Raw genomic sequence first — 56,174 nt, 5'->3', positions numbered from 1 at the left:
TGCTGATCGTCACCCACAACATCGAGGAAGCGGTGCTGCTGGCCGACCGGATCCTGGTGCTCTCCTCCAACCCCGGCCGGATCCGGGCCGAGCTCGAGGTCGACCTGGCCCGCCCGCGGGACCGGCGCACCCCGCAGTTCGAGGCGCTGGTGGACACCGTCTACGGCATCCTCACCGGCCGGGAGCAGGGACCGGGGGCCGCGGTCCCGGGCGGCCCGACGAGCGGTCGGCCGGCCGACACGGTGCCGGGCGGTCCCGCGACGCCCGCCACGCCCACCGGCACCCCGCTGCCGGTGGTCAGCCCCGGCGGGCTCTCCGGGCTGCTGGAGATCCTCGCCGCCCGCGGTGGCGAGGACGGGCTGGCCGAACTCGCCGACGAGCTCAGCTTCGAGGTGGACGACCTGCTGCCGCTGGTCGACGCCGCCGTGCTGCTGGACCTGGCCCGCACCACCGGCCCGCGGATCGCCCTCACCCCGGCCGGCCGCGAACTGGCCGAGGCCGACATCCTCACCAGCAAGCAGCTCTTCGCCCGCCACGCCCTGGCGCACGCCCCGCTGGTCCGGGCCATCGTCCAGGCCCTCACCAGCACCGCCGACCACGTCCTGCGCGAGGGCCTCTTCCTCGACCTGCTGCACCGCGCCTTCTCCGACGAGGACGCCCGCCGCCAGCTCGACACCGCCATCGACTGGGGCCGCTACGGCGAACTCTTCGAGTACGACAAGGCCGAAGGCCGCCTGCAGCTGACCCTGGACGGCGCGGGCCCGGGAGTCTGACCGGGCCCTGGGCCCCGGGATCGCGGGGAGCGCCGCGCCGCCGCGCTGGCGAGCCGCCCACCGGCCGGTCGCTGCTCGTGACAGCATGCAGGCGAACCGCAGGCCCGTGGGGAAGGACCGTGATGTCGCAGGCCATCGAAGGCATCGACCCGACCGTGCCGCCCAGCGGGCCCGGCTGCGTGGAGTGCGAGGCGGCGCGGGGCTGGTGGGTGCACCTGCGCCGCTGCGCCCAGTGCGGGCACGTCGGCTGCTGCGACAGCTCGCCGGCGCAGCACGCCTCCCGGCACTTCGCCGAGACCGGGCACCCGTTCATGCGGAGCTTCGAACCGGACGAGGACTGGTTCTGGGACTACCGCAGCAACGAGATGTTCGGCGAGGGGCCGGAACTGGCGCCGCCGCAGCACCACCCGCGGACCCAGACCACGCCCGGCCCGGCCGAGCGGGTGCCCGGCGACTGGCAGAACCACATCCACACGGACTGACACCGTCGGCCCGGTCAGGGCGTCAGCACGACCTTGCCCGTGACCGTGCCGGACTCCGCCAGGCGCAGCGCCTCGGCGGCGCTGGTGAGCGGCAGTTGGGCGGCGATCCGGGCGGTGACCTCGCCGCGGTGCAGGGCGGCGAAGACCTCGCCGAGGTCGGCCCGCAGCCGGGCGCGGAAGCGGTCGCCGCTCATCGCGCGGCCGGCCCAGATGTTGTAGAAGGAGGCCCGGCGACCGTTGGGCAGGGTGTTCCAGAGCCAGGTGCGGGCGAGGATCTTCAGCACCGGCCACTGCTTGGAGCCGGTGTCGTCACGGGTGGAGGCGCTGCCGTAGGCGACGAGCGTGCCGCGCGGGGCGAGCAGCTGCCAGGAGTCGATCACGCTCTGCCCGCCGACGTGGTCGAAGACCGCGTCCACCCCGCCGGGGGCCAGCTCCCGGACCCGGTCGGCGACCTTCCCGGCCCGGTAGTCGACGGGGGTGACGCCCAGCTCCCGCAGGGCGTCGTGGTGCCGGGCCGAGGCGGTGCCGATCACGGTCGCGCCCGCCGCCCGGGCCAGCTGGGTCAGCACCGAGCCCACGCCGCCGCTCGCGCCGTGCACCAGGACCGTCTGCCCGGCCCGCACCCGCGCCTTGCGGTGCAGCATCTGCCAGGCGGTGATCCCGTTGACGACCACGGTCTCGGCCTCGGCGGCGGTGAGCCCGTCCGGCACCTCGACCGCGTCCCGGGCGTCGACCAGCACGTGGCTGGCCCACCCGCCGACCTTCAGCAGTGCGGCCACCCGCCGACCGGCCAGCGCGGGGTCGACGCCTTCGCCGGTCGCCACGACCCGGCCCACCAGGTCGTAGCCGGGGACGAAGGGGAACGGCGGCTGGTCGTAGTACCGCCCGCGGCGCATCTGCTGCTCGGCGAACGAGACGCCGGTCGCCTCCATGGCGATCACGAGCTGTCCGCGGCCGGCGACCGGGACCGATCCGCGGCGGATCTCCAGTCCTTCCGGGGCGACGGTGCCCGGCAGCACGACCTGGACCAGCTGGTCGGTGTTCATGGTGAGCTCCTGTTCAGAGAAGTTCTCTCGTTGGTTAGAAGGTATAACCACAGTGCAGCGAGAGTCAAGAGCGTTCGTGATAGCCTCTAACTGAACGGTGGTACTGGACCCTCGAAGCGGGAGTGGACATGGTCGAGTCGGACGCGAGGACGCCACGGGAGCGGTATCGGGCGCAGGTCCGGGAGGAGGTCAAGAAGTACGCCTGGGAGCAGATCGCCACCGCCGGGGCGTCCGCGCTCTCCCTCAACGCCATCGCCAAGCAGGTCGGGATGAGCGGCCCCGCGCTCTACCGGTACTTCGCCAACCGGGACGCCCTGATCACCGAGCTCATCACCGACGCCTACCGCAGCCTCGCCGACACCTTCCGGGCCCGCGCGGTGGCCGGCGCCGACCTCGGCGACCTGGCCCTGGCGCTGCGCGGGTGGGCCCTGGACGACCCCCAGCGGTACCTGCTCGTCTACGGCACCCCCGTGCCCGGCTACCAGGCACCCGAGGACACCACGCGGATCGCCTCCGAGATCATGGCGATCCTCCTCTACGCCTGCACCGCCGCGCCGCCGCCGACCACCCCGGCGACCCCCCTCGACGCCCACCTGGCCGAGCACCGCGGCTGGGCCCAGGACCACCCGGCAACCCCGGCCGATCTCCGCCGCGCGCTCGCCTTCTGGACCCGCCTGCACGGCGTGCTGTCCCTCGAACTCGCCGGCCACTTCACCGGCATGGGCTTCGACCCCGCCGAGCTCTACGCCGCCGAGGTGGACACCCTCACCGGCCGTTGAACACGGCGCGGGAGGGCGTCATCGGCCGGGCGCGGAGCGGGGGTCACCCGCTCACCCTTCAGAGCGCTCGGTGCGGAGCATCGAGAAGATGACCTGGTCGTGCCAGCGGCCGCCACGCCACTGGGCGGAGCGCAGCACGCCTTCCCGGACGAACCCGGCCTTCTCCAGGGCGCGCTGCTCGGCCAGGTTGGCGCAGTCGGTCCAGGCCTGCAGGCGTTCGGCCCTGGTGTGGTCGAAGAGGTACTCGGCGAGTAGCCGTTGGGCGCGGGTGCCGATGCCCCGGCCGTGCGCGGCGGGCACCAGGCCGATCGCCAGGGTCCAGCAGGCGGAGGTCTCGGGCCGCCCCCAGCTGCCGGGGAACCACTCGACCCGGCCCACCGTGACGCCCTGCTCGGCGACCGAGAGCACCCCGCCGTCGGCGCCGAGCAGCCCGGTCTCCGCGAACCGGCGGCGCAGGCCGGCCGGTGAGCCGAAGCCGAACCACTGGTACGGGCCGGCCCCCTGTGGCCCGCTGAACTCGCGCTCGAACAGGTCGAGGTCGTCGGCGGTCACGGGGCGCAGGGTGATCCCGTCTGACACGGAACGGCTCCTGAGGGCTCAGCCGTACGATTCGGGTGGTGCGAACGGTACGAACGGTGTGGGCGACGGTTGCTGACTCTCCCACACCTCGGACCCGCCCCCGGCAGTGGGGTCAGTCCGTCCGCCGCCCGCCCTCGGTCGGGGCCAGCACCCGGGCGATCAGCAGGGCCACGTCGTCCTGGGTGTCGGGGCGGCGCAGCGCGGTCAGGAACAGGTCGCAGGTGTCCTCCAGCGGGCGGCGCGGGCCGGCCGCGAGGTCGGTGAGGGCGTGCAGGCGCAGGTCGATGTCCTGGTCGCGGACCTCGACCAGGCCGTCGGTGTAGAGGATGAAGTCGTCGCCGGGCCGCAGCGTCAGGTCGGTGCTGACGAAGGGCACGCCGCCGACGCCGAGCGGGGCGCCGGTGTCCAGCGCCACCGTGCGGGCCCGGCCGGGGCGGGCGAGCACCGGGGGGAGGTGCCCGGCGTTGGCCAGCCGGCACAGCCGGGTGGCGGGGTCGTAGACCGCGATCAGGCAGGTCGCCAGCGCGTCGCCGAGGTCGCGGGCGGTCTCGTCCAGCTGGGCGAGCAGCTCGTGCGGGTCGAGGCCCAGGCGGGCCAGCGCCCGGGTGGTGGTGCGCAACTGCCCCATGGTGGCCGCCGCGTTGAGGCCGGAGCCCATCACGTCGCCGACCACCAGGGCGGTGCGCTCGCCCGGCAGCGGGATGGCGTCGAACCAGTCGCCGCCGGTCTCGTCGGCGGCGTCGGCGGGCTGGTAGCGGTGGGCGACGGCCAGGCCCGGGGTCGCGGCGGTCTGCTGCGGCGGCAGCAGGTGGCGTTGGAGGGTGAGGGTGGTCTGGCGTTGGCGCTGGTACCAGCGGGCGTTGTCGATGGCGACGGCGGCGCGGACGGCGAGTTCGGTGGCCAGCAGCACGTCGTCGGCGTCGAACGGGGCCTGGTTGCGGGTCCGCTTCAGGTCGAGGGCGCCGAGCACCGAGCCGCGGGCGATCAGTGGCACTGCCAGGTAGGAGTGCAGGCCGGCCTGCTTCAGCAGCTCGACGGCCCGCTCGTCGCGGGCGATCCGCCGCAGGTCCGACTCCTGGACGTGCGGCACCACGATGGGCCGCGCGGTGGCGACGCACTGGGCGACGAGCCGTTGCGGCGGGTAGTGGGTGACCTCGCCGACCGGGTCGGCCGCGTCGGTCGCGGGGGTGGCGTGCGCGGCCTTGACGGCCATCGCGCGAAACCGCGGCCGGCCCGTCTCGGTGCCCGTGCCGGGGGTGCCGGGCAGCACGGCGTCCAGCAGGTCGACGGCGGCGATGTCGGCGAGCTCCGGGACGGTGACGTCCGCCAGCTCCTCGGCGGTGGCGGCCAGGTCGAGCGTGGTGCCGATCCGGATCGAGGCGTCGGCGATCAGCGACAGCCGGCGGCGGGCCCGGGCCGCGCCCAGGGCCTGCTGGTGCTGTTCGGTGACGTCCACCACCGAGATCGCCAGCCCGATCACCCGCCCGGTCTGGTCCTCCAACCGGAAGAACGAGGAGGTCCAGGCGTGTTCGCGGTCCTCGTCGTGCGGCACCCGGCCGGTGGTGAACTCCTCCAGCACCGGCTGCCCGGTGGCCAGCACCTGCCGCATCCGGTCCTCGATCGCCGCGACGTCCAGGAACGGCAGCACCTCGGCCGGGGTGCGGCCCAGGTGCTGGGCGGCCGAGGTGCCGTTGATCGTCTCGAGGGCGGGGTTGACCAGCACGTACCGCAGGTCGGTGTCCAGCACCGCGAGGCCGGTCGGCGCCTGGCCGACCATCCGCGCCGACAGCGCCAGGTCCCGCTCCACGCGCCGCAGCGTCTCGCGGGCGGAGGCGATGCCGAGGGCGTACCAGGTGCCGGAGTCGGCCTGCAGCCGCATGTTGCGCAGCTCCACCAGCACGGTGTGCCCGTCCTTGTGCCGGGCGGGGAAGGCCCCGGCCCAGGTGCCCTCGCCGGCCATCACCCGGGTGAAGGCCTCCAGCACCTCGGCCCGCCGCTCCGGCTCGACCAGCAGGTCCGCGGCGGAGCGGCCCAGTGCCTCCACCCCGCTGAAACCGAACAGCTCCTCCGCGGGCGGGCTCCAGAAGGCGATCCGGCCGCGCCCGTCCAGCACGACCGCCGCCACCCCGAGCAGGTCCAGCAGGCCGCCGGCGGCCAGCGCGGCGTCCGCGGGGCCCAGCCGCTTGGGTCGCTTCGACACGTCCGCCACCTCCCTCGCCCGCTCGGCGTGCCGCGGCCCGCCGTTCCCTCCATGGTCCGCCCCGCCCCGGCCGGAGTCCTGTTGCGCGCCTGCTCGTGCGCCCGCCCGCGTGCCCGCTTGCGCGGCCGCGCGGAGTGTGACCACCGGTTCTGCGGGTACCTGCCCCCGATGGGACCGGACGTCGCCGACGGAGTCGAACCGGAGTCGGCCGTCGCGCGGCGCCGGTGAGCCCGCAGTACGGTCCGTCCGCGCCGGTGACCGACCGGCGCCGACCGGCGCGGGCACCCGCGGCCCGGCACCGCAGGCGCCCGGCCGCGGGCGAGGAGGCGGAGCGCCGTGGAGAAGAAGTGGTGGACCCTGCTGGCGGTCTGCGTCGGCACCTTCATGCTGCTGCTCGACGTCACGATCGTGATCGTCGCGCTGCCCGACATCCAGCGCGCGCTGCACGCCGGGTTCAGCGACGTGCAGTGGGTGGTCGACGCCTACGCCCTCGCGCTGGCCTCGTTCCTGCTGACCTCCGGCGTGCTGGCGGACCGCTACGGGCGCCGGCGGCTGTTCGCGATCGGGTTGGTGATCTTCACCGCCGGCTCGCTGCTCTGCGGCCTGGCCCAGTCGGCGCCGATGCTGATCCTGTCCCGGGCGGGGCAGGGCGTCGGCGGCGCGATCATGTTCGCCACCTCGTTGGCGCTGCTCGGCCACAGCTTCCGCGGCCGGGACCGCGGCGTCGCCTTCGGGGTGTGGGGCGCGATCACCGGGGTGGCCGTCTCGCTCGGCCCGATCCTCGGCGGCGTGATCACCACCGGGATCAGCTGGCGCGGCATCTTCCTGGTCAACGTCCCGATCGGCGTCGCCGCGCTGGCGATCACCCGGTGGCGGGTGGACGAGTCGCGCGCGGCCCACCCGGGCCGGCTCGACCTGACCGGGTTCGCCCTGCTGACCACGGGCCTGGTCGGCGTGGTCTACGGCCTGATCCGGGCGGGGGAGACCACCTGGGGCGACGCCGGAGCGCTCACCGCCTTCGCCACCGGCGGCGCGCTGTTGGTCTGCTTCGTGCTCGCCGAACTCCGGGTCGCCGACCCGATGTTCGACCTGGCCCTGTTCCGCAAGCCGACCTTCGTCGGCGGGCTCTGCGCGGCCTTCGCGATGAACGGCTCGCTCTTCGCGATGTACCTGTACCTGGTGCTCTACCTGCAGAACGTGCTGGGCTACTCGGCGCTGGCCACCGGGGCGCGCCTGCTGGTCACCAGCGGGGCGATGCTGGTGGCGGCCACGGTGGCCGGCCGGTGGAGCGAGCGGGTGCCCGCCCGCTGGCTGATCGGGCCCGGCCTGCTCGCCGTCGGGGTCGGCCTGCTGCTGATGACCGGCCTGCACGCGGACAGCAGCTGGACGCACCTGGTCCCGGGCTTCCTCGTCTCCGGCATCGGTGCCGGATTCGTCAACCCGCCGCTGGCGTCCACCGCCATCGGCGTGGTCGAACCGGAGCGGGCGGGCATGGCCTCCGGCATCAACTCCACCTTCCGCCAGGTGGGCCTCGCCACCAGCATCGCCGCCCTCGGCTCGATCTTCACCACCTCGCTGCGCCACCAGCTGACCCACGCGCTCGCCGCCACGCCGCTGGCCGACCGCGCGGGGCAGATCGTCGACGCCGTCCGCCAGGGCCGGCCCGGTACGGTCACCGGCTCCCTCACCCCGTCGTCGCGCGCCGAACTCCAGACCGCGATCCGCTCGAGCTTCACCGGCGCACTCGACGACCTGCTCGTGGTCACCGCCGTCCTCGCGCTGGTCGGCGGCCTGCTCTCGATCCTGCTCATCCGCCAGCGGGACTTCGCCGTGCGGGAGCCGGTCGAGCCGGCGGGCGCGGCCCGGCCACGCAGTGGGTGAGCGGCGGGTGCGTGGCGTCGTGGATGCGCGGCCGGTACGCGGCGGGTACGCGGCGGCGCCAGGTGCGAGCGGTCGGGTCACACGGTGAGCACGATCTTGCCCGGCACCCGGCCGGTCTCGCTCAGCCGGTGCGCGGCCGCCGCCTCGGTCAGCGGGAGCACCTCGGCGAGCGCCGGGCGGACCCGGCCGTCCGCTGCCAGCGCGGCCAGCTGCGCGAGGTCCGCACCCACCGGGGTGAATCCGAACTCGACGTACCGCAGGCCGCGTTCGGCCGCCAGCGCCCGCGTCACCGTCCGGTCGGGGCCGGTGCCGCGCACGTCGACCAGGGTGCCACCGGGGGCGAGGACGGCCAGCGAACGCGGGCCGTAGTCGCCGGCGATCGGGTCCAGCACCACGTCGACGTCCCGGACCGCCTGCGCGAAGTCCTGCCGGGTGTGGTCGATCAGCTCGTCCGCCCCCAGCCGCCGCAGGAACGCGTGCTTCTCGGCCCGCGCGGTGCCGATCACGTACCCGCCGCGCGCCTTCGCCAGTTGCACCGCGAGGTGCCCGACGCCGCCCGCGGCCGCGTGCACCAGCACGCGTCGGCCGGCCGTCACCGGGGCGACGTGGGTCAGCGCCTGGAAGGCCGTCAGGCCGGCGGTGGGCAGTGCGGCGGCCTGCACCAGGTCGAGCCCCGCCGGCACCGCGGCCAGGCGCTCCTGCGCCACCACCGCGTACTGGGCGTACGCGCCGTGCGGCGGGAAGGCGATCCCCAGCACCGCCTGGCCCACCCGGAAGCCGGACACCTCGGGGCCGAGCCCGGCCACCTCGCCCGCCAGGTCGAGCCCCAGGGTGAACGGCGGCTCGCCGAAGCGGCGCACCTCGCCCGAGCGGATCCGCCAGTCGGCCGGGTTGACGCCCGCGGCCGCCACCCGGACCAGCACCTCCCCGGGGCCCGGCACCGGCCGTGCCACCTCGGCCGGCCGCAGCACCTCCGGGCCGCCGAAGTCGTGCTGGACGACAGCGAGCATGCGCCGGCCCTCGGACCGGTCGGTCGTGTCGTGCTGCCGGGTGTGCTCGGACAAGACGGTGTGCTCGGACATGACGCTGCCCCCTCGTGACGGTCGGTCGCGCCGGGCCGATGCCGGCGCGAGAGCCATCCTGGTCGCAGCACGTATCCCTTGAACAGTAGGTACCTTTCTGATACCTAGGTACCCCATGGAAACCATCGAGGGGGAGCGGCCCGGGGCAGCGCGCCCGGAGGTCGTCTACCGGCGCGACTGCCCCACGCGCACCGTGGTCGAACTGCTCGCCAACAAGTGGACGCTGTACGCCATGGCGGCCCTGCGCGAGGCGGCGGAGCAGGGGAGCGCGCTGCGCTTCAACGAGCTGCTGCGCCGCCTCGACGGCATCACCCAGAAGATGCTCACCCAGACGCTCCGCGCGCTCGAACGCGACGGGCTGGTCGTCCGCACGGTGTACCCGACCTCGCCGCTGCGGGTGGAGTACGCGCTGACGCCGCTCGGAGTCCAGGCCGGCGCACTGACCACCGCGATCGCGCAGTGGTCGGTGGCGCACATCGACGAGATCCTCGCCAGTCGGGCGGCAGCCGCCGGGGCGGACGCGGGGGCGGGCCCCGCCGTGGCCCCGGCGGTGGGCGGCTGACGATCGGCCGGTGGTCGGCTGATGGTCGGCCGTCAGCCGGTGGTCGGTCAGTCGCTGGTCCGTCAGCCGATGGCCGGTCAGCTGGTGGTCGGTCAGCCGGTGGCCGGGAGGCCGATCGGGTTGACCGACGGGAGCTCGGCGCGGCAGCGGGTGCCGAGCGGGCCCAGCGTGGCGGCGAGTTCGTCGAGCTCCTTGCGGTCGAAACCGGTCCAGACGCGGGAGGCGGCCAGGTCGGTGGCGGCCTCCAGGGTCGCGTGCCGGGACCGGCCCAGGGGGCTGATCGTGCCGTCGGGGTGCAGCCAGCCGCGCTCGACCAGGCGGGCGGTGGCGGCGTCCCACTCCTGGTCGGTCCAGCCGCGGATCGGCTGGAGCGTCGCCCGCGGGGTGTCGAGCGCGCAGCGGACCACCAACGCCTCGCAGCCGTCCAGGCCTTCGGTGACCAGCGCCGCCACGTGGCCGTCGCCCCGGTGCTCGCGCAGCACCGTGGTGGCGTGCCACAGCCGGGCCAGCCGGCCCTCGGGGCGCGGCAGGGCGGCGTTGGCGGCGGCCAGGACCCGCCCGCCGCAGTCGAGTCCGTCCACCGCCCGCTCCAGCAGGTCGACCGCGCGGTCGATCGGCTCCGGCTGTGCGGTGTCCAGGACGCGTGCCAGCGCCGCCGTCGCACCCGCCAGCCGGGCGTCGAGCGCGGCCTGCGGCGTGGCGAGCTGCCAGACGCCGGGCAGCGCCCGTTCGACCATGCCGGGCGCGAAGTTGAAGAAGGCCGCGGTCACCGGCGCTGCGTCCACCGGACCGAGTGGGGCCGACCGCCCGCCGAAGTAGCCGCGCCAGAAGCCGCGCAGCCCGGCGGACTCGAAGGCCTGGAGGCCCTCGGGCGCGAAGTAGGTCACGGCGTGGATCGGTTCGAACAGCCACCACAGGGCACGGGCGGGGTGGACTACCTCGGGCATCGGTCACCTCATCGTCACAGCGGGCCGCGGCTGTCGCGTGCCCCGGCGCGGTGGCCGGCGGATCCGCGGGCCGCACCGAGGGGGTTGACTACCCAGTTCGGGGGACGGCAATCAGATGATCGGGTTCCTCCCGGCGGTCGGCCGTCAGGACCGGGATCCGGCCTCGGCGAGCTCCGGCTCGGCCGTCCGCTCGCCCGTCCGCTCGGCTGCGGCGGCCGGCGGTCGTTCGTCCCGGTCGGCGTCCGGGCACTCCGGGGAGCGGCCCGTGAAGACGTCGTCGTCCTCGGCGAACGGGCGGGCCCAGCGGCGGCCGTCCAACAGCCGCAGCCCCGGGATGTGGCGGATCTCCAGCGTCAGCAGCGCCAGCACGGTGCCGGTGGTGGCGAGCAGCAGCATGCCCATCCCCGCCGCCGCACCGATCGCGGCGGCGGCGAAGATGGTGGCGGCCGTGGTGATCCCGCGCACCACGTCCCCGTTCGCCCGGGCCTCCCGGAAGGTCAGCCCGCCGCCGATGAAGCCGACACCGGTGATCACGCCGGTCAGGGCGTTGGGCGCGTCGTGCTGTGCCAGGGCCGCGACGATCGCCGCGCCGACCCCGATCAGGGAGAACGTCCGGTCGCCGGCGGCCGCCCCGCGCAGCGAGCGCTCGAAGCCGACGGAGTAGGTCAGGGCGAAGGCGGCGAGCAGGTGTTCCACCAGCGGGAGGTCGTGAGTCATGGGAGGCATTGAACCCTACGCACCGGCCGGGTCCACCACGGACTCCCTGGTGGGAGGGGGTGCGGCGGTGCGCGACGGCCCCGCCGCACGGTGCTGCCGAGGCCCGCCGACCGATCGCCGAGGCTCACGCCGACGCCTCCGCCGACCGGTCGGCGAGGTACTCCCGCACGATCGACTCGAAGTCGGGGTCGGGGGACAGGCCCAGCGCGGCCGCCCGGCGGTGGTCGAAGACGGCGGGCCAGGAGGCGACGATCGCCTCGACGGTCGGGTCGGGGGCAACGGTCACCAGCTCGGCGACCTGATCGCCGGCGAGCCGGCGCAGGGTGGCGAGCATCTCGGCGACCGTGACGGTGAGGGCGGGGAGGTTGACCGGCGCGTGATCGCCGAGCCGACCGGCTCCGCTGCCGCGCTCGGCCTGCGCGAGGCGGAGCAGGGCCCGGACGGTGCGCCGGGGCGAGGCCACGGCGACCGCCAGCTCGGGGCGGACCGGGCAGCGGGCGGGCAGCCCGGCGAGGGGCTCGCGGATGATCGCGGACAGGAAGCCGGAAGCGGCCGCGTTGGGCGCGGTGGGCCGGACGGTGACGGTCATCAACCGTGCGACGCGTCCGTCCAGGAAGCCGCGGCGGGTGTAGTCGGCGATCAGGTGCTCGCAGACCAGCTTCTGGGTCCCGTAGCTGGAGCGCGGCAGTGGCGGGGTCGACTCGCTGACCACCGGCGGCAGCGGCAGGCCCGGCTGGGCGCCGTAGACGGCCAGGCTGCTGGCGAACACCAGGCGCACCACCGGCCCGCCGCCGGTCCGTTGGGCGCGGGCGGCCTCCAGCAGGGCGCGGGTGGTGTCGAGGTTGGCGCGCATGCCGAGGTCGAAGTCGGCCTCGCACTCCGCGGAGACCGCGGCGGCGAGGTGGAACAGCACGTCCACGGGCTGCGCGAACACGTCGTCGAGACGGTCGACGAGATCGCCGTGCACCACCTCCACCAGCGGATCGCCCGCCGCAGCCGAGGCGGGCGGCAGGACGCGGTCGACCAGCACCAGCCGCTCGACCGGCACGCCGCACAGCGTCCGCGTGGTGCGCAGCGCGTCGGCGAGCCGGCCCCCGAGGAAGCCGAACGCGCCCGTGATGACGATCCTCATGGTGTCTCCTCGTGCCGTGGTCCCGGCGCCGTCCCCGCGGGAAGACGTGCCCGCACCGGGACACTGCCCCGGGCAGCGGCGTCGATGCGTGTGCCCTCGAACGGAACAGTCACCTTCCCCGGCCGGCCCGTCACCCCGGTGCGGGCCGCCGGAACAACGCCGTCCAGAGGATCGGCAGGCCGAACCGGCCTTCGGACGTGGCCGACTCGTTCCGCATCCGGCGCAACTCCACCTCCTGGAGCCCCAGTGGTCCCTCGACGAAGATCCGGCGCAGCTCCTCGGCGGTGTAGGCCAGGCCGCCGTGCAGGGTGCCGTCCCGGTACAGCTGCGCGTCGGGGACGCGGGTGCCCGTCCCGTCGCCGTCCGGCGCGAAGCAGACCAGCCCCAGGTGCCCACCGGGCGCCAACAGCCGCTCCAGCAGCGCCAGGTAGCTCGGCCGCCGGTGCGGCGGCAGGTGGTGGAAGAACCCCGAGTCGTAGACCAGGTCGTACGGTCCGGTCAGCGCGGCGCCCGCCGGGCCGAACGCGTCCCCGCAGTGGAAGCGCACGCCCATGTCACAGCCCAGGTGGTACTCGAACTGGTCCTGCCGGCTGCGCGCCCAGTCCAGCGCGTCCCGGGAGAGGTCCAGCCCGTCCATCAGGAAGCCCTGCATCTGCAGGTGCAGGGTGTTGCGGCCGTTCCCGCAGCCGAGGTCCAGCCCCCGCCGGGCACCCGGACGCGGCTCGAGCACCCCGCGGTCCAGCAGGGCCACCAGACTCTCGTCCGGCTCCTTCGTGAAGAACGGCACCGGCCGGCTCCGGTCCGCGTAGAACCCCGCCCACTTCTCCCGGTCCGCGGCGAACAGCCCGTCCAGCAGGGAGAGCAGCTCCTCTTCCGTCCGAGCCCCCCGCACCTCGCCCGGTTCCTGCTGTTCCTGCGTCATGCCCGCCCCTCCCTTCGTCCCGGCCGACCCTCTCACGTGGTGATGACGAGTTTGCCGCGCGCCCGACCGTCCAGCAGATGGCGGACGGCAGCCGCGGTCTCGTCGAGCGGGTAGGTCCGTTCGACGCTGGGGACGAGCTCGCCCGCCTCGATGAGCTCGCGCAGGGCGGTCAGGTCGGCGGCGTTCTCGGAGGCGACGAAGGTGCCGAGCCGCTGGCCGACGAACGGAGAGAGCAGGTGCGCGCGGAGCTGGCGGTCGAGGCCGTCGAGCCATCGTCCGCCGGTCTCGCCGCCAATGATGACGAGCCGTCCGGTGGCGGTGAGCGCGCGGCGCAGCTGCCCCAGTGGGCGGTTGCCGCCGATGTCGAGGATGACGTCGTGGCGGTGCTCGCCACCGGGGATGTCCGCCCGGGTGTAGTCGATCACGTGGTGCGCGCCCAGCGCCCGGACCAGGTCGACCTTCGCGGTGCTGCACACGGCGGTGACCTCGGCGCCGGCCGCCCGGGCCAGCTGCACGGCGAAGGTCCCGACCCCGCCGGAGGCGCCGATCACGAGCACCCGCTGCCCGCTCCGGACCTGCCCGTGGTCGCGAACGGCCTGGAGGGCGGTGAGCCCGGAGACCGGCACCGCGGCCGCCTCGGCGAAGGAGACGGTGCCCGGTCTGGGCGCGAGCTTGGCGGGGTGGGCGCGGGCGTACTCGGCGAGGGTGGCGGTGCCGATGCCGTACACCTCGTCGCCGGGCCGGAAGCCGGTCACCCGGGCGCCGACGGCCGCGACGGTCCCGGCGAGCGCGCGGCCGGGATTGGCGAGTTTCGGTCGGCGGACCCCGAAGCCGGCGAGGCGGACCGGGTACGGCTGACCGGCCATCAGGTGCCAGGTCCCGCGGTCCACCCCGGTCGCGTGCACTCGCACCAGGACCTCGTCGGGCCCAATCCGCGGGGTGCCGCGCTCCGCGACGCGCAGTACGTCCTCGGGAGCGGCGCCGTACCGGTCCTGGACGACCGATCGCATGGTCGTCGGCCCGGGCAGTTGCTGTTCGGCAGACATCACGACACTCCCACTCGCAGCTTGTTCCTTACAGCGTAAGGCTCGCCCTTACGTTGTAAGCTGTCAAGTCGTCGCGTCAGAGCACCGGAGGAGCAGATGACCGCCCGGACCGATCCGGCCGCCTCGGCCCGCACGCCGCTCACCCGCCACAAGGTGCTGCAGGCCGCGGTGGCGCTCGCCGACGAGCAGGGGCTGAAGGCCGTCACCATGCGCAGGCTCGGCGAGGCGGTCGGCGTCGAGGCGATGTCCCTGTACACGCACGTCGCGAACAAGGACGACCTGCTCGACGGCATGATCGACGTGGTCTTCGGCGAGACCGACCCGCCGGCCGGCCCGGCGGACTGGAAGACGCAGCTGCGCCGGCGAGCCGTCTCGGTGCGCCGGACCCTGGCCCGGCACCGCTGGGCGATCGGCCTGATGGAGTCGCGCGCCACCCCCGGCCCGGCGACGCTGCGCCACCACGACGCCGTCCTCGGCTGCCTCCGCGCCGCCGGCTTCTCGATCGAACTGGCCGCGCACGCCTACTCCGCGCTGGACAGCTACGTCTACGGCTTCGCCCTGCAGGAGCGCGGCCTGCCCTTCGACTCGCCGGAGGAGAGCGCGCAGGTGGCCCAGGCCATCCTGACCCAGATCCCGGCCGACCAGTACCCGCACCTGGTCGAAGTGGCGACCCAGTACGTGCTGCGACCCGGCTACGACTACGGCAGGGAGTTCGAGTTCGGGCTCGACCTGATCCTTGACGGACTCGAACGAGCCGTCGAGGCGCGGGGGTAGCGGGGTCAGCCGTACTGGGGCGGCGCTGCGGCGACGCAGATTATCGTCTGAATGACGATAATCTGTTAGCCTTGCCGACATGAGAGTCGTGCTCACCCGGGAGAGCGTGTGCATGGGGGACGATGCCGAGGCTCCGCACGAGACCGCCTGGGAGGTCGATGGCGGAGCGACCCTGGCGGATGTCTTGGAGCAGGCCGCCGGCTGCTGTCCGCACCTTCGGAGAGGCTGCTGGATCGCCCACCTCGGATACAACCGGCCTGACGGTGCGCCGCTCGCGCTGCTGGCGCCGCAGTGGCCGCGGCCGCGGGTGCTGCTCGGGGCGGACGCCCAGGCCGAGCTCGGCGCGCACTCCGACGAGCTGGAGATCTTCTGGGGCTACCGGTCCGGCGCGGATCCGGAGGCCCTGTGGCGGCAGCTGGGTGGCGGTCAGGTCCACGAACCCCTTCGGAGTGTCGAATCGCGACCCGGCTGGCTGCGGTTCTCGCGCCGGCGGCGGCCGCGCCGACGCTCGGCGGCGTGACCTCGTAGCCCGTCGGAGGTCATCAGCCGAACAGGGTGGTGTCTCCGCGGGAGGCGAGGAGTTTGCGGAGCAGGGCGCCGAGTTGGGTGCGTTCCTCGGGGGAGAGGGCGCTGATCAACTGCTCCTCGTTCTCGATGTGACCCTGCAGGATGTCGTCCACCAGGGTGCGGCCCGCCGGGGTCAGTCGGATCAGGACGGCGCGGCGGTCGGTCGGGCTGGGGTGGCGCTCGACCAGGCCCTTGGCGGAGAGCCGGTCGACCCGGTTGGTGATCGCGCCCGAGGTGACCATGGCCGACTTGAGCAGTGTGCCGGCGCTGAGCTCGTACGGCTCGCCGGAGCGGCGCAGGGTGGCGAGCACGTCGAACTCGGACAGGTCGAGGTTGTGCGGCGAGAAGTACTCGCGCAGGGAGACGGCGACGTGGTTCTGGAACCGGTTGATCCGGCCGATCAGGGACATCGGGACCGGGTCCAGATCGGGTCGCTCGCGCTGCCACTGGTCGATGACGTCGTCCACCGCGTCGCGGCACGCCGGCCGGTCGGCGTGCGCCGTCTGCTCCGGCTGCACCGACTGTTCGGGTTCGCCCTGCTGGCCCCGCTGCGCCATGTCGCGGCTCCTCGTGCTCGGCGGTGGTGTCGTGGGGTCGACCACCGGTCGACCGAAAGTATCTCACCGTTGAGATACTTGACGTTAAGGGGGTTGCGGCGTAGAAAGTATCTCAACGTTCAGATAATCAACGCTGAGAGGTGGCCTGTCATGGCTGGGGGACGCGTGGGCACGGGGCGGGCCGGGCGGATCGGGGTGGTCGCCCTGGCGGCGCTGGCTCCGGCCTCCTGGGGCACCACCTATCTGGTGACCACGCAACTGTTGCCCGACGGACGCCCGATGCTGGCCGCGGTGATGCGAGCGCTACCAGCCGGGCTGCTGCTCCTGCTGCTCGGTCGCAGACTCCCGAGAGGCCGCTGGTGGGGCCGGGCGGTCGTGCTGGGGATGCTCAACATCGGGCTGTTCTTCCCGCTGATCTTCATCGGCGCCTACCGGCTGCCCGGCGGCGTCGCGGCGACCATCGGTGCGCTGCAGCCGCTGCTGGTGGCCGGCTTCTCGATCGGGGTGCTGAAGGTGCGGCCCGGCCGGCGGGCGGTGCTGGCCGGTCTGGTCGGCGCCGGCGGGGTGGCGCTGCTGGTGCTCAAGGCGGGTGCCAGGCTGGACCCGACCGGGCTGGTGGCGATGGTGGTCGCGATCGTGCTGATGGCCATGGGCACGGTGCTGACCCGCCGTTGGGGTCGGCCGGACGGTGCGACCATGCTCGACCTGACGGCCTGGCAGCTGGTGGTCGGCGGGATCTTCCTGGTCCCGGTGGCGGGGTTCTCCGAGGGCCTGCCGCCCGCGCCCACCGCGGACAACGTGATCGGCTTCGCCTACCTCGGGCTGTTCAGCACCGCGCTGGCCTACGTGCTCTGGTTCCGCGGCATCGAACGGCTCGGCGCCGGCCCGGCCTCCTTCCTCGGTCTGGTGAACCCGTTGGTGGCCACGGCGGGCGGGATCATCGTGCTGCACCAGACCCTGACGGGCTGGCAGGTGCTCGGACTGGTGCTGGCCCTCGGCGCGATGCTGGCCGGCCAGGGGAAGGGGCAGGGCCGGCGGCTGCGGCGCACGCCGACGGTCGCTGCGGCGGCCGCACCACTCGACGCAGCGGTTGCCGAGGGCGCTCCGCGGGAGGGCGCGACGGCGTAGTACTCGAGCGGGACCGGTCAGCTCCCCGGGCAGGTGTCCTGGTAGGGCTGGGTCAGCTGGTAGGTGACCTTCCAGTTGACGGCGGAGAGTCCGCCGCCGGCGATCCGGCAGGCCATGCCGATCGGGTCGTCGGCGATCGCGGGCAGGGCGCCGAGGTCCCACAGCTGGGCGGAGCCGTCCGCGCGGACGACCACCAGGGTCCTGCCGTCCGGACCGAGCTGCACGTCCGAGACGTCGCTGGCGGTGTCCGGCAGGGTGGCGGCCAGGCCCGGGTGGGCCGGGTCGCCGGCCTCGTAGAGGGCGACGACGCCGTTCCGCTGGCCCACCGCGATCAGCTTGCCGTCGGGGTGGTAGGAGAGTTGGATCACGTCGGAGGGCAGGCTGACGCTGCTCAGTGGCTGCGGCCCGCTGCTCGCTCCGAGCTGCCAGAGCTCGAATCCCTTGAGGTCGGTGGCGGCCAGGACCTTGGCGTCCGGCCGGAAGGCGGCGGCGGTCGTACCGCTCCAGGAGTCGGTCGAGCCGTCGGACTTGGCGACCGGCGCCGGCACCGGCGCGGACGGCTTCGAGACGTCCCAGAGCGAGTTCGGCAGGGCCAGCCACCGGCCGTCCGGGCTGAACGCGGTGGGTTGGTGGATGATGGTGGTCGACCCGAGACTCTTGCTGGTGGCAAGTTCGGTGGCGGCGGCCGGAACCGTGGTGTCCCACAGAGCGCTCCAGGACGCCTCGAAGAACTTGCCGCCCGAGACCGCGAGCAGCTCGGAGCGCGGGCTGAAGGCCAGCGAGCCCACCCCCGAGGCCATGGGCAGCGTCGCCAGCACCCGGGCTCGCCCAGGATCGGTGACGTCCCAGAGCGTGACCTGGCCCTCCTCCCCGTTCACGCCCGTCGCGGTGCCGACCGCGAGAACGGCGCCGGTCCGGTTGAAGGCCGCCGCGGTGACCCGCCGACCTGGCTGGCCGGGCAGCGGTGGCAGCTCGCGGGGATGGGTGGGGTCGGAGGTGTCCCAGAGGTGTGTGTCGCCGGTGAAGCCGCCGGCCGCCAGCAGCTTCCCGTTCGGGCTGAACGCGGCCTCGTCGAGGTTGTGGCCGCTGAGCGTGGCGACCTGCGCCGGGGCTGAGCGGTTGTCGACCAGCCATTGGGAGACCGCTCCGTCGCCGTCGGCCAGGAACACCCGCTGCCCGTCCGGGCCGAATCCGGCGGCGTCGATCGCGGGGAAGCTCGCCGGGGTGGTGGGCAGGTCGTCGGACTTCGGGACGGACGGGCTGGCGCCGTGCGAGCCGGTCAGGACGCTCCGGGCTTGCGGGTGCGCCGGGTCCGTGACATCCCAGAGGCGGGAACTGCCGTCCAGGGCCGTGGTGATGAGCAGGCCGTGCGGTCCGAACGCGATTGCCTGGACCTGGTCGGAGTTGTTGAGGACCGCGAGCTGCCGCGGGGCACTCGGGTTGCTGAGGTCCCAGAGGAAGGCCGAGCGCTGGTAGGAGGTGGCCAGGATCGGGCCGGTGGGGCTGAACACGGCCGCACCACCGATCAGCGGCTGTTCGGCCACCGCTCGTGGCCGGGTCGGATCCGAGAGGTCCCAGACCTGCCATCCCGTGCGGTGGGTGATCGAGCCCGGCGTGAGCGATTCATCCTTGGCGGTGATCGTCCCGGAACTGGTGACCAGCGTCCGGCCGTCGGCGCTGAACGTGGCGAACTGGGCCTGATCGGCGCTGACCGGCGTACCGAGGCGGCGCGGTGCCGTGACGTCGCTGATGTCCCAGAGCGTCAGCGTGCCGGTCGCACCGTCACCCGAGAGGAGGGCCAACCGGCGGCCGTCGGGGCTGATGGCGGCGCCCTGCATGCCGGCGCCGACGTCGGCCTGGAAGGCCAGCTTCCGCGGGTGGTGCCGGTCCGAGAGGTCCCAGAGGATCACGTCGTTCGCGGCGGGCTTGCTGCCGGGCGATTCCCCGCCGGGGCCGGCGACGCTGACCAACAGGCGCTGGTCCGGGCCGAAGACCAGCTCCCGGATCGGGTTGACGTGGTCCGTCAGCGTGGCGAGCGGACGCGGCTGCCGGACATCGGTGGTGTCCCACAGTCGCACCGTCGAGTACTTGGTCCCGCTCGTGTCGGCCAGCATGCTGCCGTCAGGGCTGAAGACGGTGTCGAACGGGCTCTGTCCGACCGCCCCCGGTGCCGAGCCGCCGTCGAGCGGCGTCTGCAGGAGCGTGGTGATCAGCCCGGTCCGCCCCTCCTGGGTGGGGCGCAGCAGCAGCGCGGTCAGGCTCAGCTGGAGCGAGAGCTGCGGGTCGCTGGTCCGCAGCAGGTCGGCCTGGGCCTGCAACAGCTCTTCGTTGGCCAGGTTGCGCTGCCTGTTCGCGGCGGTGCGCTGCTGGTCCGCCAGCTGCTGCTGGCTGATCGCGGCGTCGGTCAACGCCAAGGCGGTCAGCGTGAGCGCCAGCAACAGCGCGATCGCGCCGCGGCGGACGGTGGTGCTGCGCCGGCTGCGGCGGATCGACGCGTCCAGGAAGGCGGTGGCGGTGGGGCCGAGCCCCTGCTGCCCGGTGCGCTTCGCCCACGCGCGGGCGACCTCCAGCTGGCTGCCCCGGTACAGCAGGTCGGGGTCGCGGCGGACCGGCAGCGCCCAGGCGGCGGCCGCCTCCTCCAGCTTCTGGCGCAGCAGGTTGTCGGCGCGGTCGGCGTCGATCCAGCGGCGCAGCCGGGGCCAGGCGTCCAGCAGGGCCTCATGGGTGATCTGGACGGTGTCGCGCAGCCTGGTGAGCAGGCGTCTGCGGGTGAAGCCGGCGAGCACCGCCTCGGCGGCGGTGGGGTCCAGGCCCTCGGTCAGTTCACGTTCGGTCCGGGCGCGGCGGGTGTCGTCCGATCCGTCGCCCACCCTGACCAGACGTCGGAAGATCACCGTGGTGGCCTGCCGGCCGTCCGCCGCCAGCCGGCGGTAGACGTCCTCCGCGGTCTCCGCGACCGCGCCCTGGATCCGGCCGGAGGCCCGGTAACCGTCGACGGTCAGCACGGATCCGTGCCGTTGCTGCCAGGTGACCCGCAGGGCGTGGGCGAGCAGCGGCAGGCGCCCGGCCTCGTAGCCGCGCTCGGGAGTCGAACCGCCGCTGCCCCTGTCGCCTTTGCCGTCGGCGTCCGGGTCATCGCTGTCCGGGTCGTGGGAGCGCGACGGCCCGTGCGCGGTGACCCCGGTGACCCCCAGGTCGCTCAGCAGCAGCTCGACCAGGCCCTCCTCGAACGCCAGCCCCTCCCGCTGGGCGGGGAAGAGGATCGCCTCCCGGAGTTCGGTGCGCGACAGCGGTCCGAGGAAGACCTGACGGTGCTCCAGGGCGGTGCGCAGCGGGTCGTACTGGGCGAACCGGGCGTAGAAGTCCGCCCGCACGCCGTAGACGACCAGCGCCGGCGGTCCGTCGGCGGCGTTCGCCGGCTGCGCGGTCAAGTGCTCCAGTGCGGCGACGAGCCGGCGCCGCTGCTCCTCGTCGGCGACCTGGGTGAAGAGCTCCTCCGCCTGGTCGACGATCACGACCAGCCGGCCGGCCCGCTGCCGGTCGAGCGCCGCCCGGAGCCGGTCGCCGAGGGCCTGCGGGTCGTCGGCCAACTCGCGTTCGATCTCCGCCGGCTCGCCACCGGTCAGCGCGGCCAGGTGCCTACTGAGGGCGATCACCGGATGGGCGCCCGGCGTGAACACCAGGCAGGGCCAGTGCCGCGAGCCGGGCAGCGTCCCACGGGCGAGTGCGGGCACCAGGCCGGCCTGCAGCAGCGAGGACTTGCCGGCTCCCGAGGCGGCCACCACTGCGACCGCGCCGCCCTCCTGGAGGCACTGGTCGAGCCGGCTGGTCAGCCGGGTGAGGGTCTGCTCGCGGCCGAAGAACCACTGGGCCTGCTCGGCGCCGAACGCGGTCATCCCGGGGTACGGGCACTCGTCGCTGCTGTCGCTGCCGGCCTCGACCCGGCGCACGCGGTGGACGCCGTCCCCGTAGTGCACGTGCAGGTCGCGGGCGGCGACGTACTGGTCGCCCGCGGCCATGTAGATGGTGCCGGAGCCGGAGGCGTACGCCTCCAGCCGGACCGGCGGTTCACTCACTGACCGGTGACGTGCATGGTGTGTCCGGACATGAAGACCTTCGCGTGGTCGGAGGCCGTTGCCCGCATGCTCACCCGGGACCCACCCCCCTCCGAGTCGGAGTCGCTCTCGTCCCGGTTCAGTTCGGCCACCAGCTCGCGCAGTTCGGTGGCGAGCGACGGGTCGGCCCGCAGCGCGTCGCGCAGCCGGGTGCGCCACTCGACGGCCAGTTCCTGTGCCGCCTGCTCGTCACCGGCCTGCCGGGCCGCCAGCAGTTCCTCGCGGGTCTCGGTCAGTTGGGCCTCGACGGCCTCCGCCGCCTCGGGCTGCTGCGGGTGCCGGCGTCGCCAGAAGGCGGTGACCGCCTGCTTGGCGTTCTCCCAGCCGTCCGTGGCGAGCCGGCCCACCAGTGCGGTCGCCGCCGATGATGCCAGGGCCACCAGTTCGGGATCCATCTCCAGTCCCCGCTTCTGCCGTAGGAGCAGTCAAGACATGACCATGCGTCAGCACTGCGCGTCATTCTGCTCCTGACCCGAATCGGTGGACAACTCCCGTGGTCAGCGGGGGAGTCGGAGGAGCTGTCCGGAGTGCGGCCGCCCGGGGACCGTGGTCGCGGTCCCCGGGCGGCCCCGGCCTGCGGCTGCGCTCAGGGGTGCCTCAGGAGGTCTGCAGCGCGGTGTCGTCCAGGACGAAGCTGGTCAGCTGCGGGGAGTTGTCCTCGGTGCCGACGAACTTCACGGTGACGGTCTGGCCCATCCAGCGCGAGAGGTCGACCCCGTACTGCTGGTAGCCCTTGTGGGCGTCGCGGTTGGACCAGGTGCCCAGGGTGGTGGTGCCGGTGCTGCTGACCACCTGGACCTGGAGGGTGTCGGCGGCGCGCTGGGTGTGCTTGGCGGTCTCCACGTGCAGCCAGAAGGAGAGCGAGGCCCGCGAGCAGCCGGTGGGGATGGTGACGGTCTGCCAGAGGCTGTCGGTGGCGGCCTGGCCGTAGCCGTCCAACCAGGTGTCCCAGCCGCCGCCGTGGCTGGGCTGGGCGGACATCGCGTTGTTGAGCACGCCCGGGGTGCTCTTCCAGGGTGCCATGTCCGTGCCGGCCTCGAAGCCCGGGTTGCCGAGCAACTGGCTGTCGGTGCAGGGGGTGGTGGCGCTGTTGACGGTCCAGCTGAAGGTGGCGGTGCCGCTGGCGCCGGCCCCGTCGGTGGCGGTGACGGTCACCTGGGTGGTGCCGGCGGTGGTCGGGGTGCCGGAGATCAGGCCGGTGTCGGAGATCGACAGGCCGGCCGGCAGGCCGCTCGCCCGGTAGGTGACGGTCTGCGCGCTGTCGGAGTCCACCGCGGTGATCTGGAGCGAGGCGGCGGTGCCGGTGGTGGTGACCTGGTTGCCCGGGTTGGTCACGGTCACGCCCTGGCCGGGCGGGGTGCTGCCCCCGCCGCCCGTGCCGCCGCCGCCCGTGGTGCCCCCGCCACCGGGGTTCCCACTGCCGGGGTTCCCGCCGCCGGTGGTGCCCCCGCCGCCGCCCGTCGTGCCGCCGCCGGAGGAGGCGGCGGCCGTGAAGGCGGCGGTGCCGTTGGGCGTGCCGAGCCCGGTCGGGCCGTCGTAGCCGGTGCCGGCGGTGCACAGGTAGCTCGGTGTGCAGGAGGCGGTGGCGCCGGAGGTGACGTCGTTGAGCGCGTCGGTGTGCGCGTACGGGTAGGCGGCCGGGGTGGTGCCGGCGGCCGGCGGGCCGGCCAGGGCGTAGGTGGCAGCGATGATCGGGGCGGCGGCCGAGGTGCCGCCGATCACGTTCCAGCCGCCGTTGCCGTTGGAGGTGTCGTAGGTGGCGACCCCGGTGGCCGGGTCCGCGACGGCGGACACGTCGGCGACGGTGCGCTTGCCGCAGCCCTTGTCCTGCTGCCAGCCGGGCTTGGGGTCGTAGCCGGAACACCCCGAGCCGGCACCCTCGGTGGGCGAGGTGGCCCAGGTGGACTCGGTCCAGCCGCGCGCGTTGTTCGCCTTGGTCAGCGCGGTGCCGCCGACCGCGGTGACGTACTGGGAGGCGGCCGGGTACTCGACGCCGAAGCCGGAGTCACCGGAGGAGGCGGTGATCGCCACCCCGGGGTGGTTGTAGAACCGGGCGTCCTCGCTGGTCTCGTCGGGCGACTCGGGCCCGCCGTAGCTGTTGGAGACGAACTTGGCGCCCAGCTTGACGGCCGCGTTCACCGCGGTGCCCAGGTCCTCCCCGCTCTCGGTGTTGGCCTCCACCAGCAGGATGCGGCAGTTGGGGCAGACGGCCGAGACCATGTCGATGTCCAGCGACTCCTCGCCGGTCCAGTCGTCGTTGGCCGGGGCGGGCTGCGGCAGGCCGGCGGTCTGGCCGTCCTGGTCGACCTTGGTGAAGCAGCCGTCCGCCGAGGTGCAGGCGGGCAGGTTGAACTGGCTCCGGTAGACGCCGAGATCGCTCTCGGCGGTGGGGTCGTCGTAGGCGTCGACGATGGCCACCGTCTGCCCCTTGCCGCCGGCCGCGGCGGCCGAGGCCAGGTTGTAGGCGGACTGCAGGTCCGCGGGCCCGTAACCGCCGACGTCGGCGGCGGCCCGGGTGGCGCCGGGGCGGGCCGCCTGCGGCTTGACGTCGGTGCGGACCAGGGCGTTGCACGCGTAGTGGCCGGGTGAGGCGGGCGGACAGGCCTCGCGGTAGTGCTCGGCGGCGGCGCTGTCCCGGTGCATGGTCACCCCGGGGGCGACCGCCGCGTTGGCGTTGAGCGCGATGACGCCGCCGGCGATCACGGCGGCTATCGAGGAGCCCACCGCGGCCACGCGGACCCGGCGTCGGAGGGAGGACCGCCGGTGGGAGCGCCTGCTGGGCGGCGTCTGAGCGTGTGACAAAACGTTTCTCCTGTGGGAGGGCGGTGAGGGAGTGGGGTGATCCGGGTTCCGTTGATCACCGGTCACGTGGCCCGATCCTAGGCAGGACGAAACGCGCGAACGTGATAAAGCGGACTTCCACAGAGAGCCCTAAGGAAGCGCTCATCTGACCCTTCGACTGACGCTGCCGGCTGTCCGGCCCCGCTCGCGGCGAGCAGGCTTGTGCAGCCATTTTGAACGCGTTCAATAGTGTGGCGTAGGGTGGCCGCAGACATCGAGAGGGGGAGTCCGATGAAGATCGTGATACCGGGTGGGACCGGCCGCCTGGGCACCGTCCTGAACCGCGAGCTGACCGCGGCGGGCCACGAGGTCGTGGTGCTGACCAGGAACCCGCGGCGCGAGCGCGAGATCCGCTGGGACGGGCGGACCCCGGGCCCGTGGACCGAGGCGATCGACGGCAGCGACGCGGTGGTGAACCTGGCCGGGCGGAGCGTCAGCTGCCGCTACACCGCGGCCAACCTGCGCGCCATGATGGACTCGCGGGTGGACTCCGCCCGGGTGGTGGGGGAGGCGATCGCGGCTGCCCGCCGACCGCCCCGGGTGTGGCTGCAGATGAGCACCGCCACCGTCTACGCCCACCGCTTCGACGCCGCCAACGACGAGCGGACCGGCGTGCTCGGCGGCGCCGAACCCGACGTGCCGGGCTACTGGGGCTACAGCGTCGAGATCGCCAAGGCCTGGGAACTGGCCATGGACCGGGCGGCGACCCCGCACACCCGCGAGGTCGCGCTGCGCACGGCCATGGTGATGAGCCCGGAGCGCGGCGGCACCTTCGACGTGCTGTCCGCCCTGGTGCGCCTCGGGCTCGGCGGCCCGGTCGCGGGCGGCGCCCAGTACGTCTCCTGGATGCACGAACGGGACTTCGTCCGCGCCGTCGAGTTCCTGATCGACCGGGCGGACCTGGCCGGCCCGGTCAACCTGGCCGCTCCCGAACCCCTGCCGCACCGCGCGCTGATGCGGGGCCTGCGTGCCGCCTGGGGCGTCCCCGTGGGGCTGCCCGCCACCCGGTGGATGGCCGAACTGGGCGCGTTCGCGTTGCGGTCGGACACCGAACTGCTGCTGAAGAGCCGTCGGGTGGTCCCGGGCCGGCTGGTCGAGGCGGGCTTCGCGTTCGCGTACCCGCGCTGGCCGCAGGCGGCGGCGGACCTGGTGCGGTGCAGCCGCGCGGATGGTGGTGTGCTGCGCCGTGCCGGCCGGGAGGCGGCGGGCCGGGCCGGCGCGGGCCGTGCCTGACTCCGCCGGTGCTGCCGGTACCCGGGTGCCTGGGTGCCCCAGCGCCCGCCGTCCGCCGCAGGTGGCCGGGCCCGCCGGCGTGCGGTGTGGTTCGCGGCCCGGACGCGTCCGTGACGGTATGACAGGTGCCATGCGTCGAGTGTGGACCCGCGCCCGCGGGACCGAGGATCCCGATCGAGCGCGCGCCGCCCGGCCCGCCCGAGCCCCCGGTGCTCGTCCTGCCCCGCGCGGCGGCCCCGGCCCCACCCCCGGCGCGACCGGTCGACCGCCACGGGTGTCGGCCGAGCTGCGCGCCCTGGCCGGCCAGGCCGACCGCGCACATCGGCGGCTGAGCCTGCTCTACGGGGCGAGCGTCGGCATCGGCACCACCCTGGACATCGAGCAGACCGCGATCGAGCTCACCCTGGTGACCGTGCCCGGCTTCGCCGACTACGCCACCGTCGACCTGGCCGACCCGGTGCTCGTCGGCCAGGAGCCGCCGCCGCTGACCGCCGGTGCGCCCGTCGAGCTGCGCCGGGTCGCCTTCACCGGGGCGCGCGACGACTCCCCGCTCTACCGCCCCGGCGAGCTGATCACCTTCCCGGCCCCGTCCCCGCAGGCGGTCGGGTTCGTCAGCGGGCGGCCGGTGCTGGTCGCCGACCTGGCCGCGGAGACCGGCTGGCGCACCCAGCGGCGCACCCCGGCGACCCTGGCGTTCGGGTTCGTCTCCCTGATCACGGTGCCGCTGACCGCCCGCGGCGTGCTGCTGGGCATCGCCAACCTCTGGCGGCTGCGGGAGAGCGGGCCGTTCGAGCCGGACGACCTCTCGGTCGCCGAGGAGTTGGCCGGGCGGGCGGCGGTCTGCATCGACAACGCCCGCCGCTTCACCCGGGAGCACGCCATGCTGATGGCCCTGCAGCACAGCCTGCTGCCGCGCCGGCTGCCCGAGCAGAGCGCCGTCGAGCTGGCCCACCGCTACCGTCCGGCCGCCGCCGGGGTGCGCGGCGACTGGTTCGACGTGATCCCGCTGCCCGGGGCCCGGGTCGCGCTGGTGGTGGGCGACGTGGTGGGTCACGGCCTGCACGCCGCCGCCACCATGGGGCGGCTGCGCACGGCCGTGCAGAACTTCGCCGCCCTCGACCTGCCGCCGGACGAACTCCTCGGGCACCTGGACGAGTTGGTGGCGTACCTGGACCAGGAGGCCGACACCCGCCACGGGGCCGACGGCCGTGCGGGCGCCGACGGCCATGGCGGGGCCGACCGTCGTCAGGGCGCCGACGGCCTCGACGACCGTGACGCAGCGGACGTCCCGCTGCCGATCAGTGGTGCCGGCTGCCTGTACGCGGTCTACGACCCGACCACCGGCACCGCCACCCTGGCCCGGGCCGGCCACCCGCTGCCCGTCCTGGTCCACCCGGTCGGCACCGTGGAGTTCCTCGACCTGCCGGCCGGTCCGCCGCTGGGCCTGGGCGGCCTGCCGTTCCAGGCGCTGGAGGTCCGCCTGCCGCCGGGCAGCAGCCTGGTCATGTACACCGACGGCCTGGTCGAGGACGCCGACCACGCCATCGGCAGTGGCCTCGACGTGCTCTCCGCCGTGCTCGCCCACCCCGACCGCAGCCCGCAGGAGATCTGCGACGCCCTGCTGCGCGAACTCGCCGGCGACCGGGCGGGTGACGACATCGCGCTGCTGGTGGCCCGCACCCGGCTGCTGCCCGCCGACCGGATCGCGGAGTGGGACGTGCCGGCTGACCCCATCGCGGTCGCCCACGTCCGGGCCGCCGCCACCGCCCAGTTGACCCGCTGGGGCCTGGGCGAGGCGGTGTTCACCACCGAACTGGTGCTCAGCGAACTGGTGACCAACGCGATCCGCTACGGCCGCCCGCCGATCCGGCTCCGCCTGATCCACGACTCCTCGCTGATCTGCGAGGTCGCCGACGCCGCCAGCACCGCCCCGCACCTGCGGTACGCGGCGGAGGAGGACGAAGGCGGCCGCGGCCTCTTCCTGGTGGCCCGACTCACCCACCGCTGGGGCACCCGCTACACGCCGCGCGGCAAGGTCATCTGGGCGGAGCAGACCCTCGCCGGGCCGGCGCCGCAGTCGAGCGCGGGTCGGGGCAGCATCGGGTGATCGAGGGCACGTGCGGGTGGCTCTGGACTTACTAGGACGTCCAACTATATGGTCGTGACAGGTCCGCGGTGTCAGGGAAGCCGGTGTGAGTCCGGCACGGTCCCGCCACTGTGACCGGGGAGTGCGTCCTCGCAGGAGTCATGGCCACTGGCAGCCAGCCGGGAAGGCCCGAGGGCGGGCGTCGATCCGGGAGTCAGGATACCGGCCGCGGATGGTTCGTGTTTTCCACGAGGATGGAGACGACACGCATGACTCAGGGCCGTTCGCTGTCTGCCGCCCCTGGCTGTCCTGTGCCGACCGACCGGGCCCACCTGGCCTGACGGTCCGTCAACTCTGCTGCTGACTGCTGCCCTGGTGCGCCACCGTGCGCCGGGTGGTCGGCGGTGCTCTCCACTCCTCCTCTCCCACCCATGACGAGAGAAGGAACCGATGGTCCGAGAACTCACCCACTTCGTCGCCGGCAAGCGGCTCCCCGGCGCCTCCGGGCGCTTCGGCGACGTGTACGACCCCAACACCGGGCAGGTGCAGGCCCGGGTGCCGCTGGCGAGCCGCGCCGAGGTCGAGGCAGTGATCGCCGACGCCGAGCAGGCCCAGCAGGGCTGGGCGGCCTGGAACCCGCAGCGCCGGGCCCGGGTGCTGCTGCGCTTCCTGCAGCTGGTCGACCAGGAGAAGGACGAGCTGGCCCGGTTGCTCTCCGCCGAGCACGGCAAGACCGTCGCCGACGCGCACGGCGACATCCAGCGCGGGCTGGAGGTGGTGGAGTTCGCCGCCGGGATCCCACACCTGCTGAAGGGCGAGTTCACCGACAACGCCGGCACCGGCATCGACGTGTACTCGATGCGCCAGCCGCTCGGCGTGGTGGCGGGCATCACCCCGTTCAACTTCCCGGCGATGATCCCGCTCTGGAAGGCGGCCCCCGCGCTGGCCTGCGGCAACGCGTTCGTCCTCAAGCCCTCCGAGCGGGACCCCTCGGTGCCGCTGCGACTCGCCGAGCTCTTCCTCGAGGCGGGCCTGCCGGCGGGCGTGCTCAACGTGGTGAACGGCGACAAGGAAGCGGTGGACACGCTGCTGGAGGACCCGCGGGTCCAGGCGATCGGGTTCGTCGGCTCCACGCCGATCGCCCAGTACGTCTACGCCACGGCCGCCGCCCACGGCAAGCGGGCGCAGTGCTTCGGCGGCGCCAAGAACCACATGATCGTGATGCCGGACGCCGACCTCGACCAGGCGGCCGACGCGCTGATCGGCGCCGGGTACGGATCGGCGGGCGAGCGGTGCATGGCGATCTCGGTCGCCGTGCCGGTGGGGGAGCAGACCGCCGACGCGCTGGTGGCGAAGCTGACCGAGCGGATCGCCGCGCTGAAGGTCGGCCGCTCGGACGACCCGGCGGCGGACTTCGGCCCGCTGGTCACCCGCGAGGCGCGCGACCGGGTCCGCGACTACATCGACCACGGCGTCCGGGAGGGTGCCGAACTCGTCGTCGACGGACGGGGCTTCCAGCTGGCCGGTCACGAGGACGGCTACTTCCTCGGTGCCTCGCTCTTCGACCGGGTGACCCCGGACATGCGGATCTACCGGGAGGAGATCTTCGGTCCGGTGCTCACCGTGGTCCGCGCCGCCGACTACGAGGAGGCGCTGCGCCTGCCCAGCGAGCACGAGTACGGCAACGGCGTGGCGATCTACACCCGGGACGGCGACACCGCCCGCGACTTCGCCCGCCGGGTGAACACCGGGATGATCGGCGTCAACGTGCCGATCCCGGTGCCGATCGCGTACCACACCTTCGGCGGCTGGAAGCGCTCGATGTTCGGCGACCTCAACCAGCACGGTCCGGACTCGATCCGCTTCTACACCCGCACCCGCACCATCACCTCGCGCTGGCCCTCGGGGGTCAAGGAGGGCGCGAGCTTCACCATCCCCACGATGGAGTGAGTCCCGTGCACGATCTGACGCAGGATCAACTCGCCATCAGCGAGACCACCCGCGCCTTCGCCGACGAGTACCTGGCGCCGAACGCGGTCACGTGGGACCGGGAGAAGCACTTTCCGGTGGACGTGCTGCGCAAGGCGGCGCAGGTCGGTCTGGGCGGCGTCTACGTCCGCGAGGACGTCGGCGGCTCCGAACTGGGCCGGCTCGACGGCGTGGTGGCCTTCGAGGCGCTGGCCACCGGCTGCCCCTCGATCGCGGCCTACCTGTCCATCCACAACATGGTCGGCTGGATGATCGACCGCCACGGCACCGAGGAGCAGCGCTCGCGCTGGCTGCCCGCGCTCTGCTCGGCCGAGCACCTGGGCAGCTACTGCCTGACCGAGCCGGGCGCCGGATCGGACGCCGCCGCGCTCGCCACCCGGGCCACCCGGGACGGCGACCACTGGGTGCTGGACGGCGTCAAGCAGTTCATCTCCGGTGCGGGCGCCGCCCAGGTGTACCTGGTCATGGCCCGCACCGGCGGCCCCGGCCCCAAGGGGATCTCCGCCTTCCTGGTCGACCGCGACGATGCGGGCCTCTCCTTCGGCGCCAACGAACAGAAGATGGGCTGGAACGCCCAGCCCACCCGGCAGGTGCTGCTGGACGGGGTCCGGCTGCCCGCCGACCGGCTGCTCGGGGCGGAGGGCGACGGCTTCCGGATCGCCATGGCCGGCCTGAACGGCGGCCGGCTCGGGATCGCCGCCTGCTCGCTCGGCGGCGCCCAGAGCGCCCTGGAGCGCACCACCGCCTACCTCGCCGAGCGCGAGGCCTTCGGGGCCCGGTTGCTGCACTCCCAGGCGATCCAGTTCCGACTGGCCGACATGGCCACCGAGTTGGAGGCCGCACGGGCCCTGCTCTGGCGCGCCGCGGCAGCGCTCGACCGCGGTGACCCGCGGGCCCCGCAGCTCTGTGCGATGGCCAAGCGGCACGCCACCGACACCGGCTTCGCCGTCGCCGACCAGGCCCTGCAACTGCACGGCGGCTACGGCTACCTGGCCGAGTACGGCATCGAGAAGATCGTCCGCGACCTGCGGGTGCACCAGATCCTGGAAGGAACCAACGAGATCATGCGCGTCATCGTCGCCCGCGGACTGATCGGAGCCGCCTGATGACCGACGACGTCCTCATCGAGCGCGACGGCCACCTCGGGCGGATCGTCCTCAACCGGCCCAAGGCGCTCAACGCCCTCACCCACGCCATGGTGCTGCGCATCGCCGCCGCACTGGACGCCTGGGAGCAGGACGACACCGTGGCCACCGTCGTCATCACCGGCGCCGGCGAGCGCGGGCTGTGCGCCGGCGGCGACATCGTCGCCATCCACCAGGCCGCCACCGGCGGGGACCCGGCCGCCGCCGAGGAGTTCTGGCGCGACGAGTACCACCTCAACGCCCGGATCGCCCGCTACCCCAAGCCCTACGTCGCGGTGATGGACGGCATCGTGATGGGCGGCGGGGTCGGCGTCTCGGCGCACGGCAGCGTCCGGATCGTCACCGAGCGCACCAGGATCGCCATGCCGGAGACCGGCATCGGCTTCGTCCCCGACGTCGGTGGCACCTACCTGCTCGCCCTGGCCCCCGGTGAACTCGGCACCCACCTGGCCCTCACCGCCGGCTCGGTCGGTGCGGGCGACGCCCTGCTCTGCGGCCTGGCCGACCACTTCGTCCCCGCCGACCGCCTCCCCGCCCTGCTGACCGACCTGGCCGGGCTCACCGTCCACGAAGCCCTCGCCCGCCACGTCGCCCCAGCCCCGCCCGCACCGCTCGCCGAGCAGCGGGCCTGGCTCGACGAGTGCTACGCCGCCGACACCGTCGAGACGATCCTGGCCCGCCTGCTGGCCTGCGGCGAGACGACCGCCAAGAAGGCGGCCGAGCGGATCACCGCCAACTCGCCCACCGCCGTCAAGGTCGCGCTGACCGCGCTGCGCCGGGCCCGGGCGCTCGGCCCGCTGGAGGCGGTGCTCGACCAGGAGTTCCGCACCTCCTGCGCCGCGCTCGCCACGCCGGACCTGGCGGAGGGCATCCGGGCCCAGGTCATCGACAAGGACCGCAACCCCCGCTGGCAGCCGGCCGCCCTGGCCGACGTCACCGCTGACGAGGTCGCGCGACACTTCGCCCCGCTGGGCGAGCGCGAACTCGGCCTCTGTCCCGCCGCACCCCTGGAGCGCTGGTGAGCCGCACGATCGGATTCGTCGGACTGGGCAACATGGGCGGCCCGATGGCCGCCAACCTGGTCAAGGCCGGGCACCGGGTGACCGGCTACGACCTGGCGCCGCAGGCCCGCGAGCGGGCGGCCGCCGCCGGGGTGGCGATCGCCGCCTCGGCCGTGGCGGCGGTCGCCGGGGCCGAGGTGGTGATCACCATGCTGCCGGCCGGGCGGCACGTGCTGGAGACCTACGACGTGCTGACCGCCGCCGCGCGCGGAGCGCTCTTCGTGGACTGCTCCACGATCGCCGTCGGGGACGCGCGGATCGCCGCCGACCTGGCCCGCACGGCCGGGCACCGGGCCGTCGACGCCCCGGTCTCCGGGGGCGTGGCCGGCGCCGAGGCCGCCGGCCTCACCTTCATGGTCGGCGCGGCGGACGGCGACTTCGCCGAGGTCGAGCCGCTGCTGGCCGCGATGGGCCGCCGGGTCGTGCACTGCGGCGGGTCCGGGGCCGGACAGGCCGCGAAGATCTGCAACAACATGATCCTCGGCATCTCGATGATCGCGGTGAGCGAGGCCTTCGTGCTGGGCGAGAGCCTCGGGCTGAGCAACCAGGCGCTGTTCGACGTGGCCGCCAACGCCTCCGGGCAGTGCTGGGCGCTGACCAGCAACTGCCCGGTCCCCGGCCCGGTTCCGGCCAGCCCCGCCAACCACGACTACCGGGCCGGCTTCGCCGCCGCCCTGATGGCCAAGGACCTGGGCCTGGCCGCCGACGCCGCCACCGCCACCGCCGTCCCGGCCGAACTCGGCCGCCGGGCCGCCGAGCTGTACGCCGCCTTCGCCGCGGGCGAGGGCGCCGGGCTCGACTTCTCGGCCATCATCAACACCCTGCGGAAGGACCAGGCATGACCTACGAGACGATCCGCGTCGAGCGCCGCGAGCGGGTGGGGCTGATCACGCTCGACCGCCCGAAGGCCCTGAACGCCCTCAACACCCAGCTGATGAACGAGGTCGTCGCGGCCGCCGAGGAGTTCGACCGGGATCCGGTGATCGGCGCGCTGGTGGTCACCGGCTCCGAGAAGGCCTTCGCCGCGGGCGCCGACATCAAGGAGATGCAGTCCCTCGGCTTCGTCGACGCCTACCTCGGCGACTGGTTCGCCGCCTGGGACCGGTTCGGCGCGCTGCGCAAGCCGGTCGTCGCGGCGGTGGCCGGCTACGCGCTCGGCGGCGGCTGCGAGCTGGCGATGCTCTGCGACGTGCTGCTGGCCGCGGACACCGCGAAGTTCGGCCAGCCGGAGATCAAGCTCGGGGTGATCCCCGGGATCGGCGGCTCGCAGCGGCTGACCCGGGCGATCGGCAAGGCCAAGGCGATGGAGCTGTGCCTGACCGGCCGGATGATGGACGCCGAGGAGGCCGAGCGGGCCGGCCTGGTCTCCCGGATCGTCCCTGCGGCCGAGCTGGTCGAGGAGGCGCTGGCGGTGGCCGGGACGATCGCCGCGATGTCCACCCCGGCGGCGATCATGATGAAGGAGAGCGTCAACCGCGCCTTCGAGACCACCCTCGCCGAGGGTGTCCGCTTCGAGCGCCGGCTCTTCCACGCCACCTTCGCCACCGCCGACCAGAAGGAGGGCATGGCCGCGTTCACCGAGAAGCGCGCGCCGAAGTTCCAGGACCGCTGACTGCTGACCGCCGCGGCCGTCCGCCGCCGGGTGCCCCCGCGCACCCGGCGGCGTCTCAATCCGTGGACGGTCCCCGGACGGCGGTGTCCCGGACGCCCGATTGCGTCTAGGCTGGCCGGGCAGCTGGTTCGCCCTGTCCGCCAGACAGGAGCGTCGTAAGAGGGAACCCGGTGACGCCTTTCAAACGGCCAGTCCGGGACTGCCCCGCAGCGGTGAGTGGGAACGACCGCCGTCATACGCACTGGGTCCGGGAGCCGGGTCTGGGAAGCGACGGCCAGTAGGTGACCGCCCTGAACCAGGGTGGCCGCGCCCGCGAGTCCGAAGACCTGCCCGTTGCCCGCACGCGACCGTTCGCGCGCGGAGTCCCGGTGACCTCGTGGGCGGGTCGGTGGAGCCAGCAGGCGGAGCGGCAGCTGCCCCCGCCCGGTTCGTCACCCCTTCGCGCCCTCGTCCCGTCCCCGGGTACTTGAGGATCCAGACTCGCGAAGGAGAGTCCCTTGACCACGAAGTCCGCAGCCGCGGCCACCCGGGGCACCGTCCACGGCTACCCCCGCCAGGGCCAGGGCCGGGAGTTGAAGAAGGCGATCGAGGGCTACTGGAAGGGCACGGTCACCGCCGAGGCCCTGCAGAGCACCGCCGCCGGGCTGCGCCGCGAGCGGTGGCAGCAGCTCGCCGACGCCGGCATCGACGAGGTCCCCACCGGTGACTTCTCGCTCTACGACCACGTGCTCGACACCTCCGTCGCGCTCGGCGCCATCCCGGCCCGTCACCGGGCCGCCGTCGCGGCCGACCCGCTCGACCGGTACTTCGCGATGGCCCGCGGTACCCAGCAGGTCGCGCCACTCGAGATGACCAAGTGGTTCGACACCAACTACCACTACCTGGTCCCCGAACTCGGCCCCGGCACCGTCTTCGCCGCCGACTCCGGCAAGCAGGTCGCGGAACTGCGCGAGGCGCTGGCCCTGGGGCACGCCGCCCGTCCGGTGCTGCTCGGCCCGGTCACCTTCCTGCTGCTGGCCAAGCCCGCCCCGGGTGTCGCGGCCGCCTTCCAGCCGCTCACCCTGCTGGACCGGCTGCTGCCCGTCTACGCCGAGCTCCTCGCCGATCTGCGGGCGGCGGGTGCCGACTGGGTGCAGTTGGACGAGCCCGCGCTGGTCCAGGACCGCACCCCCGCGGAGCTGAACGCCGCGGCCCGCGCCTACCGCGAGCTCGGTGCGCTGACCGATCGTCCCAAGCTGCTGGTCGCCTCCTACTTCGACCGGCTTGGCGAGGCGCTGCCGGTCCTGGCCAAGGCGCCGATCGAGGGCCTGGCCCTCGACTTCACCGGCCCGGCCGCCGGCAACCTGGCCGACCTCGCCGCCGTCGGTGGCCTGCCCGGCAAGCGGCTGGTCGCCGGCGTGATCGACGGGCGCAACGTCTGGATCAACGACCTGGGGAAGTCGCTGGCCACCCTGGCCACCCTGCTCGGCCTGGCCGACCGGGTCGACGTCGCCCCCTCCTGCTCGCTGCTGCACGTCCCGCTCGACGCCACCGCCGAGCGCGACCTGGACCCGCAGCTCGCCCGCTGGCTCGCCTTCGCCCGCCAGAAGGCGGGGGAGACCGCGCTGCTGGCCCGCGCGCTGCGCGAGGGAACCGGCGCGGTGACCGCCGAACTCGCCGCCAACCGCGCCGACCTGGCCTCCCGTGCCGCCTCGCCGATCACCCGTGACCCGGCGGTGCGGGCCCGTACCGCAGCCGTCACCGAGGCCGACGGGCGCCGCCCGCAGGCGTACCCCGAGCGGGCCGAGGCCCAGCGGGCCCGGCTCGGCCTTCCGCTGCTGCCCACCACCACGATCGGCTCCTTCCCGCAGACCACGGAACTGCGCACCGCCCGCGCCGACCTGACGGCAGGACGGATCGATGCCACCGGCTACCGCGAGCGCATCGAGGCCGAGGTGCGCGAGGTGATCGCCTACCAGGAGAAGGCCGGCCTGGACGTGCTGGTGCACGGCGAGCCCGAACGCAACGACATGGTCCAGTACTTCGCCGAGCAGCTCACCGGTTACCTGGCGACCCGGCACGGCTGGGTGCAGTCCTACGGCACCCGCTACGTGCGCCCACCGGTGCTGGCCGGCGACATCTCCCGCCCGCACCCGATGACCGTCGACTGGTACGGCTACGCCCAGGGACTGACGGACCGTCCGGTGAAGGGCATGCTCACCGGCCCGGTCACCATGCTCGCCTGGTCCTTCGTCCGCGACGACCAGCCGCTCGCCGAGACCGCCCGCCAGGTCGCCCTCGCCCTGCGCGAGGAGGTCGTGGACCTGGAGGCCGCCGGCGCCGCCGTGATCCAGGTCGACGAGCCCGCCCTGCGCGAGACCCTGCCGCTGCGCGCGGCCGACCGCCCCGGTTACCTGGCCTGGGCCACCGAGGCCTTCCGGCTCGCCACCTCGGGTGTGCGCGCCGACACCCAGATCCACACCCACATGTGCTACGCCGAGTTCGGTGACATCCTCACCGCCATCGACGAGTTGGACGCCGACGTGATCTCCCTGGAGGCGGCCCGCTCGCACATGGAGGTCGCCGACGAGCTGGCCGGAGCCGGCTACCCGCGCGAGGTGGGCCCGGGCGTCTGGGACATCCACTCGCCCCGGGTCCCCAGCACCGAGGAAGCGGTCGAGCTGCTGCGGGCCGGTCTGCTGGCGATCCCCGCCGAGCGGCTCTGGGTCAACCCCGACTGCGGCCTGAAGACCCGCGGTTGGACCGAGACCCGCGCCTCGCTGGAGAACCTGGTCACCGCGGCCCGCCGGCTGCGGAGCGAACTCGCAGGCTGACCTGCCGGGGTGAGATAAAGGGGTGGGCACGGCGAAAAGTCGCCGTGCCCACCCTGGTGGCACTCCCTTGCCCGAGGACCTCGCCGGTGAGGGCGGCCACCCCACACACCCATGGGGGGACAGATGAGCAGGAGTCCAGCGCCGCGCCGGCTCCGGGTCAACGGGGAGGTCCTGGTCCTCCTCCCGGAGAAGGAGTACGAGAGCCTGCTGGCCACCCGCCGGCAGGTCGGTGCCGGTAGCGCCCGGATGCGGGCGCTCCAGCAGGCGCTCACCGACGCGCTGGCCCGGCTGGCCGCGTCCGAGGGCGGCGGGCGGGCGGCGGGCGAGGAGGCGACCTGACCGCTGCGGGACGTCGTCCGCCACGCGGTGCGGGCCGGGCCGTTCCCGGCCCGCACCTGCCTCAGCAGACCTGGGAGAGCCCGAGGTTCTGGTGGATCTCGCTGGTGACCGTCGAGAAGTTCATGGTCATGAAGTGCAGGCCGGGAGCTCCCTCGGCGAGCAGCCGTCGGCACATCTCGGTGGCGTGCTCGATTCCGATGGAACGGACCGCGGCGGGGTCGTCCTGGTGGTCGGTCATTCGGGAGGAAAGAGGTGCGGGAATGACGGCCGTGCTGAGCGTCGGGATACGAAGGAGTGACCGGATGCTGGTCACCGGCATGATCTCCGGAATGATGGGGAGGTCGCAGCGCGCGGCCTGGAGACGGTCGCGGAATCGAAGGTAGCTGTCGACCTCGAAAAACATCTGGGTGATGGCGTAGTCAGCGCCGGCGCGGCACTTCTCGATGAAGTGGCGGATCTCGGAATTCCAGTCGGGTGACCTCGGGTGCATTTCGGGAAAGGCGGCCACGCCGACGCAGAAGTCACCGGACTCCTTGATCAGCCGAACCAGGTCGGCGGCGTACTCCACCCCCTCCGGGTGGCGGTTCCAGCTGCCCAGTGGGTCGCCCGGCGGGTCGCCGCGCAGCGCCAGGATGTTTCGTACCCCCTGGTCCGCGTAGTGCCCGAGGATGTTGCGGAGTTCGGCGACGCTGTGGTCGACCGCCGTCAGGTGGGCGGCCGGAGTGAGCGTCGTCTCCGCTGCGATGCGGCCGGTGACGTTGACCGTCCGTTCCCGGGTCGATCCGCCGGCGCCGTAGGTCACCGAGACGAAGGTCGGCGACAGCGCTTCCAGCCGGCGGATCGCATTCCACAGGCCGGCCTCCGCCGCGGCGCTCCGGGGCGGCATGAACTCGAACGAATAGGAACGCTTTCCGGTGGCAAGGAGATCACGGACGGAGGCCGCCCGGTCGGTGCGCATGGAGGGGGTTCCGAGTGTCATGGCAGGAGGGTATCCAGCGGACGGAAAGACGTCTTCAGGAGTCCACCCTGTGATACGGAACCGTCCTCCGGAGATTTCAGGAACGTGGATCGGAGGAGCGCGGTGAGGCCGCACAATGGAGACGTGCAAACATATTCGTACAGGCTTCCGGGCCTTCCTGACTGGGGTCGGTGCGCGGTGATGGGAATCCTCAACGTCACCCCCGACTCGTTCTCGGACGGCGGCCGCTGGCTGGATCCGGGCCGGGCCGTGGCGCACGGTGTCGCGCTGGCCTCCCAGGGGGCCGACATCGTGGACGTGGGTGGCGAGTCGACCCGCCCCGGTGCGCGTCGGGTGCCGGTCGAGGAGGAACTCGCGCGGGTGCTCCCGGTGGTGCGCGGCCTCGCCCGGCAGGGCGTCCTGGTCAGCATCGACACCATGCGCGCGTCCGTCGCCGAGGCGGCCGTGGACGCCGGGGCCCGGATCGTCAACGATGTCAGCGGCGGTCGGGCGGACGGCGCGATGGCGAAGACGGTCGCCCGGGCCGGCGTGCCCTTCGTCGTCATGCACTGGCGGGGGCAGTCCCGGGGCATGGACGACCTGGCCTGCTACCAGGACGTGGTCACCGAGGTGGTCGGCGAGGTCGAGCGCCAGCTGGACGCGGTGGTGTCGGCCGGTGTCGACCCGTCACAGGTGATCGTGGACCCGGGCCTCGGCTTCGCCAAGGGCCGCCGCGAGGACTGGGCGTTGCTCGCGGCCCTGGAGGCCTGGGCCGCGCTCGACCGTCCGCTCCTGGTGGCGCCGTCGCGCAAGCGCTTCCTCGGTGAGCTGCTGGCCGACCCGGCCACCGGTGAACCGCGCCCGGCCCGGGAGCGGGACCACGCGACTGCCGCGGCGGCCGTGCTGGCCGCCGCGCAGGGCGCCTGGGCGGTACGGGTCCACGAGGTGGGGGCCACGGCGGACGGCGTTCGGGTCGAGGCGGCCCTGCGGGCCCACGGGCGAGCGGCGGTCAGTGGTCGGGCGGCGGTCAGTGCTCGGTGCGCCGCAGCAGGTAGCTGTCCATGATCCAGCCCTTGCGCTCGCGGGCCTCCCGGCGCAGGTGCGCGATCCGCTCGGCGGTCTCCTCCAGCGGGCCGGCCGCCAGGATCTCGTCCGGGCTGCCGAGGTAGGCGCCGTAGTGGATGTGCACGCCCGCGGGGTCGATGGCGGTGAAGGCGTCCTGCCCGTCGAGCATCACCACGGTGTCCTCGGAGCCGGGTGGGAAGCCGTCGGCGGCCAGCCGGCGGGCGGTGGTGATGCGCAGCGGTCGGCCGACCCTGGTGAGGGTGCTGCGGTGCCGGGCGGCGAGGACCGAGATGCTGCTGATGCCCGGGACGACCTGGTAGTCGAAGGCGGTCGGGTCGGCGGCCAGCACCTCGTCGAGGACGGCGGTCACGCTGTCGTAGAGGCTCGGGTCGCCCCAGACGAGGAACGCGCCGGTCCCGTCCGGGCCCAGGTGCTCGGCCACCAGCCGGGTCACCAGCTCGGCCCGGCGCCGGCGCCAGTCGCGCACGGCGTCGGCGTACCCGGAAGCGGTGCGGTCGCGCTCGGCGTCGGGGACCTCGACGATCCGGTGGCCCGGCCGGGCATGTTCCTCGATCATCCGGCGGCGGAGCCGCATCAGGTCCTGGCGCTGCTCGTTCTTGTCGAGCAGGAAGAAGACGTCGGTGCGGGCGAAGGCCTTGACCGCCTGCAGGGTGAGGTGGTCCGGGTCGCCCGAGCCGATGCCGATGACGTTGATCTGGCGCATGTCGACGATTGTGCCCACTCGACCGCGGCGGCCGGGCACCGGGTGCTCCGGTGGCACGACCTGCGGATCTGTGACACCCACGGCAGCAGATCTGCGAATCCTGCGAACCGTCCCGCTGGTACCTTCGCAACCATCGGGGATCACTGAGGAAGGGTGCTCAGCACCATGGCACGTCCCGTCGGGCGGAAGATCTTCGCCCACGCCAAGCTGCGCCGGTTGCGCCGCGAGCACGGCCTGAACCAGGTGGAGCTCGCCCAGGAGCTGGGCATCTCGACCAGCTACCTCAACCAGCTCGAGCACAGCCAGCGTCCGCTCACCGCCGCCGTGCTGCTGCGGATCGCCGAGGTGTTCGGCGTCGACCCGGAGTTCTTCTCCGAGGCGGACGAGGAACGGCTGGCCACCGACCTGCGGGCGGCGCTCGCCGACGACGCGTGCGGCGGCACGGTGCCGGTGGAGGACGTCACGGAGGTGAGCCGGGACCACCCGGAGGTCGCCCGGGCCCTGATCGCCCTGCACCGCAGCTACCGGGAGGCCGCCGCCCGGGTCGCCGACCTCGGCGACCCGGCCGACGGTGTCGCCCTGCGACCGGCCGAACCCCACGACGAGGTGCGGGACTTCTTCTACGCGCACCACAACCACATCCCCGCCCTGGAGGAGCCGGCCGAGCGGACCGCGGCCACCCTCGCGGCGACCACGGCCGGTCGGACCGCGGCCGCCCTGGTCGCCCGTCTCGGTGAACGGCACGGGGTGCGGGTGCTGGACGCCGACCACCGGGAGCCGGGCGAGATGCGGCGCCACGACGTGGCGAGCGGCCTGCTGTGGCTCTCGCCCTGGCTCACCGACGGCCAGCGGGCCTTCCAACTCGCCACCCAGATCGCCCTGCTCGAACACCGTCCGCTGCTCGACGCACTCGTCGAAGCGGCGGCACCCGGCCTCACCTCGCCCCAGGCGGCGGACCTGGCGCGGATTGGGCTGGCGAACTACTTCGCCGGGGCGCTGCTGATGCCGTACACGGCGTTCCACGCAGCCGCCGAGGAGTTGCGCTACGACATCGACCTGCTCCGGACCCGCTTCGGCGTCGGCTTCGAGACGATCTGCCACCGGCTCAGCACCCTGCAGCGCACCGGCCGCCGCGGTGTCCCCTTCTCCTTCCTGCGCGCGGACCGGGCCGGCAACATCTCCAAGCGGCAGTCCGCGACCGACTTCCACTTCTCCCGTTTCGGCGGCACCTGCCCGCTGTGGACGGTCTACGAGGCGTTCTCCTCGCCCGGGCGCATCCTCACCCAGGTCGCCGAGATGCCCGACGGCAAGCGGTACTTCTGGATCGCCCGCACCGTCTCCCACGGGGGCTTCGGCCACCGCGCACCGCGCAGCGAGTTCGCGGTGGCGCTGGGGTGCGAGCTGCGCCATGCCCACCGCCTCGTCTACGCCGAGGGCATCACCCTCGACGCCCGGTCGGCGGCCACGCCCATCGGCGTGGGCTGCCGGCTCTGCGAGCGCACCGACTGCGCCCAGCGGGCCCGCCCGCCGGCCGGCGCCCGCCTGGTGGTGGACCCGGACCGGCGCACCCGGGTGCCCTACCCGGTCGCCCTCGACGGGCGCGCCGGGTGAGCCGAGCCGCCCTGTCCCCGACCGGACCGTCCCCGACCGACCCGGCCCGCCGGCCGGCTACCGGGCGGTGGCCGGCACCGGCCGCTGGCCCGGGCCGTCGTAGCAGGCCAGCGGTCGGATCAGCGCGTTGTGGGCGAGCTGTTCGGTGATGTGGGCCGTCCATCCGGTGATCCGGCTCAGCACGAAGAGCGGCGTGAAGGTCGGGGTGTCGAAACCCATCAGGTGGTAGGCCAGACCGGCCGGGTAGTCGAGGTTGGGGTGGATGCCCTTGCGCTCCACCATCGCCTCGCGCAGCGCGGTGTGCAAGGCGGCCAGCCGGGCCACCTCGGGCTCGGCGGTGCGGGCCACCAGCCGGTCGAGGGCGCCCTGCATGATCGGGACGCGGGAGTCGCCGTGCTTGTACACGCGGTGGCCGAAGCCCATGATCTTCCGCTGCCGCGCGAGTGCCCCGTCCAGCCACTCGGCGGCGCGGGCCGGGTCACCGATCTCGTCCAGCATGTGCATCACCGCCTCGTTGGCGCCGCCGTGCAGCGGGCCCTTGAGCGCGCCGATCGCCGCGGTGACGGCGCTGTAGAGGTCGGAGAGGGTGGAGGTGACGACCCGTGCGGTGAAGGTGGAGGCGTTGAAGCTGTGTTCGGCGTAGAGGACGAGGGAGATCTCGAAGCAGCGGACCACCTCGGGGGCGGGCACGGCACCGAAGCACATCTGGAAGAAGTTCTCCGCGTAGCCGAGCTCCGGGTCCGGTGCGATCGGGGCCAGACCCCGGCGGCGGCGCTGGTCGGCCGCGACGACGGTGGGCAGCTTCGCCAGCAGGGTGAGCGACTTGACCAGGTGGGAGCCCGGCCGGCCGTCGTCCTCGGTGGGGTCCTCGGCGCCGAAGAAGCTGACGGCGCAGCGCAGTACGTCCATCGGGTGGCAGGTCTCGGGCAGCCTGGCCAGCAGTTCGGCGGTGGTGCGGTCGAGCGGGCGCAGGGCGCGTTCGCGGGCCCGGAACTCGCGCAGCTGCGCGTCGTCGGGCAGGTCGCCGTGCCACAGCAGGTACGCGACCTCCTCGAAGGAGCGGTGGGCGGCCAGGTCCTGGACGGGGTAGCCGCGGTAGGTGAGGGAGTTGGTCTCCTGGATGACGGTGGAGATCTCGGTGGTGTCGACGACGACACCGGCGAGGCCGCGGTGGATCTCGGGTGCGGTGGTGGGCATGTGTGCCTCCGGTGCGTCAGGTGCCGGGTGGGAGGGTGAAGTCGAAGACGGCCGAGTCGAACGCGGCGTACTCCTGGTAGCCGAGGAGTTCGTAGAGCCGCGAACGGGTCTGCATCCGCGGGAGCAGGGACTCCTGGGTGCCCTCGGCGGCGAGGGTGCGCAGGCCGTCCTCGACCGCGCCCATGGCCAGGCGCAGCAGGGTGACCGGGTAGAGCGCGATGTCGTACCCGAGGTCCTGCAGGGTGCGGGTGTCGAGCAGTGGGCCCTTGCCGAACTCGGTCAGGTTGGCGAGTAGCGGCACCCCGGGCAGGGCCTTGCGGAAGGCGGCGAACTCGGCCTCGTCGGCGAGGGCTTCGGGGAAGAGTGCGTCGGCGCCGGCGTCCACGTACGCCTTCGCCCGGTCGATCGCCGCCGGCAGGCCTTCGACGGCGCGGGCGTCGGTGCGGGCCATGACGAGGAAGTCCGGGTCGCGCCGGGCGTCGACGGCGGCGCGCAGGCGCCGGGTCATCTCCTCGCGCGGCACGACCGCCTTGCCGTCGAGGTGGCCGCAGCGCTTGGGGTTGACCTGGTCCTCCAGGTGCAGGCCGGCCAGGCCGGCGTCCTCCATCAGCTGCACCGTGCGGGCGGCGTTCATCGGCTCGCCGAAGCCGGTGTCGGCGTCGACGAGGACGGGCAGGTCGGTGACCCGCGTGGTCTGCTGGGCCCGGGCCGCGATCTCGGTGGCGGTGGTCAGGCCGATGTCGGGCAGGCCCAGGTCGGCGGCGAGGACCGCACCGGAGAGGTAGGCGGCCTCGAAGCCGAGGTCCTGGATCAGCCGGGCGGAGAGCGGGTTGAGCGCGCCGGGCATGGTCAGCAGCCGCCCGCTCGCGAGCCGTTCGCGCAGCGCCCGGCGCCGCTGGGCCGGGGTGGTCCGGGTGTGCAGCATCAGAACAGGCCCTTCGGCAGGGTCGCGTCGAAGGCGCGCACGGCCTCGGGGTCGACGGTCGGGAAGAGCCCGTCCAGGTCCGTGGCGGTCAGGTCGGCGAGGTCCGCCGCCGTGGTCAGGAAACGGTCCTGCCCGGCGGGGGTGACGATGCCCTCGGTCAGGGTGCGGAACTTCCCCTCGTAGGCGGGCCGGTCGAACGGGCGGGCGCCGGCCGGGTGGGCGTCGGCGAGGGCGAGTTCGTCCTCGACGACCGAGCCGTCCGCCAGGGTGATCACCGCGCGTCCGCCGAAGGCCCGCCGATTTGGGTCGGGGTCGTGGTAGCGCCGGGTCCACTCCGGGTCCTCGACCGTGGTGACCTTCCGCCACAGCTCGACGGTCTCGGGGCGGGCGGCCCGCTCGGGGTCGTAGGAGCGCTCGTGGTGCCAGGCGCCGTCCTCCAGGGCGACCGCGAGGACGTAGGGCACCGAGTGGTCCAGGGTCTCGCGGCTCGCGGTCGGGTCGTACTTCTGCGGGTCGTTCGCCCCGGAGCCGATCACGTGGTGGGTGTGGTGACTGGTGTGCAGCACGACCGAGCGCACCCGGTCCAGCGGCCCGGTCTTCTCGCGCAGGCGGCGCGCCAGGTCGATGATCGCCTGGGCCTGGTACTCGGCGGAGTGCTCCTTGGTGTAGGTCTCCAGGATCGCCCGCCGCGGCTCCCCGGCCCCCGGCAGCAGCACGGTGTAGTCGGACGCGGGGCCGTCGAGCAGCCAGGCCAGGAACCCGTCCTCGCCCTCGTAGATCGGGGACGGAGAGCTCTCGCCGCGCATCGCCCGGTCCACCGCCTCGATCGCCGTCTTGCCGGCGAAGGCCGGGGCGAAGGCCTTCCAGCTGGAGATCTCGCCCTTGCGGGACTGCCGGGTCGCGGTGGTGGTGTGCACGGCCTGCTGCACCGCCTGGTACACCGTCGCCGTCGGCAGCCTCAGCAGCGCGCCGATGCCGCAGGCGGTGGCCGCGCTCAGGTGGGCGACGTGGTCGATCCGGTGCGCGTGCAGGCAGATGCCCTTGACCAGGGCGACGTGCACCTCGTAGGCGGCGACGATGCCGCGCAGCAGGTCGGCGCCGGTGCGCCCGGTGTGCTGGGCGACGGCGAGCAGGGGCGGGATGTTGTCGCCGGGGTGGGAGTAGTCGGCGGCGAGGTAGGTGTCGTGGAAGTCCAGCTCCCGCACGGCGGTGCCGTTGGCCCAGGCCGCCCACTCCGGCGAGACCCGGGCACCGCTGCCGAAGACCGAGGCGCCCGGCGCGGTGGCCGGATGGGCGGTCGCCTGGGCCCGTGCCACCGCGACCGGGCGGCGCAGCAGCGAGGCGACGGCCACCGACGCGTTGTCGATGACCCGGTTCACCGCCATGGCGGCGCCGGCGGCATCCGCCTCCTCGGTGCCGGTGGCCACGGCGGCGAGTTTCCAGGCGAGTTGCTCCTCGCGCGGCAGGCGGGCGGCACTGGGGTGGACGCGGACGTGGTGCTCGATCACGGGACTCCTCAGGGGCGTCGGACGACTCCGGGGGCATGCGTGATCGAGACTGCCCGCTGCGCCGCGGCGGGGCCAGCATGCCGGTCTGCGGAATCCGTCCACCGCTGAGCGGTGGATCCGCGGATCCTGCGAAGGACCGGGCCTGGGGCGGGAGCGGCTGACACGGCTGTGCCCCGGCCCTCCGCGACGGGAGCCGGGGCACAGCTGACTCGGGCCGGGTCAGGCACCCCGGTGGGCGTGGAAGCCACGGCCGCTCTTGCGGCCCAGCAGGCCGGCCTCGACCATCCGGGAGAGCAGCGGCGGGGGCGCGTACAGCGGCTCCTTGTACTCCTCGTACATCGAGGTGGCGATGGCCTCCACCGTGTCCAGGCCGATCAGGTCGGCGAGCTGCAGCGGGCCCATCGGGTGGGCGCAGCCGTGCACCATCCCCGCGTCGATGTCCTCCGCGGTGGCGTGGCCGGCCTCGGCCAGCCGGATCGCCGACAGCAGGTAGGGCACCAGCAGCGCGTTGACGACGAAGCCGGCCCGGTCCCGGGAGCGGATCACGCGCTTGCCCAGCACCTCCTTGGCGAAGGTCTCCACCCGGTTCAGCACGGTCTGGTCGGTGTGCAGCGAGGAGACCAGCTCGACCAGCGGCATGACCGGCGCGGGGTTGAAGAAGTGCAGGCCCAGGACCTGCGCGGCCCGGTCGGTGGCGATGCCGAGCCGGGTGACCGGGATGGCCGAGGTGTTGGTGGCCAGCACGGCGTCCGGGTCGACCAGCACCTTGTCCAGGGTGCCGAGCACCTCGGCCTTGACCCGCTCCTCCTCGACCACGGCCTCGACGACCAGCTGACGGTCGGCCAGCGCCTCCAGGTCGTCGGCGAAGAGCAGGTGCGCCCAGGCGTCGGTGCGCTGCTCCTCGCTGAGCCGGCCGCGCTCGACGGCGCGGTGCAGCGAGCGGTCGATGCGGTTGCGGGCGGCACGCAGCGCCTCCCGGCCCTGCTCGCAGACCACGGTGTCGAGCCCGGCGCGGGCGAAGACCTCGGCGATGCCGGAGCCCATCTGCCCGGCGCCGACGACGGCGACACGACGGATGTCGTTCATGGCGCTCTCCTTGCTGGGGGGCTAGGCCGCGGTGCGGACGCGGACCAGGTGGCGGGCGTAGGCCTCGGTGGTGAGGAAGGCGGGCAGGGTCGCGCCGAGCGCGGTCTCCTCCAGGACCCGCACCGCGTTGTCGACCAGCTCCGGGGCGGCGCCCTCCGCGAGCAGGGTGGCCCGCTCGGCGTCGATCAGGCGGCGGATCGCTCCCGGGGTGGCGAGCGTGCCGCCGGTGAGGCGGGAGTGGTTGTGCTGCCACTGCCAGAGCTGGCAGCGGGCGATCTCGGCGGTCGCGACGTCCTCCATCAGCCCGAAGACGGCCACCGCGCCCGCGCCGCCGAGCCAGGCGGTCAGGTAGCGCAGCGCGACGGCGACGTTGGCGCGCAGGCCGTGCTCGGACGGCAGGCCGACGCTGAGCCGGTGCACGGCGAGCAGGTCCTCGGCGGTCACCTCGACGTCCTCGCGGGTGCGGTCGAGCTGGTTCGGCCGGTCGCCGAGCACCTCGTCGAAGGCGGTGCGGCAGGTGGCGACCAGGGCGGGGTGGGCCACCCAGGAGCCGTCGAAGCCGTCGCCGGCCTCGCGCTCCTTGTCGATCCGGACCTTGGTCAGGGCCACCTCATTGGCGGCGGGGTCGCGCTGCGGGATGGCGGCCGCCATGCCGCCGATGGCGTGCGCGCCGCGGCGGTGGCAGGTGCGCACCAGCAGGTCGGTGTAGGCGCGCATGAAGGGCTGGGTCATGGTGAGCGAGGCGCGGTCGGGCAGCACGAAGCGCGGGCCGTGGTGGGCGAAGTTCTTGATCAGGCTGAACAGGTAGTCCCAGCGGCCGGCGTTGAGGCCGGCGGCGTGCTCGCGCAGCTCGTAGAGGATCTCCTCCATCTCGAACGCGGCGGTGATCGTCTCGATCAGCACGGTGGCCCGGACGGTGCCGTGCTCGATGCCCAACTCGGCCTGGGCGTAGGTGAAGACCTCGTTCCAGAGCCGCGCTTCGAGGTGGTTCTCCAGCTTGGGGAGGTAGAAGTAGGGGCCGCTGCCGAGCTCGATCTGGCGCTTGCCGCAGTGGAACAGGTAGAGCCCGAAGTCGACCAGGGCGCCGATGGCCGGCTGCCCGTCGATCCGCAGGTGCTGCTCGTCCAGGTGCCAGCCGCGCGGGCGGACCACGATGGTGGCCGGGGTGTCGCCGATCCGGTAGCGCCTGCCCTCGGGGGTGGTGTCGTCGATCCGGCGCTCGATCGCGTCCAGCAGGTTCAGCTGGCCGGAGACCAGGTTGTGCCAGGTGGGGGAGGTGGCGTCCTCGAAGTCGGCGAGCCAGACCCTGGCACCGGAGTTGAGCGCGTTGACGGTCATCCGGCGCTCGGGCGGGCCGGTGATCTCCACCCGGCGGTCGTGCAGACCCGGAGCGCCGCCCGCGACCCGCCAGGAGCGGTCCTCGCGGATCGCGCGGGTGTCGGGGAGGAAGTCGAGCGTGCCGCCGGCGGCGAGCGCAGCGGCCCGGCGCCCGCGCTCGGCGAGCAGCTCGGCGCGACGGGCCGCGAAGGTGGTGTGCAGGTCGGCCACGAACTGCAGGGCGGCAGGGGTGAGGATCTCCTCGAAGCGCTCCTCGGAATCACCGAGGATCTCGATGCGGCTGGACTGGCTCATCCGGTTCTCCAGGCGGGGTGGGGGCCCGGGGCCTCGTCCCTCGACGAGGCCCCGGGCGGGTGAACGGCGGTCGGAAGCGGCGGCTCCCCAGCTCCGCTGCCGACCACCGGTGGGGGATCAGTGGAACTGCTCGGCCTCGGTGGACCCGGCGAGCGCCAGCGTCTCGGCGTTCGGGTTGACCGCGGTGGAGACCAGGTCGAAGTACCCGGTGCCCACCTCGCGCTGGTGCTTGACGGCGGTGTAGCCGTCCGCGACGGCGGCGAACTCGGCCTCCTGGAGGTCGACGTAGGCGGTCATGCCGTGCTCCGCGTAGCCCTTGGCGAGCTGGAACATCGAGTGGTTGAGCGCGTGGAAGCCGGCCAGCGTGATGAACTGGAAGCGGTAGCCCATCGCGCCCAGCTCGCGCTGGAACTTGGCGATCTGGTCGTCGTCCAGCGCGGCCTTCCAGTTGAAGGAGGGCGAGCAGTTGTAGGCCAGCATCTTGTCCGGGTACTCGGCCTTGAGCGCCTCGGCGAACTCGCGGGCCTGGGCCAGGTCCGGGGTGCCGGTCTCCACCCAGATCAGGTCGGAGTAGGGGGCGAAGGCGAGCCCGCGGGAGATCACCGGCGCCATGCCCGGCTCGACCCGGTAGAAGCCCTCGGCGGTGCGCTCGCCGGTGCAGAACCGGGCGTCGCGCTCGTCCACGTCGGTGGTCAGCAGGTTGGCGGCCAGCGCGTCGGTGCGGGCCACGATCACGGTCGGCACGTCCGCGATGTCGGCGGCCAGGCGGGCGGCGTTCAGGGTGCGGATGTGCTGGGCGGTGGGGACCAGCACCTTGCCGCCCAGGTGGCCGCACTTCTTCTCGGAGGCCAGCTGGTCCTCGTAGTGGATGCCGGCGGCACCGGCGGCGATCATGCCCTTGGTCAGCTCGAAGGCGTTCAGCGGGCCGCCGAAGCCGGCCTCCGCGTCGGCCACGATCGGCACCAGCCAGTCGGGGCCGTCGTTGCCCTCGGCGGCGTCGATCTCGTCGGCGCGCAGCAGCGCGTTGTTGATCCGGCGCACCACCTGCGGGACCGAGTTCGCCGGGTAGAGGCTCTGGTCGGGGTAGGTCTGGCCGGCCTGGTTGGCGTCGGCGGCCACCTGCCAGCCCGACAGGTAGATCGCCTGCAGCCCGCCCTTCACCATCTGCACGGCCTGGCCACCGGTCAGCGCGCCGAGCGCGTGGATGTAGTCCTGCTCGTGCAGCTGCTGCCAGAGCCGCTCGGCGCCGCGCCGGGCCAGGGTGTGCTCCTCCCGGACGGTGCCGGACAGGCGCACCACGTCGGCCGCGGAGTAGGTGCGCTCGACGCCCGCCCAGCGAGGGTCGCTCGCCCACCGCGCGGCGAGCTGCGCCGCCTGCTGTTCCTGCTGCTGCCGAACCGACTGGGTCATGATCCGCTCCAGGGGAGGTTGCGAAGGGTGTGATGATCCACACCTGCGAACAGGGTGGGTGAGTGGACGGCCGGACGGTGCCGGGCGGCGGTCGCCGGACCGCGAGACGTGATCGCCCGAAACAGCTCCGGGGGCTGGCCTTTCGGCCTGCTCCTCCGGTGCTGTCCGGCGAGCTCCGCCGGCCGCGTCACCGACTCTGGCAGGCCGGCCGGAGCCCGTCACCCGTGGGCGGGAGCCAACTTCTGCCACGATCGGCGGGCCAGGTTGCGAAGCCTGCGAAGATCCGACCGGCTATGCTGCCCGGACATCCGGACGGGCGAGGGGAGAGCGGCAGTGGGGAAGGCCTTCGCCGGGGCCAGGCTGCGCCGGCTGCGCGAGGACCGCGGACTCAGCCAGGCCGCGCTCGCCCGGCTGCTCGACCTCTCGCCGAGCTACCTCAACCAGCTGGAGCACGACGCCCGCCCGCTCACCGTGCCGGTGCTGCTGCGGCTCACCGAGGCGCTCGGCGTCGAGGCCGGGTACTTCTCGCCGGCGGACACCGCCCGGCTCACCGCGGAGCTGCGCGAGTCGCTGGCGGCCGAACTCGCCGCCGGACAGCTGGGCGCGGGCGAGCTGGACGAGCTGGCCGCCCGCCTGCCGGGCGTCGCCCGGGTGCTGCTCGACGTGCAGCGCAGCCGCCGGGCCGGCGCCGAGCAACTCGCGCTGCTGGCGGGCGACCGCGGACCGCAGGACTTCGCGGCCGCCGCCCGCAGCCCGCACGAGGAGGTCCGCGAGTTCTTCTACCGGCGTCGCAACTACGTCGACGAACTCGACACCTGTGCCGAGGAGTTGGCTCGGGCCATCGGCCTGCGGCGCGGCGAGGTGCGCACCGCCCTGGCCGACCGGCTGACCGACCGGCACGGCGTCCGGCTCGCCGCTACGGACGGCGACGGCGACGGCGACGGTGAACGGCTGCACCGCTTCGACGCGGAGACGCGGGTGCTGCGCCTGTCGCCACGCCTGCGGCCGGGGCAGCAGGCCTTCCGGATGGCCACCCAGCTGGCCTACCTGGAGCATGACCGGTTGCTCTCCGAACTCGCCGCCCAGGACAGCCCGGACGGTTCGTCCGCCTGGTCGCTGACCCGGATCGGCCTGGCCAACTACTTCGCCGCCGCCCTGGTGCTGCCCTACGGCGCCTTCCACGCCGCGGCGGAGGCCTCCCGCTACGACATCGAGCACCTGGCCGACCACTTCGGCGTCGGCTACGAGACCGTCTGCCACCGCCTGAGCACCCTGCAACGCCCCAGGCTGCGCGGCGTGCCGTTCTCCTTCGTCCGGGTCGACCGGGCCGGCAACGTCTCCAAGCGGCAGTCCGCCACCGGCTTCCACTTCTCCCGCACCGGCGGCACCTGCCCGCTGTGGAACGTCTACGAGGCCTTCGCCTCGCCCGGGCGGGTGCACGTCCAGGTGGCGGCGATGCCCGACGGGCAGCGCTACCTGTGGGCCGCGCGGGCGGTGACCCGCTCGCCGGGCGGGTGGGGCCGGCCCGGGAAGACCTTCGCGATCGGCCTGGGCTGCGAACTGCGGCACGCCGGGCGGCTGGTGTACTCCGCGGGCCTCGACCTCGCCGACGAGTCCGCCGCGACCCCGATCGGTCTGGGCTGCAAGGTCTGCGAACGGCCGAGCTGCCCGCAGCGCTCCGCGCCGCCGCTCGGCCGCCCGCTGGTGATCGACGAGCGGGCGAGCAGCTTCGTCCCGTACCCGGTGCACGAGGACCCCCGGGGGCGCGGGTGACCGCCGCGGAGACGTACCGGCCGGTGGTGGCAAGGGCCGCCCGGTGGGAGGACGAGGCGTGCCGGCACCTGCTGGTCTGGCGGGCCGGGCCGGGCTGGCGGATGGTCAGCAGCGCGGTCCTCGGCGGCGGGATCGGTGAGCGCGGCTGGGTGCTCAACGCCCAGGTGCGCCCGGGCTACGGGCGGATGGACCCGGCGGAGCACCTGGCCGAGCTGGCGGCCGCGCAGGGGCTGACCGGGCCGGGGGTCGGACTGATGACGGCGGCCCAGGTGGACGACGGCACCTGGGCCGAGGACGGCGGCGTCACCGCGGTGGTGACCACCGGCATCGGCGTACCGGCCTGGGCGGCCGAGCCCGCCGCACCGGCGCTCGTCCCGGCGGGCCGGTACGTGCCCGGGACCATCAACATCCTGGCCGTGGTCCCCGCCGCGGTCGCCGACGCGGGCCTGGTCAACCTGCTCGCCACTGCCACCGAGGCCAAGGTGCAGGCGCTGCTCGACGCCGGTTACGACTGCTCCGGGACCCCGTCGGACGCGGTCTGCGTGGCCGTGCGGACGGCCGGACCGGGCGGGGAGGTCGACCCGTTCGGCGGTCCGCGCTCCACCTGGGGCGCGCGGCTGGCCCGCGCCGTGCACGCGGCGGTGCTGGCCGGGGCGGAACGGGACCGGGCCCGCCGGGCGGCGGGACCGCCGCGGGACCATGCCGCCGTGCGGTCCACGTGCTGCCACGCGGACGTCCTCGGGCCGCCCGGCGCCCGGTCGTGCGGACACGAGTGATCTTCCTCGCACCGGGCTGCCGAAGGGCGCCGGGCGATTGACGGCCCCTCACCGCGCCCCTACCCTCGAGGGCGTAGTGATGGCGTAAGGAAGCTGGTGGAACTCCAGCACGGTCGCGCCACTGTGAGCGGGACGCCCCCGGGCGGTTCGCGAGTCAGATACGACGCCATCACGGTCCGCCCCATCGAACAGCGGGACGCACGATCCCCTGAAGGAGGCTCAACCGTGAGCACCAGTATGCCCGGGCCCAGTGCCCTGCCCGTTCCGGTCGTGGTCCCGGCGACCAAGGCGGCTGCCTGGCTGGTCGTCACCGCGCTGATCGCGCTGGCCGTCTACTACTTCATCGGCGTCGACCAGGGTGCCTACTCCGTGTTCGGCAAGGACATGCACATCCACGAGTTCGTGCACGACTCCCGCCACTTCCTCGGCTTCCCCTGCCACTGACGACCGGAAGCTGCGAAACACACCACCATGGAGAAGAGAATCATCCTGCGCGGCGTCATCGCCGGCGCAGTGGCCGGCCTGCTCGCCTTCGTCTTCGCCCGGATCTTCGCCGAGCCGCAGATCCAGGCCGCGATCGACTACGAGAGCGGGCGGGACGCGGCGCAGGGCGCCCTCGACAAGGCCGCCGGCCTGCCCATGGACATGGGCGGTCCGGACATCTTCAGCCGCACCATCCAGGCCAACATCGGCATCGGCGTCGGCATGGTGCTCTTCGGCACCGCGATGGGCGCGCTCTTCGCCGTCGCCTACGCCATCTGCCTGGGCCGCACCGGCAGGATCCGCCCGCGCGGGCTCGCCATGCTGGTGGCGCTGGGTGGCTTCCTCGGCGTCTACTTCGTGCCGTTCATCAAGTACCCGGCCAACCCGCCGTCGATCGGCCACCCCGACACCATCCGCGACCGCGGCAACCTCTACCTGGCCATGGTGGTCTGCTCGTTGGTCTTCCTGGTGCTCGCGGTCTGGCTCGGCAAGCGCCTGCAGGGCCGGTTCGGCAACTGGAACGCGACCCTGATCGCCGTCGGCAGCTACGTCGTGGCGATCGGGATCGTCATGGCGGTCCTGCCGTCGCTCGGTGAACTGTCCGACAATGTCCAGGAGTTCGGCCACCACGCGACCGAGACGCCGCTGCCGCTGACCGATCCCCAGGGCGCCATCGTGTACCCGGGCTTCCCGGCGGACACCCTGTTCACCTTCCGCTTCCTCTCGGTGGCCGCCCAGTTGGTGCTCTGGTCCACCCTCGGCCTGGTCTTCGGACCGATGGCCGAGCGACTGCTCAACCCCCGTGGCGCCGCTGCGACGGCGCCGGTGTCGGCCGGTCCCGAGCCGGTCGCCGCGGCATGACGCAGACCACGCCCGGGGCCGCGACCGCGCAGCGCGTCGCGGCCCTCGGGCCGTTCTTCGCTGTCGAGACCCACGGGAGCACCGAACCGGTCGATCCGTGGCGGCCGCTGGCCGAACTCCGGGACGATCCAGCGGTGTTGCGCGAGCGGATCGCCGGCGTCCGGGGCTACCTGGCGGCGACCGGCAGGCAGGCTCCCGAAGCGGTCGAGGAGCGGGTGGCCGCCTCGGTCACCCACCTCGGGCTGGTCGCCCGGCTGATCTCCCCGGCCTTCGGCGTCGCTGTCCTGGACGGAGCGCTGTTCCGCTACGGGCTGGGGGACAGCCGTTGGCAGCCGGCGCTCGGCGGGTTGTTCCCGCTGTCGCTGCCGGATCGCGAGCCCGAACCGGTCGCCGATCCGGCGGAGCTCGCCGATCGCCTGGCGGTCGAGCTGCTCGGTGGCCTGGTCGGGGAACTGTCGGAAGCAGTGGCCGAATTCGATGTGTCACCGCACATCCTGCGGGGCAACACCGCGTCGGCGGTCAACGGCGCGGCTGCGGCCGTCGCCCGGTCCGTCCCCGAACTGGGCGGGCGGGCCCACGAACTCGCGGCCCGTCTGCTGGACCACTCACCCCTGCGCGGCGCGGGCACCATGGCCGCGGACGGGACCGGTTTCCGCCGCCGCAGCTGCTGCCTCGTCTACCGGGCCGCGCCGGGTCGCGCCGGGGGGCTGTGCGGTGACTGCGTCCTGGCGTCGCCGCCCACCGCGCGGCCGGCTCGACGGTAGGAGGGGCGGTGCGCAGGGAGATACCCGGACATGCACTCGACCGCTTACCTCGGCAGGCGATCGACGAACCCGCGGTCCGGCGGGCGGTGTCGGGGATCGGCGAGCGGGACCGGGTGGCGGCCGTGGCGGCTCAGCTCGCCCTGCTGGGCGAGCCCGGCAGGCTCGCGCTGCTCCTGGCCATGCGTCATGCCGGCCCGATCCCGGTCTCGGACCTCGCGCTCGTGACCGGCATGCGCGACACCGCGGTCTCCCAGGCGCTCCGCCTGCTGCGGGACGCCGGTCTGGTGGTCGCGGAGCGGGACGGGCGGGTGATGCGTTACCGGCTGCGCGGTGAGCACGTCGGGCGGCTGCTCGACGATCTGCTCGCGGTGCTGGACTCCGCCATCTGATGGCGCAATGTCAAATCTTCGAACAGATACCAATGTTGACGACTGGTCGCTGACATGGTCAGATGTGAAGAACATAAGAACACCTTCAGCTGTCAGGGGAAGCCGGTCCAAGTCCGGCGCTGACCCGCAACCGTAGGTCCACCCCCACCGTGGACGAGCCGGACCACCTGCGCTGGAGTCGTACCACGAGCGCCGTCGAGGACCGCGGCGCGGTTGGGCCGGACGGCTGGCGTTCGCCGCTGCCTGGCCTCCCCGCGTCGGCTGCCCGTGGCTGACAGGGAGTCACCGATGCACGTCCGCCGAACCCGTCACGAGTCGCCGCGTGCCGCCCGCATGCTGGCAGCCGCCGTGCTGATCGCCACGGCCGGGGCGGCGGCGATCCCGCTCGGCGGTGCCCCGGCCGCCGCGGCCCCGTCGGGCGGGGCGGCGACGCCGGACCTGACCAAGGGCGCGGCCTACCTGGTCACCCCGGCGAACCTGATCAACGGCGACTACTACCAGTTCGCGGTGATGCCCGGCTACGCCGACTTCGGGTTGACCATCGACGGCGCCTTCGCGCTCGCCGCCACCCACGGGAACGACGCGGCACTCAAGAAGATCGTCGACTTCATGGACGAGAAGGGCACCGACGCTTACGGCAGCGGAGTCAACGGCTGGACCCTGATCGGGACCTCGGACGTGTCCGGCGGTGACATCGGCAAGGAGGCGCTGCTCGCCGAGGTGGTCGGCCGCGATCCGCACCACTTCGGCGGCCAGGACCTGATCGCCGGCCTCGACCAGGCGATCTGCACGGCGTCCGGCAAGCCCACCGCCGCCGTCTGCCCGGCGGCGGGCATGTACTACGGCAGCGCTTCGGTCTTCTCCCAGACGCTGGGCATCATGGCCCAGTTGCGCGCGGGCGACACCGCCAAGGCGGCCGCGCCGGTCGCCTACCTGGAGGGCACGCAGAGCGCCTCCGGCGCCTTCCCGAGTCTGCTCCCCGCGAGCGCCAAGGACGGCGGTGACGTCGACAGCACCGCGATGGCCGTGATGGCGCTCGCGCTGGTCCACAACCCGCAGGCCGACCAGGCCGTGCAGCGCGGGGTGGCCTGGATCACCGCGCAGCAGCTGGCGGACGGCGGCTTCCCGGGGGCCTCGGGCGAGTCGGTCAACTCCACCGGGTTGGCCGTGCAGGCCCTGACCCTGGAGAAGGCCGACCACGGCTCGCAGATCGCCAAGGCGCTGGCCTTCCTGGCGGCCGAGCAGAACGCCGACGGCGGCTTCCGGGTGTCCGCCGGCGGGCAGGCCGGTTCGGACCTGCGGGCCGCGACCCAGGCGGTGAGCGGCGCGACGGGGATCTCGTTCGGGACCCTGGAGGACGACCTGACCGGGTCTCCGACGCCCACGCCGACGCCGACGCCGACGCCGACGCCGACGCCCACTCCCACCGCGACGCCGACGAAGTCCCCGACCCCGACCGCCTCCCCGACGCCCACCGCGACGGCGACGGCGACGCCCACCGCGACCGCGACGCCCACGGCGACCCCGACCACGCCGGTCACGCCGACCGGCACCGCGACCGCGACCTCGTCCGCCACCGCGACGACCACCACCAGCCCGACGCCGTCCGCCACGGCCACCCCCACCGGGACGCCGTCCGCCGGCTCCTCGACCACCGCGGCCGGCCTGCCCGTCGCCGGCGGCGACACCCAGGCGCCCGGCACCGGCGGCCAGGTCCCCGCCGACGGCACCCAGCCCGGCCCGTCCGGCCTGGCGTTCACCGGCTTCGACGCGCAGCGCCTCGCCCTGCTCGGCTGCCTGCTGCTGATGGGCGGCGGTGCCGTGCTGGTGGCCCTGCGCCGCCGCGCCGCCGCGCCGGGGAAGCACCAGTGACCAGGCACCTGCCCCGACTGCCCCGCCTGCTCGCCGCGGCGGCGCTGAGTGTGGCGCCGTCGCTGTGCGGCGCCGGCCTCGCCGCCACGCCGGCGGCGGCGGACGCGCTGCCGATGGACCAGTGCACGCCGACCTCCGGCGTGGTGCTGGCCGTCGACTTCGGCCCCTGGGGCGGCCCGGTGCTGCGTGCCTGCGGGTCCACCCCGACCACCGGCTTCGCCCTGCTCAACGAGGGCGGTTGGCGGACCACCGGGACCCACCACGACGGCCCCGGCTTCATCTGCCGGATCGCCTTCAGCGGCTTCCGCGGCGGGGCGGGGTTCCCGACCCCGGACCAGGACGCCTGCGTGTCCACGCCGCCGATCGGCCACTACTGGTCCTACTGGCACGCCGATCCGGGGCAGCAGAGCTGGTCGTACAGCCAGCTCGGCGCGGCCACCTACCAGCCGGCGCCGGGCAGTGTGGACGCCTGGGTCTACGGCGGCACCGACGTCGACGGTTCCAGCGGTGGCCCGAGCTTCGCCCCGGACTCGGTGCGGGCCCACAACCCCGTTCCGGTTCCCAGCAGTTCGCCGTCGGCGCCGGCCGGCTCGGGGGGCAACCCGCCGCCCGGCGGCGGTGGGAACCCCCAGCCGCCCGTCCAGCAGCCCCCGGCCCAGCAGCCGCCGACCGGCCAGCACCCGCCGGGCGGCGGGACCACCGGCGGGGTCGGCGGCTCGCACCCGGGCCGTC

General features: G+C 73.8%; 47 protein-coding genes, 1 pseudogene and 3 riboswitches (1 of these 51 running past the window's edge). Of the genes and pseudogenes, 27 read left to right on the top strand and 21 right to left on the bottom strand.

Annotation, left to right across the window (positions count from 1 at the left end; genetic code table 11):
- Window positions 1–773, top strand: the 3' portion of a protein-coding gene (locus ACQRUO_RS02120; RefSeq protein ID WP_428313923.1) for a nitrate/sulfonate/bicarbonate ABC transporter ATP-binding protein. It extends 631 nt beyond the left edge of the window; only the last 773 of its 1,404 coding nucleotides appear in the window; the start codon falls outside the window, past its left edge; the stop codon is at window positions 771–773.
- A gap of 122 nt (window positions 774–895) precedes the next feature.
- A complete protein-coding gene (locus ACQRUO_RS02115) occupies window positions 896–1,255 on the top strand; it encodes a UBP-type zinc finger domain-containing protein (protein ID WP_428313922.1) in 360 nt (119 codons plus the stop codon).
- Between the two features lie 14 nt (window positions 1,256–1,269).
- On the opposite strand, the gene ACQRUO_RS02110 is transcribed toward ACQRUO_RS02115, so the two are convergent.
- On the bottom strand, window positions 1,270–2,301 hold the full coding sequence (locus ACQRUO_RS02110) for a medium chain dehydrogenase/reductase family protein (protein WP_428313921.1): 1,032 nt from the start codon (window positions 2,299–2,301) through the stop codon (window positions 1,270–1,272).
- Between the two features lie 128 nt (window positions 2,302–2,429).
- Here ACQRUO_RS02110 and ACQRUO_RS02105 point away from each other — a divergent pair, with 128 nt between their 5' ends.
- Window positions 2,430–3,080 carry a TetR/AcrR family transcriptional regulator gene (locus ACQRUO_RS02105; protein ID WP_428313920.1) on the top strand — a complete coding sequence of 217 codons (651 nt, stop codon included), beginning with the start codon at window positions 2,430–2,432 and terminating at the stop codon, window positions 3,078–3,080.
- Window positions 3,081–3,131: 51 nt separating this feature from the next.
- Here ACQRUO_RS02105 and ACQRUO_RS02100 read toward each other — a convergent pair whose 3' ends face one another.
- Both ACQRUO_RS02100 and ACQRUO_RS02095 read right to left on the bottom strand, forming a co-directional pair.
- Window positions 3,132–3,659 (bottom strand): GNAT family N-acetyltransferase, encoded by a 528-nt coding sequence (locus ACQRUO_RS02100; protein WP_428313919.1) that lies wholly within the window; start codon window positions 3,657–3,659, stop codon window positions 3,132–3,134.
- Window positions 3,660–3,771: 112 nt separating this feature from the next.
- Window positions 3,772–5,859, bottom strand: coding sequence for a SpoIIE family protein phosphatase (locus ACQRUO_RS02095; protein ID WP_428313918.1), 2,088 nt, complete (start codon window positions 5,857–5,859; stop codon window positions 3,772–3,774).
- A gap of 336 nt (window positions 5,860–6,195) precedes the next feature.
- Here ACQRUO_RS02095 and ACQRUO_RS02090 point away from each other — a divergent pair, with 336 nt between their 5' ends.
- Window positions 6,196–7,740 (top strand): MFS transporter, encoded by a 1,545-nt coding sequence (locus ACQRUO_RS02090; RefSeq protein WP_428313917.1) that lies wholly within the window; start codon window positions 6,196–6,198, stop codon window positions 7,738–7,740.
- A gap of 77 nt (window positions 7,741–7,817) precedes the next feature.
- On the opposite strand, the gene ACQRUO_RS02085 is transcribed toward ACQRUO_RS02090, so the two are convergent.
- Window positions 7,818–8,822 (bottom strand): NADP-dependent oxidoreductase, encoded by a 1,005-nt coding sequence (locus ACQRUO_RS02085; protein WP_428313916.1) that lies wholly within the window; start codon window positions 8,820–8,822, stop codon window positions 7,818–7,820.
- 115 nt (window positions 8,823–8,937) lie between these two features.
- Here ACQRUO_RS02085 and ACQRUO_RS02080 point away from each other — a divergent pair, with 115 nt between their 5' ends.
- On the top strand, window positions 8,938–9,384 hold the full coding sequence (locus ACQRUO_RS02080) for a winged helix-turn-helix transcriptional regulator (RefSeq protein WP_428313915.1): 447 nt from the start codon (window positions 8,938–8,940) through the stop codon (window positions 9,382–9,384).
- 92 nt (window positions 9,385–9,476) lie between these two features.
- On the opposite strand, the gene ACQRUO_RS02075 is transcribed toward ACQRUO_RS02080, so the two are convergent.
- The 5 genes from ACQRUO_RS02075 to ACQRUO_RS02055 form a co-directional block, all read right to left on the bottom strand.
- Window positions 9,477–10,331, bottom strand: coding sequence for an SCO6745 family protein (locus ACQRUO_RS02075; protein WP_428313914.1), 855 nt, complete (start codon window positions 10,329–10,331; stop codon window positions 9,477–9,479).
- Between the two features lie 144 nt (window positions 10,332–10,475).
- Window positions 10,476–11,048: an MgtC/SapB family protein gene (locus ACQRUO_RS02070; protein WP_428313913.1), complete on the bottom strand. Its 573-nt coding sequence runs from the start codon at window positions 11,046–11,048 to the stop codon at window positions 10,476–10,478.
- Window positions 11,049–11,172: 124 nt separating this feature from the next.
- Window positions 11,173–12,180 (bottom strand): D-erythronate dehydrogenase, encoded by a 1,008-nt coding sequence (denD, locus tag ACQRUO_RS02065; protein WP_428313912.1) that lies wholly within the window; start codon window positions 12,178–12,180, stop codon window positions 11,173–11,175.
- A 130-nt stretch (window positions 12,181–12,310) separates the two neighbouring features.
- Window positions 12,311–13,102, bottom strand: coding sequence for a class I SAM-dependent methyltransferase (locus ACQRUO_RS02060; protein WP_428313911.1), 792 nt, complete (start codon window positions 13,100–13,102; stop codon window positions 12,311–12,313).
- Window positions 13,103–13,134: 32 nt separating this feature from the next.
- Window positions 13,135–14,148 carry an NAD(P)-dependent alcohol dehydrogenase gene (locus ACQRUO_RS02055; protein ID WP_428313910.1) on the bottom strand — a complete coding sequence of 338 codons (1,014 nt, stop codon included), beginning with the start codon at window positions 14,146–14,148 and terminating at the stop codon, window positions 13,135–13,137.
- Window positions 14,149–14,244: 96 nt separating this feature from the next.
- Here ACQRUO_RS02055 and ACQRUO_RS02050 point away from each other — a divergent pair, with 96 nt between their 5' ends.
- Both ACQRUO_RS02050 and ACQRUO_RS02045 read left to right on the top strand, forming a co-directional pair.
- Window positions 14,245–14,922, top strand: coding sequence for a TetR/AcrR family transcriptional regulator (locus ACQRUO_RS02050; protein ID WP_428313909.1), 678 nt, complete (start codon window positions 14,245–14,247; stop codon window positions 14,920–14,922).
- Window positions 14,923–15,001: 79 nt separating this feature from the next.
- Complete coding sequence (locus ACQRUO_RS02045; RefSeq protein WP_428313908.1) at window positions 15,002–15,442, top strand: hypothetical protein; 441 nt, start codon at window positions 15,002–15,004, stop codon at window positions 15,440–15,442.
- A 22-nt stretch (window positions 15,443–15,464) separates the two neighbouring features.
- On the opposite strand, the gene ACQRUO_RS02040 is transcribed toward ACQRUO_RS02045, so the two are convergent.
- Window positions 15,465–16,046 (bottom strand): MarR family winged helix-turn-helix transcriptional regulator, encoded by a 582-nt coding sequence (locus ACQRUO_RS02040; protein WP_428313907.1) that lies wholly within the window; start codon window positions 16,044–16,046, stop codon window positions 15,465–15,467.
- A 150-nt stretch (window positions 16,047–16,196) separates the two neighbouring features.
- Here ACQRUO_RS02040 and ACQRUO_RS02035 point away from each other — a divergent pair, with 150 nt between their 5' ends.
- On the top strand, window positions 16,197–17,174 hold the full coding sequence (locus tag ACQRUO_RS02035; protein ID WP_428313906.1) for an EamA family transporter: 978 nt from the start codon (window positions 16,197–16,199) through the stop codon (window positions 17,172–17,174).
- A 17-nt stretch (window positions 17,175–17,191) separates the two neighbouring features.
- Here the strand turns inward: ACQRUO_RS02035 and ACQRUO_RS02030 are convergent, their stop codons facing one another.
- From ACQRUO_RS02030 to ACQRUO_RS02020, 3 genes are all read right to left on the bottom strand, one after another.
- Window positions 17,192–21,250 (bottom strand): hypothetical protein, encoded by a 4,059-nt coding sequence (locus ACQRUO_RS02030; RefSeq protein ID WP_428313905.1) that lies wholly within the window; start codon window positions 21,248–21,250, stop codon window positions 17,192–17,194.
- Window positions 21,247–21,684 carry a hypothetical protein gene (locus tag ACQRUO_RS02025; RefSeq protein ID WP_428313904.1) on the bottom strand — a complete coding sequence of 146 codons (438 nt, stop codon included), beginning with the start codon at window positions 21,682–21,684 and terminating at the stop codon, window positions 21,247–21,249. The genes ACQRUO_RS02030 and ACQRUO_RS02025 overlap by 4 nt, the downstream gene beginning before the upstream one ends.
- A gap of 202 nt (window positions 21,685–21,886) precedes the next feature.
- Entirely contained in the window at window positions 21,887–24,022 is a 2,136-nt protein-coding gene (locus tag ACQRUO_RS02020; protein ID WP_428313903.1) for a putative Ig domain-containing protein, read from the bottom strand.
- Window positions 24,023–24,361: 339 nt separating this feature from the next.
- On the opposite strand from ACQRUO_RS02020, the gene ACQRUO_RS02015 reads away from it, so the two are divergent.
- From ACQRUO_RS02015 to ACQRUO_RS01975, 9 genes and pseudogenes are all read left to right on the top strand, one after another.
- Window positions 24,362–25,363 (top strand): TIGR01777 family oxidoreductase, encoded by a 1,002-nt coding sequence (locus tag ACQRUO_RS02015; protein WP_428313902.1) that lies wholly within the window; start codon window positions 24,362–24,364, stop codon window positions 25,361–25,363.
- A gap of 214 nt (window positions 25,364–25,577) precedes the next feature.
- Window positions 25,578–27,470: pseudogene (locus ACQRUO_RS02010) on the top strand (ATP-binding SpoIIE family protein phosphatase); the annotation flags it as partial.
- A 49-nt stretch (window positions 27,471–27,519) separates the two neighbouring features.
- Window positions 27,520–27,694, top strand: a riboswitch (cobalamin riboswitch).
- Between the two features lie 205 nt (window positions 27,695–27,899).
- Window positions 27,900–29,399: a CoA-acylating methylmalonate-semialdehyde dehydrogenase gene (locus ACQRUO_RS02005; RefSeq protein WP_428313901.1), complete on the top strand. Its 1,500-nt coding sequence runs from the start codon at window positions 27,900–27,902 to the stop codon at window positions 29,397–29,399.
- Window positions 29,396–30,544, top strand: coding sequence for an acyl-CoA dehydrogenase family protein (locus tag ACQRUO_RS02000; protein WP_428313900.1), 1,149 nt, complete (start codon window positions 29,396–29,398; stop codon window positions 30,542–30,544). Before ACQRUO_RS02005 ends, ACQRUO_RS02000 begins: the two co-directional genes overlap by 4 nt.
- A complete protein-coding gene (locus tag ACQRUO_RS01995; RefSeq protein WP_428313899.1) occupies window positions 30,544–31,605 on the top strand; it encodes an enoyl-CoA hydratase/isomerase family protein in 1,062 nt (353 codons plus the stop codon). Before ACQRUO_RS02000 ends, ACQRUO_RS01995 begins: the two co-directional genes overlap by 1 nt.
- Window positions 31,602–32,486, top strand: a complete 885-nt coding sequence (gene mmsB, locus ACQRUO_RS01990) for a 3-hydroxyisobutyrate dehydrogenase (protein WP_428313898.1) — start codon at window positions 31,602–31,604, stop codon at window positions 32,484–32,486. Before ACQRUO_RS01995 ends, mmsB begins: the two co-directional genes overlap by 4 nt.
- Window positions 32,483–33,256, top strand: coding sequence for an enoyl-CoA hydratase (locus tag ACQRUO_RS01985; protein ID WP_428313897.1), 774 nt, complete (start codon window positions 32,483–32,485; stop codon window positions 33,254–33,256). The genes mmsB and ACQRUO_RS01985 overlap by 4 nt, the downstream gene beginning before the upstream one ends.
- Before the next feature lie 107 nt (window positions 33,257–33,363).
- Window positions 33,364–33,604, top strand: a riboswitch (cobalamin riboswitch).
- 149 nt (window positions 33,605–33,753) lie between these two features.
- Window positions 33,754–36,069: a 5-methyltetrahydropteroyltriglutamate--homocysteine S-methyltransferase gene (gene metE / locus ACQRUO_RS01980; RefSeq protein ID WP_428313896.1), complete on the top strand. Its 2,316-nt coding sequence runs from the start codon at window positions 33,754–33,756 to the stop codon at window positions 36,067–36,069.
- Window positions 36,070–36,192: 123 nt separating this feature from the next.
- A complete protein-coding gene (locus tag ACQRUO_RS01975; RefSeq protein ID WP_428313895.1) occupies window positions 36,193–36,408 on the top strand; it encodes a hypothetical protein in 216 nt (71 codons plus the stop codon).
- Between the two features lie 61 nt (window positions 36,409–36,469).
- On the opposite strand, the gene metF is transcribed toward ACQRUO_RS01975, so the two are convergent.
- Window positions 36,470–37,387: a methylenetetrahydrofolate reductase [NAD(P)H] gene (gene metF, locus ACQRUO_RS01970; protein ID WP_428313894.1), complete on the bottom strand. Its 918-nt coding sequence runs from the start codon at window positions 37,385–37,387 to the stop codon at window positions 36,470–36,472.
- Window positions 37,388–37,567: 180 nt separating this feature from the next.
- Here metF and folP point away from each other — a divergent pair, with 180 nt between their 5' ends.
- A complete protein-coding gene (gene folP, locus ACQRUO_RS01965; protein WP_428313893.1) occupies window positions 37,568–38,431 on the top strand; it encodes a dihydropteroate synthase in 864 nt (287 codons plus the stop codon).
- Here folP and cobF read toward each other — a convergent pair.
- The gene (gene cobF, locus ACQRUO_RS01960) at window positions 38,394–39,155 is read right to left on the bottom strand and encodes a precorrin-6A synthase (deacetylating) (RefSeq protein ID WP_428313892.1); all 762 of its coding nucleotides are present in this window, start codon (window positions 39,153–39,155) and stop codon (window positions 38,394–38,396) included. The two genes, folP and cobF, sit on opposite strands and share 38 nt — an antisense overlap.
- Window positions 39,156–39,320: 165 nt before the next feature.
- Here cobF and ACQRUO_RS01955 point away from each other — a divergent pair, with 165 nt between their 5' ends.
- Window positions 39,321–40,766, top strand: coding sequence for a short-chain fatty acyl-CoA regulator family protein (locus ACQRUO_RS01955; RefSeq protein WP_428313891.1), 1,446 nt, complete (start codon window positions 39,321–39,323; stop codon window positions 40,764–40,766).
- Between the two features lie 57 nt (window positions 40,767–40,823).
- On the opposite strand, the gene ACQRUO_RS01950 is transcribed toward ACQRUO_RS01955, so the two are convergent.
- From ACQRUO_RS01950 to aceA, 6 genes are all read right to left on the bottom strand, one after another.
- Window positions 40,824–41,963: a bifunctional 2-methylcitrate synthase/citrate synthase gene (locus ACQRUO_RS01950; protein ID WP_428313890.1), complete on the bottom strand. Its 1,140-nt coding sequence runs from the start codon at window positions 41,961–41,963 to the stop codon at window positions 40,824–40,826.
- Window positions 41,964–41,979: 16 nt separating this feature from the next.
- On the bottom strand, window positions 41,980–42,888 hold the full coding sequence (gene prpB, locus ACQRUO_RS01945) for a methylisocitrate lyase (RefSeq protein ID WP_428313889.1): 909 nt from the start codon (window positions 42,886–42,888) through the stop codon (window positions 41,980–41,982).
- Window positions 42,888–44,396 (bottom strand): MmgE/PrpD family protein, encoded by a 1,509-nt coding sequence (locus tag ACQRUO_RS01940; RefSeq protein WP_428313888.1) that lies wholly within the window; start codon window positions 44,394–44,396, stop codon window positions 42,888–42,890. Before ACQRUO_RS01940 ends, prpB begins: the two co-directional genes overlap by 1 nt.
- Before the next feature lie 219 nt (window positions 44,397–44,615).
- The gene (locus ACQRUO_RS01935; protein ID WP_428313887.1) at window positions 44,616–45,482 is read right to left on the bottom strand and encodes a 3-hydroxybutyryl-CoA dehydrogenase; all 867 of its coding nucleotides are present in this window, start codon (window positions 45,480–45,482) and stop codon (window positions 44,616–44,618) included.
- 21 nt (window positions 45,483–45,503) lie between these two features.
- Window positions 45,504–47,114: a malate synthase A gene (gene aceB / locus ACQRUO_RS01930; protein ID WP_428313886.1), complete on the bottom strand. Its 1,611-nt coding sequence runs from the start codon at window positions 47,112–47,114 to the stop codon at window positions 45,504–45,506.
- A gap of 117 nt (window positions 47,115–47,231) precedes the next feature.
- The gene (gene aceA / locus ACQRUO_RS01925; RefSeq protein WP_428313885.1) at window positions 47,232–48,524 is read right to left on the bottom strand and encodes an isocitrate lyase; all 1,293 of its coding nucleotides are present in this window, start codon (window positions 48,522–48,524) and stop codon (window positions 47,232–47,234) included.
- A 333-nt stretch (window positions 48,525–48,857) separates the two neighbouring features.
- On the opposite strand from aceA, the gene ACQRUO_RS01920 reads away from it, so the two are divergent.
- From ACQRUO_RS01920 to ACQRUO_RS01885, 8 genes are all read left to right on the top strand, one after another.
- The gene (locus ACQRUO_RS01920) at window positions 48,858–50,297 is read left to right on the top strand and encodes a short-chain fatty acyl-CoA regulator family protein (RefSeq protein WP_428313884.1); all 1,440 of its coding nucleotides are present in this window, start codon (window positions 48,858–48,860) and stop codon (window positions 50,295–50,297) included.
- Window positions 50,294–51,073 carry an adenosylcobinamide amidohydrolase gene (locus tag ACQRUO_RS01915; RefSeq protein WP_428313883.1) on the top strand — a complete coding sequence of 260 codons (780 nt, stop codon included), beginning with the start codon at window positions 50,294–50,296 and terminating at the stop codon, window positions 51,071–51,073. The genes ACQRUO_RS01920 and ACQRUO_RS01915 overlap by 4 nt, the downstream gene beginning before the upstream one ends.
- A 63-nt stretch (window positions 51,074–51,136) precedes the next feature.
- Window positions 51,137–51,258: riboswitch (cobalamin riboswitch) on the top strand.
- Between the two features lie 40 nt (window positions 51,259–51,298).
- On the top strand, window positions 51,299–51,517 hold the full coding sequence (locus tag ACQRUO_RS01910; RefSeq protein WP_428313882.1) for a CbtB domain-containing protein: 219 nt from the start codon (window positions 51,299–51,301) through the stop codon (window positions 51,515–51,517).
- Window positions 51,518–51,544: 27 nt separating this feature from the next.
- Window positions 51,545–52,417, top strand: a complete 873-nt coding sequence (locus tag ACQRUO_RS01905; protein WP_428313881.1) for a CbtA family protein — start codon at window positions 51,545–51,547, stop codon at window positions 52,415–52,417.
- On the top strand, window positions 52,414–53,181 hold the full coding sequence (locus ACQRUO_RS01900) for a (2Fe-2S)-binding protein (RefSeq protein WP_428313880.1): 768 nt from the start codon (window positions 52,414–52,416) through the stop codon (window positions 53,179–53,181). The genes ACQRUO_RS01905 and ACQRUO_RS01900 overlap by 4 nt, the downstream gene beginning before the upstream one ends.
- Window positions 53,182–53,303: 122 nt before the next feature.
- Window positions 53,304–53,570 carry an ArsR/SmtB family transcription factor gene (locus ACQRUO_RS01895; protein WP_428313879.1) on the top strand — a complete coding sequence of 89 codons (267 nt, stop codon included), beginning with the start codon at window positions 53,304–53,306 and terminating at the stop codon, window positions 53,568–53,570.
- A gap of 288 nt (window positions 53,571–53,858) precedes the next feature.
- Window positions 53,859–55,442 (top strand): prenyltransferase/squalene oxidase repeat-containing protein, encoded by a 1,584-nt coding sequence (locus ACQRUO_RS01890; protein ID WP_428313878.1) that lies wholly within the window; start codon window positions 53,859–53,861, stop codon window positions 55,440–55,442.
- A partial coding sequence (locus tag ACQRUO_RS01885) for a hypothetical protein (protein WP_428313877.1) occupies window positions 55,439–56,174 on the top strand: 736 nt, incomplete at its 3' end. The genes ACQRUO_RS01890 and ACQRUO_RS01885, both read left to right, overlap by 4 nt.

This window comes from Kitasatospora sp. LaBMicrA B282, assembly GCF_050325825.1.
Lineage (GTDB): Bacteria > Actinomycetota > Actinomycetes > Streptomycetales > Streptomycetaceae > Kitasatospora.
The sequence above is the reverse complement of the archived record's forward strand: the minus strand, read 5'-3'. Positions and strand labels throughout refer to the sequence as shown.

Excerpts from the sequence above, each read along its gene's own strand:
- ACQRUO_RS02115 (WP_428313922.1), top strand. The coding sequence starts at position 896 with ATGTCGCAGGCCATCGAAGGCATCGACCCGACCGTGCCGCCCAGCGGG.
- ACQRUO_RS02110 (WP_428313921.1), bottom strand. The coding sequence starts at position 2,301 with ATGAACACCGACCAGCTGGTCCAGGTCGTGCTGCCGGGCACCGTCGCC.
- ACQRUO_RS02105 (WP_428313920.1), top strand. The coding sequence starts at position 2,430 with ATGGTCGAGTCGGACGCGAGGACGCCACGGGAGCGGTATCGGGCGCAG.
- ACQRUO_RS02085 (WP_428313916.1), bottom strand. The coding sequence starts at position 8,822 with ATGTCCGAGCACACCGTCTTGTCCGAGCACACCCGGCAGCACGACACG.
- ACQRUO_RS02080 (WP_428313915.1), top strand. The coding sequence starts at position 8,938 with ATGGAAACCATCGAGGGGGAGCGGCCCGGGGCAGCGCGCCCGGAGGTC.
- ACQRUO_RS02075 (WP_428313914.1), bottom strand. The coding sequence starts at position 10,331 with ATGCCCGAGGTAGTCCACCCCGCCCGTGCCCTGTGGTGGCTGTTCGAA.
- ACQRUO_RS02070 (WP_428313913.1), bottom strand. The coding sequence starts at position 11,048 with ATGACTCACGACCTCCCGCTGGTGGAACACCTGCTCGCCGCCTTCGCC.
- denD (WP_428313912.1), bottom strand. The coding sequence starts at position 12,180 with ATGAGGATCGTCATCACGGGCGCGTTCGGCTTCCTCGGGGGCCGGCTC.
- ACQRUO_RS02060 (WP_428313911.1), bottom strand. The coding sequence starts at position 13,102 with ATGACGCAGGAACAGCAGGAACCGGGCGAGGTGCGGGGGGCTCGGACG.
- ACQRUO_RS02055 (WP_428313910.1), bottom strand. The coding sequence starts at position 14,148 with ATGTCTGCCGAACAGCAACTGCCCGGGCCGACGACCATGCGATCGGTC.
- ACQRUO_RS02050 (WP_428313909.1), top strand. The coding sequence starts at position 14,245 with ATGACCGCCCGGACCGATCCGGCCGCCTCGGCCCGCACGCCGCTCACC.
- ACQRUO_RS02045 (WP_428313908.1), top strand. The coding sequence starts at position 15,002 with ATGAGAGTCGTGCTCACCCGGGAGAGCGTGTGCATGGGGGACGATGCC.
- ACQRUO_RS02040 (WP_428313907.1), bottom strand. The coding sequence starts at position 16,046 with ATGGCGCAGCGGGGCCAGCAGGGCGAACCCGAACAGTCGGTGCAGCCG.
- ACQRUO_RS02035 (WP_428313906.1), top strand. The coding sequence starts at position 16,197 with ATGGCTGGGGGACGCGTGGGCACGGGGCGGGCCGGGCGGATCGGGGTG.
- ACQRUO_RS02025 (WP_428313904.1), bottom strand. The coding sequence starts at position 21,684 with ATGGATCCCGAACTGGTGGCCCTGGCATCATCGGCGGCGACCGCACTG.
- ACQRUO_RS02015 (WP_428313902.1), top strand. The coding sequence starts at position 24,362 with ATGAAGATCGTGATACCGGGTGGGACCGGCCGCCTGGGCACCGTCCTG.
- ACQRUO_RS02005 (WP_428313901.1), top strand. The coding sequence starts at position 27,900 with ATGGTCCGAGAACTCACCCACTTCGTCGCCGGCAAGCGGCTCCCCGGC.
- ACQRUO_RS01995 (WP_428313899.1), top strand. The coding sequence starts at position 30,544 with ATGACCGACGACGTCCTCATCGAGCGCGACGGCCACCTCGGGCGGATC.
- ACQRUO_RS01985 (WP_428313897.1), top strand. The coding sequence starts at position 32,483 with ATGACCTACGAGACGATCCGCGTCGAGCGCCGCGAGCGGGTGGGGCTG.
- ACQRUO_RS01975 (WP_428313895.1), top strand. The coding sequence starts at position 36,193 with ATGAGCAGGAGTCCAGCGCCGCGCCGGCTCCGGGTCAACGGGGAGGTC.
- metF (WP_428313894.1), bottom strand. The coding sequence starts at position 37,387 with ATGACACTCGGAACCCCCTCCATGCGCACCGACCGGGCGGCCTCCGTC.
- folP (WP_428313893.1), top strand. The coding sequence starts at position 37,568 with ATGGGAATCCTCAACGTCACCCCCGACTCGTTCTCGGACGGCGGCCGC.
- cobF (WP_428313892.1), bottom strand. The coding sequence starts at position 39,155 with ATGCGCCAGATCAACGTCATCGGCATCGGCTCGGGCGACCCGGACCAC.
- ACQRUO_RS01955 (WP_428313891.1), top strand. The coding sequence starts at position 39,321 with ATGGCACGTCCCGTCGGGCGGAAGATCTTCGCCCACGCCAAGCTGCGC.
- ACQRUO_RS01950 (WP_428313890.1), bottom strand. The coding sequence starts at position 41,963 with ATGCCCACCACCGCACCCGAGATCCACCGCGGCCTCGCCGGTGTCGTC.
- prpB (WP_428313889.1), bottom strand. The coding sequence starts at position 42,888 with ATGCTGCACACCCGGACCACCCCGGCCCAGCGGCGCCGGGCGCTGCGC.
- ACQRUO_RS01935 (WP_428313887.1), bottom strand. The coding sequence starts at position 45,482 with ATGAACGACATCCGTCGTGTCGCCGTCGTCGGCGCCGGGCAGATGGGC.
- aceB (WP_428313886.1), bottom strand. The coding sequence starts at position 47,114 with ATGAGCCAGTCCAGCCGCATCGAGATCCTCGGTGATTCCGAGGAGCGC.
- aceA (WP_428313885.1), bottom strand. The coding sequence starts at position 48,524 with ATGACCCAGTCGGTTCGGCAGCAGCAGGAACAGCAGGCGGCGCAGCTC.
- ACQRUO_RS01905 (WP_428313881.1), top strand. The coding sequence starts at position 51,545 with ATGGAGAAGAGAATCATCCTGCGCGGCGTCATCGCCGGCGCAGTGGCC.
- ACQRUO_RS01900 (WP_428313880.1), top strand. The coding sequence starts at position 52,414 with ATGACGCAGACCACGCCCGGGGCCGCGACCGCGCAGCGCGTCGCGGCC.
- ACQRUO_RS01890 (WP_428313878.1), top strand. The coding sequence starts at position 53,859 with ATGCACGTCCGCCGAACCCGTCACGAGTCGCCGCGTGCCGCCCGCATG.